60 protein-coding genes, 2 tRNA genes and 1 pseudogene (2 of these 63 running past the window's edge) are annotated in these 54,825 nt (G+C 54.2%); 24 read left to right on the forward strand and 39 right to left on the reverse strand.

Translation table 11 applies throughout. The annotated features are described in order from the left end of the window. A protein-coding gene (locus IBX51_RS01675; RefSeq protein WP_291828025.1) for a chemotaxis protein crosses the window boundary here: on the forward strand, positions 1-1,089 show its 3' portion. The gene continues 618 nt to the left of window position 1, outside the view; 1,089 of the gene's 1,707 nt are visible here — the last part of the coding sequence; its start codon lies beyond the left edge, outside the window; the stop codon is at positions 1,087-1,089. A 69-nt stretch (positions 1,090-1,158) separates the two neighbouring features. On the opposite strand, the gene IBX51_RS01680 is transcribed toward IBX51_RS01675, so the two are convergent. Continuing rightward, positions 1,159-1,473, reverse strand: a complete 315-nt coding sequence (locus IBX51_RS01680) for an SCP2 sterol-binding domain-containing protein (RefSeq protein ID WP_291828028.1) — start codon at positions 1,471-1,473, stop codon at positions 1,159-1,161. A 228-nt stretch (positions 1,474-1,701) separates the two neighbouring features. Between IBX51_RS01680 and sohB the strand changes: the two genes are divergently transcribed. Then, positions 1,702-2,763 carry a protease SohB gene (sohB, locus tag IBX51_RS01685; protein WP_291828031.1) on the forward strand — a complete coding sequence of 354 codons (1,062 nt, stop codon included), beginning with the start codon at positions 1,702-1,704 and terminating at the stop codon, positions 2,761-2,763. 21 nt (positions 2,764-2,784) lie between these two features. Then, positions 2,785-3,786, forward strand: a complete 1,002-nt coding sequence (locus tag IBX51_RS01690; protein ID WP_291828034.1) for a YhdH/YhfP family quinone oxidoreductase — start codon at positions 2,785-2,787, stop codon at positions 3,784-3,786. An 89-nt stretch (positions 3,787-3,875) separates the two neighbouring features. On the opposite strand, the gene IBX51_RS01695 is transcribed toward IBX51_RS01690, so the two are convergent. From IBX51_RS01695 to metH, 4 genes are all read right to left on the reverse strand, one after another. Next, entirely contained in the window at positions 3,876-4,382 is a 507-nt protein-coding gene (locus tag IBX51_RS01695; RefSeq protein WP_291828036.1) for a DUF934 domain-containing protein, read from the reverse strand. Continuing rightward, positions 4,375-6,027, reverse strand: coding sequence for a nitrite/sulfite reductase (locus tag IBX51_RS01700; protein WP_291828038.1), 1,653 nt, complete (start codon positions 6,025-6,027; stop codon positions 4,375-4,377). The genes IBX51_RS01695 and IBX51_RS01700 overlap by 8 nt, the downstream gene beginning before the upstream one ends. Before the next feature lie 361 nt (positions 6,028-6,388). Continuing rightward, positions 6,389-6,628, reverse strand: a complete 240-nt coding sequence (locus IBX51_RS01705) for a DUF2970 domain-containing protein (protein ID WP_291828041.1) — start codon at positions 6,626-6,628, stop codon at positions 6,389-6,391. Between the two features lie 15 nt (positions 6,629-6,643). Beyond that, complete coding sequence (gene metH, locus IBX51_RS01710) at positions 6,644-10,342, reverse strand: methionine synthase (RefSeq protein WP_291828044.1); 3,699 nt, start codon at positions 10,340-10,342, stop codon at positions 6,644-6,646. A 241-nt stretch (positions 10,343-10,583) separates the two neighbouring features. On the opposite strand from metH, the gene nfuA reads away from it, so the two are divergent. The 3 genes from nfuA to IBX51_RS01725 all read left to right on the forward strand — a co-directional run bounded on the left by nfuA (position 10,584) and on the right by IBX51_RS01725 (position 12,986). Then, positions 10,584-11,171 carry a Fe-S biogenesis protein NfuA gene (gene nfuA / locus IBX51_RS01715; protein WP_291828047.1) on the forward strand — a complete coding sequence of 196 codons (588 nt, stop codon included), beginning with the start codon at positions 10,584-10,586 and terminating at the stop codon, positions 11,169-11,171. A 248-nt stretch (positions 11,172-11,419) separates the two neighbouring features. Continuing rightward, entirely contained in the window at positions 11,420-12,601 is a 1,182-nt protein-coding gene (locus IBX51_RS01720; protein ID WP_291828049.1) for a hypothetical protein, read from the forward strand. 16 nt (positions 12,602-12,617) lie between these two features. Then, positions 12,618-12,986 (forward strand): hypothetical protein, encoded by a 369-nt coding sequence (locus IBX51_RS01725; RefSeq protein WP_291828202.1) that lies wholly within the window; start codon positions 12,618-12,620, stop codon positions 12,984-12,986. Here the strand turns inward: IBX51_RS01725 and IBX51_RS01730 are convergent, their stop codons facing one another. From IBX51_RS01730 to IBX51_RS01750, 5 genes are all read right to left on the reverse strand, one after another. Continuing rightward, positions 12,987-13,307, reverse strand: coding sequence for a TusE/DsrC/DsvC family sulfur relay protein (locus tag IBX51_RS01730; RefSeq protein WP_291828052.1), 321 nt, complete (start codon positions 13,305-13,307; stop codon positions 12,987-12,989). It lies immediately after the preceding gene. Between the two features lie 4 nt (positions 13,308-13,311). Then, positions 13,312-13,602 carry a sulfurtransferase complex subunit TusB gene (gene tusB / locus IBX51_RS01735; protein ID WP_291828054.1) on the reverse strand — a complete coding sequence of 97 codons (291 nt, stop codon included), beginning with the start codon at positions 13,600-13,602 and terminating at the stop codon, positions 13,312-13,314. Between the two features lie 12 nt (positions 13,603-13,614). After that, positions 13,615-13,965, reverse strand: coding sequence for a DsrE family protein (locus IBX51_RS01740; RefSeq protein ID WP_291828057.1), 351 nt, complete (start codon positions 13,963-13,965; stop codon positions 13,615-13,617). A 1-nt stretch (position 13,966) separates the two neighbouring features. Beyond that, positions 13,967-14,377, reverse strand: coding sequence for a sulfurtransferase complex subunit TusD (tusD, locus tag IBX51_RS01745; RefSeq protein WP_291828062.1), 411 nt, complete (start codon positions 14,375-14,377; stop codon positions 13,967-13,969). Between the two features lie 103 nt (positions 14,378-14,480). Beyond that, positions 14,481-15,203, reverse strand: coding sequence for a Bax inhibitor-1/YccA family protein (locus IBX51_RS01750; protein ID WP_291828065.1), 723 nt, complete (start codon positions 15,201-15,203; stop codon positions 14,481-14,483). A gap of 308 nt (positions 15,204-15,511) precedes the next feature. Between IBX51_RS01750 and IBX51_RS01755 the strand changes: the two genes are divergently transcribed. Continuing rightward, a tRNA-Ser gene (locus IBX51_RS01755) sits at positions 15,512-15,602 on the forward strand. 299 nt (positions 15,603-15,901) lie between these two features. Here IBX51_RS01755 and IBX51_RS01760 read toward each other — a convergent pair. From IBX51_RS01760 to IBX51_RS01790, 7 genes are all read right to left on the reverse strand, one after another. Next, complete coding sequence (locus IBX51_RS01760; protein WP_291828067.1) at positions 15,902-16,855, reverse strand: biotin-dependent carboxyltransferase family protein; 954 nt, start codon at positions 16,853-16,855, stop codon at positions 15,902-15,904. Further along, the gene (gene pxpB, locus IBX51_RS01765) at positions 16,852-17,550 is read right to left on the reverse strand and encodes a 5-oxoprolinase subunit PxpB (protein WP_291828070.1); all 699 of its coding nucleotides are present in this window, start codon (positions 17,548-17,550) and stop codon (positions 16,852-16,854) included. Before pxpB ends, IBX51_RS01760 begins: the two co-directional genes overlap by 4 nt. Then, positions 17,550-18,287 carry a 5-oxoprolinase subunit PxpA gene (locus IBX51_RS01770; protein WP_291828073.1) on the reverse strand — a complete coding sequence of 246 codons (738 nt, stop codon included), beginning with the start codon at positions 18,285-18,287 and terminating at the stop codon, positions 17,550-17,552. Before IBX51_RS01770 ends, pxpB begins: the two co-directional genes overlap by 1 nt. Positions 18,288-18,302: 15 nt before the next feature. Beyond that, the gene (gene hemH / locus IBX51_RS01775; RefSeq protein ID WP_291828075.1) at positions 18,303-19,415 is read right to left on the reverse strand and encodes a ferrochelatase; all 1,113 of its coding nucleotides are present in this window, start codon (positions 19,413-19,415) and stop codon (positions 18,303-18,305) included. 24 nt (positions 19,416-19,439) lie between these two features. Further along, entirely contained in the window at positions 19,440-19,868 is a 429-nt protein-coding gene (locus IBX51_RS01780) for a TIGR01244 family sulfur transferase (RefSeq protein WP_291828077.1), read from the reverse strand. Between the two features lie 88 nt (positions 19,869-19,956). Then, the gene (locus IBX51_RS01785) at positions 19,957-20,388 is read right to left on the reverse strand and encodes a DUF6691 family protein (protein ID WP_291828080.1); all 432 of its coding nucleotides are present in this window, start codon (positions 20,386-20,388) and stop codon (positions 19,957-19,959) included. Positions 20,389-20,392: 4 nt separating this feature from the next. After that, a complete protein-coding gene (locus IBX51_RS01790) occupies positions 20,393-20,830 on the reverse strand; it encodes a YeeE/YedE family protein (RefSeq protein WP_291828082.1) in 438 nt (145 codons plus the stop codon). 352 nt (positions 20,831-21,182) lie between these two features. Here IBX51_RS01790 and IBX51_RS01795 point away from each other — a divergent pair, with 352 nt between their 5' ends. Continuing rightward, a complete protein-coding gene (locus IBX51_RS01795) occupies positions 21,183-21,602 on the forward strand; it encodes a phasin family protein (RefSeq protein WP_291828084.1) in 420 nt (139 codons plus the stop codon). Between the two features lie 3 nt (positions 21,603-21,605). On the opposite strand, the gene IBX51_RS01800 is transcribed toward IBX51_RS01795, so the two are convergent. From IBX51_RS01800 to IBX51_RS01845, 10 genes are all read right to left on the reverse strand, one after another. Next, positions 21,606-22,235, reverse strand: a complete 630-nt coding sequence (locus IBX51_RS01800) for a TetR/AcrR family transcriptional regulator (RefSeq protein WP_291828086.1) — start codon at positions 22,233-22,235, stop codon at positions 21,606-21,608. Between the two features lie 18 nt (positions 22,236-22,253). Then, entirely contained in the window at positions 22,254-23,066 is an 813-nt protein-coding gene (gene xthA / locus IBX51_RS01805) for an exodeoxyribonuclease III (RefSeq protein ID WP_291828088.1), read from the reverse strand. Positions 23,067-23,145: 79 nt separating this feature from the next. Next, the gene (locus IBX51_RS01810; protein ID WP_291828091.1) at positions 23,146-23,889 is read right to left on the reverse strand and encodes a hypothetical protein; all 744 of its coding nucleotides are present in this window, start codon (positions 23,887-23,889) and stop codon (positions 23,146-23,148) included. After that, positions 23,886-24,410 (reverse strand): DUF2878 domain-containing protein, encoded by a 525-nt coding sequence (locus IBX51_RS01815; RefSeq protein ID WP_291828093.1) that lies wholly within the window; start codon positions 24,408-24,410, stop codon positions 23,886-23,888. Before IBX51_RS01815 ends, IBX51_RS01810 begins: the two co-directional genes overlap by 4 nt. Continuing rightward, positions 24,407-25,681, reverse strand: a complete 1,275-nt coding sequence (locus IBX51_RS01820) for a cyclopropane-fatty-acyl-phospholipid synthase family protein (protein WP_291828094.1) — start codon at positions 25,679-25,681, stop codon at positions 24,407-24,409. Before IBX51_RS01820 ends, IBX51_RS01815 begins: the two co-directional genes overlap by 4 nt. Further along, positions 25,669-26,568, reverse strand: coding sequence for a DUF1365 domain-containing protein (locus IBX51_RS01825; RefSeq protein ID WP_291828096.1), 900 nt, complete (start codon positions 26,566-26,568; stop codon positions 25,669-25,671). The genes IBX51_RS01820 and IBX51_RS01825 overlap by 13 nt, the downstream gene beginning before the upstream one ends. Before the next feature lie 2 nt (positions 26,569-26,570). Next, entirely contained in the window at positions 26,571-27,836 is a 1,266-nt protein-coding gene (locus IBX51_RS01830; RefSeq protein ID WP_291828099.1) for an NAD(P)/FAD-dependent oxidoreductase, read from the reverse strand. Positions 27,837-27,867: 31 nt separating this feature from the next. Beyond that, positions 27,868-28,650, reverse strand: coding sequence for an SDR family NAD(P)-dependent oxidoreductase (locus IBX51_RS01835; protein WP_291828100.1), 783 nt, complete (start codon positions 28,648-28,650; stop codon positions 27,868-27,870). Beyond that, positions 28,647-29,114, reverse strand: a complete 468-nt coding sequence (locus IBX51_RS01840) for a nuclear transport factor 2 family protein (RefSeq protein WP_291828102.1) — start codon at positions 29,112-29,114, stop codon at positions 28,647-28,649. Before IBX51_RS01840 ends, IBX51_RS01835 begins: the two co-directional genes overlap by 4 nt. Beyond that, the gene (locus tag IBX51_RS01845; protein WP_291828104.1) at positions 29,111-30,067 is read right to left on the reverse strand and encodes an acyl-CoA desaturase; all 957 of its coding nucleotides are present in this window, start codon (positions 30,065-30,067) and stop codon (positions 29,111-29,113) included. The genes IBX51_RS01840 and IBX51_RS01845 overlap by 4 nt, the downstream gene beginning before the upstream one ends. Positions 30,068-30,075: 8 nt before the next feature. Here IBX51_RS01845 and IBX51_RS15045 point away from each other — a divergent pair. Both IBX51_RS15045 and IBX51_RS01850 read left to right on the forward strand, forming a co-directional pair. Beyond that, a pseudogene (locus IBX51_RS15045) lies at positions 30,076-30,321 on the forward strand (NAD(P)-binding protein); the annotation flags it as partial. A gap of 105 nt (positions 30,322-30,426) precedes the next feature. Continuing rightward, positions 30,427-31,089, forward strand: coding sequence for an NAD(P)/FAD-dependent oxidoreductase (locus IBX51_RS01850; RefSeq protein WP_367166331.1), 663 nt, complete (start codon positions 30,427-30,429; stop codon positions 31,087-31,089). A 19-nt stretch (positions 31,090-31,108) separates the two neighbouring features. Here IBX51_RS01850 and IBX51_RS01855 read toward each other — a convergent pair whose 3' ends face one another. Continuing rightward, the gene (locus IBX51_RS01855; RefSeq protein WP_291828127.1) at positions 31,109-32,593 is read right to left on the reverse strand and encodes a phosphohydrolase; all 1,485 of its coding nucleotides are present in this window, start codon (positions 32,591-32,593) and stop codon (positions 31,109-31,111) included. A gap of 114 nt (positions 32,594-32,707) precedes the next feature. On the opposite strand from IBX51_RS01855, the gene IBX51_RS01860 reads away from it, so the two are divergent. The 7 genes from IBX51_RS01860 to IBX51_RS01890 all read left to right on the forward strand — a co-directional run bounded on the left by IBX51_RS01860 (position 32,708) and on the right by IBX51_RS01890 (position 38,191). Then, positions 32,708-33,916 (forward strand): SpoIIE family protein phosphatase, encoded by a 1,209-nt coding sequence (locus tag IBX51_RS01860; RefSeq protein ID WP_291828129.1) that lies wholly within the window; start codon positions 32,708-32,710, stop codon positions 33,914-33,916. 13 nt (positions 33,917-33,929) lie between these two features. Then, entirely contained in the window at positions 33,930-34,421 is a 492-nt protein-coding gene (locus IBX51_RS01865; protein ID WP_291828130.1) for an STAS domain-containing protein, read from the forward strand. Positions 34,422-34,474: 53 nt separating this feature from the next. Beyond that, positions 34,475-35,536, forward strand: coding sequence for an NAD(P)H-dependent glycerol-3-phosphate dehydrogenase (locus IBX51_RS01870; protein WP_291828132.1), 1,062 nt, complete (start codon positions 34,475-34,477; stop codon positions 35,534-35,536). 31 nt (positions 35,537-35,567) lie between these two features. Further along, positions 35,568-36,017: a histidine phosphatase family protein gene (locus IBX51_RS01875; protein ID WP_291828134.1), complete on the forward strand. Its 450-nt coding sequence runs from the start codon at positions 35,568-35,570 to the stop codon at positions 36,015-36,017. Between the two features lie 42 nt (positions 36,018-36,059). Next, complete coding sequence (locus tag IBX51_RS01880; protein WP_291828135.1) at positions 36,060-36,956, forward strand: radical SAM protein; 897 nt, start codon at positions 36,060-36,062, stop codon at positions 36,954-36,956. Positions 36,957-36,973: 17 nt separating this feature from the next. Further along, the gene (locus tag IBX51_RS01885; RefSeq protein WP_291828137.1) at positions 36,974-37,528 is read left to right on the forward strand and encodes a DUF1285 domain-containing protein; all 555 of its coding nucleotides are present in this window, start codon (positions 36,974-36,976) and stop codon (positions 37,526-37,528) included. A 201-nt stretch (positions 37,529-37,729) separates the two neighbouring features. Beyond that, complete coding sequence (locus IBX51_RS01890) at positions 37,730-38,191, forward strand: peptidylprolyl isomerase (protein ID WP_044385596.1); 462 nt, start codon at positions 37,730-37,732, stop codon at positions 38,189-38,191. Positions 38,192-38,320: 129 nt separating this feature from the next. Here the strand turns inward: IBX51_RS01890 and IBX51_RS01895 are convergent, their stop codons facing one another. Continuing rightward, entirely contained in the window at positions 38,321-39,973 is a 1,653-nt protein-coding gene (locus IBX51_RS01895) for an electron transfer flavoprotein-ubiquinone oxidoreductase (RefSeq protein WP_291828142.1), read from the reverse strand. 431 nt (positions 39,974-40,404) lie between these two features. Here IBX51_RS01895 and IBX51_RS01900 point away from each other — a divergent pair, with 431 nt between their 5' ends. Together IBX51_RS01900 and IBX51_RS01905 are read left to right on the forward strand one after the other, a co-directional pair. After that, complete coding sequence (locus IBX51_RS01900; RefSeq protein WP_291828143.1) at positions 40,405-41,154, forward strand: electron transfer flavoprotein subunit beta/FixA family protein; 750 nt, start codon at positions 40,405-40,407, stop codon at positions 41,152-41,154. Continuing rightward, on the forward strand, positions 41,155-42,096 hold the full coding sequence (locus IBX51_RS01905; RefSeq protein WP_291828145.1) for an FAD-binding protein: 942 nt from the start codon (positions 41,155-41,157) through the stop codon (positions 42,094-42,096). 30 nt (positions 42,097-42,126) lie between these two features. On the opposite strand, the gene IBX51_RS01910 is transcribed toward IBX51_RS01905, so the two are convergent. Both IBX51_RS01910 and IBX51_RS01915 read right to left on the reverse strand, forming a co-directional pair. Beyond that, positions 42,127-42,582, reverse strand: coding sequence for a hypothetical protein (locus IBX51_RS01910; RefSeq protein ID WP_291828147.1), 456 nt, complete (start codon positions 42,580-42,582; stop codon positions 42,127-42,129). A 12-nt stretch (positions 42,583-42,594) separates the two neighbouring features. After that, complete coding sequence (locus tag IBX51_RS01915; RefSeq protein ID WP_291828149.1) at positions 42,595-42,924, reverse strand: hypothetical protein; 330 nt, start codon at positions 42,922-42,924, stop codon at positions 42,595-42,597. A gap of 186 nt (positions 42,925-43,110) precedes the next feature. On the opposite strand from IBX51_RS01915, the gene IBX51_RS01920 reads away from it, so the two are divergent. Both IBX51_RS01920 and IBX51_RS01925 read left to right on the forward strand, forming a co-directional pair. Next, positions 43,111-43,524 (forward strand): hypothetical protein, encoded by a 414-nt coding sequence (locus tag IBX51_RS01920; RefSeq protein ID WP_291828151.1) that lies wholly within the window; start codon positions 43,111-43,113, stop codon positions 43,522-43,524. Positions 43,525-43,566: 42 nt separating this feature from the next. Next, positions 43,567-44,808, forward strand: a complete 1,242-nt coding sequence (locus tag IBX51_RS01925) for a saccharopine dehydrogenase NADP-binding domain-containing protein (protein ID WP_291828153.1) — start codon at positions 43,567-43,569, stop codon at positions 44,806-44,808. 3 nt (positions 44,809-44,811) lie between these two features. Here IBX51_RS01925 and cydC read toward each other — a convergent pair whose 3' ends face one another. From cydC to IBX51_RS01945, 4 genes are read right to left on the reverse strand one after another with little or no spacing between them, the layout of a single operon-like run. Then, on the reverse strand, positions 44,812-46,431 hold the full coding sequence (gene cydC / locus IBX51_RS01930; protein WP_291828155.1) for a thiol reductant ABC exporter subunit CydC: 1,620 nt from the start codon (positions 46,429-46,431) through the stop codon (positions 44,812-44,814). Beyond that, positions 46,424-48,100, reverse strand: a complete 1,677-nt coding sequence (gene cydD / locus IBX51_RS01935; protein ID WP_291828156.1) for a thiol reductant ABC exporter subunit CydD — start codon at positions 48,098-48,100, stop codon at positions 46,424-46,426. The genes cydC and cydD overlap by 8 nt, the downstream gene beginning before the upstream one ends. Further along, a complete protein-coding gene (gene cydB / locus IBX51_RS01940) occupies positions 48,101-49,102 on the reverse strand; it encodes a cytochrome d ubiquinol oxidase subunit II (RefSeq protein ID WP_291828158.1) in 1,002 nt (333 codons plus the stop codon). 2 nt (positions 49,103-49,104) lie between these two features. Beyond that, positions 49,105-50,541, reverse strand: coding sequence for a cytochrome ubiquinol oxidase subunit I (locus tag IBX51_RS01945; protein ID WP_291828160.1), 1,437 nt, complete (start codon positions 50,539-50,541; stop codon positions 49,105-49,107). A 186-nt stretch (positions 50,542-50,727) separates the two neighbouring features. On the opposite strand from IBX51_RS01945, the gene IBX51_RS01950 reads away from it, so the two are divergent. After that, entirely contained in the window at positions 50,728-51,351 is a 624-nt protein-coding gene (locus tag IBX51_RS01950) for a class I SAM-dependent methyltransferase (RefSeq protein ID WP_291828162.1), read from the forward strand. A gap of 109 nt (positions 51,352-51,460) precedes the next feature. Then, positions 51,461-51,547: transfer RNA gene (locus IBX51_RS01955), tRNA-Leu, on the forward strand. 140 nt (positions 51,548-51,687) lie between these two features. Here the strand turns inward: IBX51_RS01955 and IBX51_RS01960 are convergent. Next, complete coding sequence (locus IBX51_RS01960; RefSeq protein WP_291828164.1) at positions 51,688-51,885, reverse strand: hypothetical protein; 198 nt, start codon at positions 51,883-51,885, stop codon at positions 51,688-51,690. A 148-nt stretch (positions 51,886-52,033) separates the two neighbouring features. Here IBX51_RS01960 and IBX51_RS01965 point away from each other — a divergent pair, with 148 nt between their 5' ends. After that, positions 52,034-52,825, forward strand: coding sequence for an enoyl-CoA hydratase (locus tag IBX51_RS01965; RefSeq protein WP_291828166.1), 792 nt, complete (start codon positions 52,034-52,036; stop codon positions 52,823-52,825). 3 nt (positions 52,826-52,828) lie between these two features. Here the strand turns inward: IBX51_RS01965 and IBX51_RS01970 are convergent, their stop codons facing one another. The 3 genes in view from IBX51_RS01970 to IBX51_RS01980 are tightly spaced (at most 33 nt apart) and all read right to left on the reverse strand, a layout consistent with a single transcriptional unit that may run on beyond the window. Next, positions 52,829-53,332, reverse strand: a complete 504-nt coding sequence (locus IBX51_RS01970) for a DUF192 domain-containing protein (protein ID WP_291828168.1) — start codon at positions 53,330-53,332, stop codon at positions 52,829-52,831. Continuing rightward, a complete protein-coding gene (locus tag IBX51_RS01975) occupies positions 53,329-54,090 on the reverse strand; it encodes an ABC transporter permease (protein WP_291828170.1) in 762 nt (253 codons plus the stop codon). Before IBX51_RS01975 ends, IBX51_RS01970 begins: the two co-directional genes overlap by 4 nt. Before the next feature lie 33 nt (positions 54,091-54,123). Next, a protein-coding gene (locus IBX51_RS01980; RefSeq protein WP_291828172.1) for an ABC transporter ATP-binding protein crosses the window boundary here: on the reverse strand, positions 54,124-54,825 show its 3' portion. 219 nt of this gene lie beyond the right edge of the window; the window shows 702 of its 921 coding nt (coding positions 220-921); its start codon lies off the right edge, out of view — the gene reads right to left on this strand; it ends in the stop codon at positions 54,124-54,126.

Raw genomic sequence — 54,825 nt, forward strand, 5'->3', positions numbered from 1 at the left:
GCCCGGCTCTGTCAGGGTGCTCCAATGGGCCAGATGTGGTGTTTGCTGGCGATTGTTGCGGATGCCATGCTGGATCGGACCATGGGCTTCAACAAAGCTCGTAAACGTTTATTGATGCGCATCGAGAAGTATGCCCGTGAACTCGTCTACGTCGGCAAGGTTGCGACCACCAAGGATGCACCTGATTCGTTGATCAAAGATCTGGTGCACCTTCTGTTCGCCAGTGGCTCCGGTAATCCGGAAGTGTCAAAAGTGTTGGCTGCGTATCGCCTGGCACCGTCAGAGTTTCCGGACGCACTGCTGGATGCCCATGCCAGGCGCCTTTATGGCCCGGGTACCGATGTATTGAAGTCGCTGGCGGAAGCGTTGCAGGAAGAGCTCAATCAACTTAAAGACAAGCTCGACATTATCGAGCGGGGGATTGAGCCTGACCTGGCTGAATTGGCCTCTATTGCTGACACGCTGGAACGGTTGGCGAATACGCTGGTGATGCTTGACCTGAACCGATTGGCTGGAATAGCCCGGGAAGAAGCCGCAAGGCTGCGGCAGTGGGAAGAAGAAAAACGCCTGCCCGCCGAAGAAGAGTTGTATCGCCTGGCCGATTCCGTGCTGGGTGTTGAAGACGCCGTTATGCAGATTGTCACTCGCGGTATCACCTCAGAAACCGACGCGCTGGCGGGTAGCGATCGAAATCGTAGCGAATCGGTCTATCTTCAGGAAGCAGTTTGGGTGGTTGCCGAAGAAGCAAGAAGTGCCTTAACCCTGGCTAAACGCGCTATCACCGCGTTTATCGAATCAGATTTCGACAAGCTTCACCTCGCAAACCTGCCGGGCACTCTCAGAAGTATCTGGGGCGGGCTGCAGATGGTAAACGACCCTCAGGCGGCCAGTGTTATTGCGCGTGTTGCAACGTCCATCCAAGACAAGCTGCTGGACGCCAACGAGGCACCAGAATCGCAAGTCCTTGAGGCGTTGGCGGACGCCCTGACATCGCTGGAATATTACATTGAAAGCATCGGTCGACGTGAAGATCGCAATAGCGATCTGTTGAATCTGGCTGAATCATCCCTGAGTGATGTAGGCCTTTAAGATCTGACGCGTTTCAACGTCATAAAAAAACCTGCGGCATGCGCAGGTTTTTTTATGTTCAGCAGGGGGTTAGCCCATCTTGAACAGTTCGCCCAGCTTGGTAGCCAGCATCATGTCGCCTTCAGCGCGCAGCTGACCAGCCATGAAAGCCTGCATGCCGTCGGTTTCACCTGATACGATGCCCTGCAGGGTTTCAGAGTTCATGATCAGGGTAACAGAAGGATCGTCGTTGGCACCTTCGTGCAGTTTGCAAGCGCCATCCTTGATCACGAGGTGGTAGGTTGAGTCATCCTCGATGTCGAACTGGAACACCAGATCCAGGCCTTGAGCCGCATCTGCGTTAAAATTCTGTTCGAGCTTTTCAAATACCTGAGCTACTGACATTAGTTTACCCTTTATGATGGTTGTCTTGTCATGGTGACGGCTTCAGAACCCTGGCTTCAGCAGCCTGTGTAAAAGCCCGGGAAGCGCCAACCTCGCAATTCGACTTTATGGTCAGAACCTTGCCCTGTCAAGCTTGATCGAACGCTTGTTTTAATTTCTTTTTGACTTATCACACCCCTTGCAAGGGGTTACACTCTTGTCTTTGCAAAGACGTCTGGAGACTGCATTTTGGAATTTCTTATTGAATACGGACTTTTCCTCGCCAAAGTGGTGACCTTCGTGGTGGCTGCCATCGTCCTGGCCTCGGTGATTTTCTCCGCAACCCAACGTGAGCGGGAAGATCACGAAGGTGAAGGGGAGCTGAAAATCCGAAAACTTAACGACCAATACCGAAAACTCAAAGAGTCTATCCAATCCAAACTCATGTCGGACGCTGAGCATAAGGCCTGGTTAAAGCAAAAGAAGAAAGAAGCGAAGGCTGAGAAGAAGACGGCCAAAAGTGAAAAACACGGTGAAAGTGACCAGGAACCAAAATCCCGCATCTACGTCATCGATTTTGACGGCGACATTAAAGCGAGTGATACCGACACCCTGCGCCGATCAGTGTCGGCTGTACTCAGCGTGGCCAATCCGGCCAAAGATGAAATTGTTGTTCGGCTTGAAAGCGGTGGCGGGCTGGTGCACGCCTATGGCCTGGCGTCTGCTCAGTTAGACCGCATTCGCAGCAAGGGTATTCCACTGACCGCTTGTGTTGATAAAGTGGCTGCCAGCGGCGGTTACATGATGGCCTGCGTTGCCGACAAGATCATTGCGTCACCCTTCGCGGTTCTGGGCTCCATCGGTGTGGTGGCTCAACTCCCCAACTTCCATCGGTTTCTTCAAAAGAACAGCGTCGATTTTGAAGTACTCACCGCCGGCGAACACAAGCGTACACTGACGGTGTTTGGTGAGAACACCGACAAAGGCCGCCAGAAATTCCTCGAAGACCTTGAGGACACGCATGGTCTGTTCAAGGAGTACGTCAGCGAACGGCGTCCGGGCCTTGATATTCAGGCTGTTGCCAACGGAGATATCTGGTTTGGCAAGCGGGCATTGGATGTCAATCTGATTGATGAGATCAAAACCTCCGACGAATATCTGATTGAAGCCTGCGAGCGCGGTGAGGTAGTGTCAGTGTCGTTCCAGCGCAAACGTACCTTGCCCGAGAAGCTTGGCCTGGCGACCAGCGCAGCGTTTGAGCACACGTTATGGAAGCTGCTGAGTGCGTTCCGTAACCAAAAAATCCAGTAGCCGACAGAAACGGGAATAATCATGACAACTAACACCGAATTTAAAGCCTGGCGTGTCGAAGACCATAACGGTGACTACCACGGTTCGGAGCAGACCCTTAGCACTGCAGATTTGCCCGAGGGCGACGTTCTGATCAGAGTCGGTTATTCGTCACTGAACTATAAAGACGCCCTGTCGGCCTCCGGCAACAAAGGGGTTACCCGCTCTTTTCCCCACACCCCAGGCATTGACGCCGCCGGTGAAGTGGTCGAATCTACCCCGGGAAGCCCGGCTCCAGGCAGTCAGGTTATTGTCACCGGGTACGATTTGGGTATGAATACCGCGGGCGGCTTTGGTGAATACATCCGGGTACCGGCGGCCTGGTGCGTGCCCATGCCCCACGGCTGGGACAGCCGAACCGCCATGATCTATGGCACCGCCGGCCTCACCGCCGGCCTGTGTGTGCAGAAACTGCTCACCATGGGAGCAACACCGGAGCAGGGCAAGGTCGCCGTCACCGGCGCCAGCGGCGCTGTTGGTAGCGTTGCCGTTGAAATTCTGGCTAACCTGGGTTTCGACGTTGTCGCTGTCAGCGGAAAGGCCGACCACACAGAGTCGCTGAAAGCCCTCGGGGCCAAAGAAGTCGTGGGCCGTGACGCCCTGGCGGAAGACAAAAAGCCCATGCTCAAGCCGACCTTTGCCAACGCCATCGACACCGTCGGCGGCGCCCCCCTGGCCGAACTCCTGAAACAGATCCAGCCCGGCGGCTCCGTGTCCATCTGTGGTCTGGTTGCGGGTGTACCCCTGAACACCACGGTACTGCCGTTCATCCTTCGAGGCATTAACTTACTGGGTGTCGACTCGGTGGAAATCCCGCTGGCGGACAAAGAGGCCGTCTGGGAAAAGCTGTCCGGCGAGTGGAAGTGCCCGACCACGGAAGCGTCGGCAAAAGATATCAGCCGCAGCGAACTGGACAGTGCCCTTAAGGCATTTCTGAAGGGGAAGTCGTCAGGAAAAATCGTACTGGATCACGCGAAGAGCTGATACTTCAGGAGCATCAACAATCCAATAAAGAAGTCCTCACCCTTCGTACACCAGGCAGTGAAGCCTGGCGAACACGGGTGAGGCTCAGATCAAGAAGCCCGACGACGAAATAAAGGCTGGTCCGTATCCGTCGCCGCCTGATAGCCCTGACTGAAGAAGTTCAGACACTGGGCCGCTTTGGAACTATCCTTGTCAGCTCGAAGCACATAAGAATCAAACCCGCAGCGCTTCATAAACTGCAGTTGATCCAACAGCACATCACCCACCGCACGTAGCTCACCGGTATAGCCAAACCGCTCTCGCAACAGCCGGGCAATACTGTAACCCCGACCATCCACAAAGCGTGGAAAGTTCACGGCAATCAACGGTAACTGGTCCACCTTGCCGGCCAGCAACTCAGGCTCATTGTGGCTATCAAACCAAACCCCGATATCCTCTCGACCCGCAAAGTGCTCATAGCCTGCCAGCCACAAGTCTGCTGGAATCAACGCCGGCTGGTCTGCCGGAATATCCAGAGAATCCCCCTCAGCCGGGCGCGCAACCAGTACCCAACTATCATTACGAACAGTGCCGTTAGCGGCAATAACATCAGGCATAAACCCGCTCCTTGAATGGCTGAAGACCGATCCGACGATACGTGTCCAGGAACGTCTCTTCCTCAGTACGCTTATCGACATAGACATCAATGAGCTTTGCGATCACATCCGGCATCTGATCCCGGGCGAACGAAGGACCAAGAATCTTGCCAATAGTGGCATTGTGGTGCGAATCGCCACCCAGGCTGACTTGGTAGAACTCTTCGCCCTTCTTGTCGACACCGAGCACTCCGATGGTACCAACGTGGTGATGACCACAGGCATTCATGCAACCGGAAATGTTCAGATCAATCGGGCCCAGATCATACAGGTAGTCCAGATTGTCGAACCGGCGCTGAATGGCCTCTGCGACTGGAATGGATTTGGCATTCGCCAAGGCGCAGAAATCACCACCCGGACAGCAAATGATATCGGTCAGTGTGTTCAGGTTGGCGGTACCAAAGCCTAACGGAACAATGCGTTGCCAAAGCTCGAACAACTGATCCTGACGCACGTCCGCAAGCACAACATTTTGCTCATGAGTGGCGCGAGCTTCACCAAAGCTGAACTGATCGGCCAGCTCGGCAATCTGTTCCAGCTGATAATCGGTGACATCGCCCGGCGGAGTGCCGGTTTTCTTGAGCGTGAGCGTGACGCAGGCATAGCCGGATTTCTTGTGTGCGCTAACGTTCTGAGACAACCATTTGTCGAACTCCCGGTTCTCAAATCGTTGCTTGCCCAGCACGTCTGTGGCGTCTGCCAGGTTGTCATAGGCTGGCTCACTGAAGTAGCCCTGGAATTTTTTGATTGATTCAGGTGTCAACCGCGTTGGAGAGTTGCGAATGTGAGCCCACTCGGCTTCGACTTTCTCGGCAAAGCCCTCCGGCGTTAGCGCCTTCACCAGAATCTTGATGCGGGCCTTGTACTTGTTGTCACGGCGACCATAACGGTTATAGACCCGCAAGACGGCTTCAAGGTAGGTGAGAAGGTCCAGTTCTGGCAAAAACTCCCGAATGACCGGACCCACCACCGGTGTGCGGCCAAGACCGCCGCCCACATGAACTCGAAAGCCAAGTTCGCCTTGCTCATTGCGAACCAGCTGCAAACCAATGTCGTGCACCTGAATAGCCGCCCGGTCTGTTTGTTCCGAGGCATTAACCGCCACTTTGAACTTGCGCGGTAAAAACGCAAATTCCGGATGGAAGGTAGACCACTGGCGTATGATTTCGCAGTAGGGGCGTGGATCGGCGATTTCGTCAGCCTGAACGCCGGAGAACTGGTCAGTGGTGGTGTTCCTGATGCAGTTGCCGCTGGTCTGGTTGGCGTGCATTTCGACTTCTGCCAGTTCTGCCAGAATATCTGGCACATCTTCCAGATTGGGCCAGTTCAGCTGGATGTTGGTACGGGTAGTGAAGTGAGCATAGCCCTTATCGTAATCCCGGGTAATTCGGGCCAGGCGTCTGAGCTGGTCTGAACGCAACATGCCATAGGGCACACAGATTCGCAGCATAGGTGCAAGTCGCTGAACATAGAGCCCGTTTTGCAGGCGGAGTGGAAGAAATTCTTCTTCCGAGAGCTCGCCAGAGAGTGCGCGTTCGGTTTGATCACGAAACTGGGCAACACGCTCTTCGGCAATTTGCCGGTCGTGTTCATCATAAACGTACATAGGATAACGTCCTGCCTGCTGACTTCAGAAGTGCCTGTTGATTGGTGGCCTCAGATACCATGGGCCTTATTCCTGTTATGAAGGATAACACCGGCTTTTTATTCGTAAAATGATTATTTCAAAATATCATTATCGATTCAGGTGATAAGTACAGACGGTGGGCGGATCGAGCGTGGACTGGACGAAAATCAATTTCCTGCTTTAATTAAGACGGAGTATTCAACAATAAAAACCAGCCATAAACGAGGGTAAGCTATGAAGAAGACAGCCAAATCAGACAGCCAGGCCGATGCCGTTGCTGCCGTACTGCTTGTAGTGCTGGCGGTTGCCTTTGCCGTGGTATGGGTTGCTGGCCAGTAGGCTAGTGACCAGAAAGCACAATCTGCACAACCAGGATGAGCCCTCCAACAAAGACGGCACCGAACAGTAGTCCGGCGACAATGTAGGGTAGGGGGCTGTGGTTTGAAAAGTCTTCCTGACGGCGCTTCTCGGACTGCACGCCGAGAGCGCCGGCAAGAATACTTTGCATGATCTTCAATACGCCCGGGGAGCCGGGCTTGTTACGCTTTTCGTTATTCTTGTTCTCTGAAAGACCATTCATGCGCTACGCCTTTATCTATTCTGCTGGATCGTAAGCCAAACTTGGCATCAGCCACCGCTCTGCTTCGGCTTTGGAAATACCCTTTCGCTCAGCATAGTCCTCAACCTGATCAACGCCAATCATTCCAACCGCAAAATACTTGGATTCCGGGTGGGCGAAATACCAGCCTGAAACCGCCGCCGTCGGATACATGGCGAAGCTTTCAGTAAGCTCCAGGCCGATGTTACCGGTGGCTTCAAGCAGCTTGAACAGTGTTGCCTTTTCAGTGTGATCGGGGCAGGCGGGGTAGCCAGGTGCCGGACGGATACCCTGATAGCGTTCTTTAATCAGATCTTCATTGGCCATTTGCTCTTCCGTGGCATAACCCCAGAATTCCTTCCGGACCCGCTCGTGCATGCGCTCCGCAAACGCTTCTGCCAGACGATCCGCGAGGGCTTTGACCATGATGGCATTATAGTCGTCGTGCTTGTCTTTGAACTCCAGTGAAAATTCCTCGGCGCCAATACCAGCGGTGACCGCAAAGCCGCCAACGTAATCGATTTTGTCTGAATTCTCGGGCGCGACAAAATCCGACAGTGCCATCATCCGTTTGCCAGGGGCTTTTTCATCCTGCTGGCGCAGGCTATGCAGGGTGGTTAGCTCTGATGTACGGGTATCGTCGGTGTAAACCACAATGTCATCGCCCCGGCGGTTGGCAGGCCAGAACCCGATGACACCACGCGCGGTGATGCGTTTTTCTTCGATCATTTGTTTGAGCAGTTTCTGGCCATCCTCAAACAGAGTGCGGGCGGCGTCTCCACGTTTCGGATCGTCGAAAATGCCCGGATACTTGCCGGAAATATCCCAGGAAATGAAGAACGGCGTCCAGTCAATGTAATCGACCAGTTCGTTCAGGTCATACTCTTCAAACACCCGAACACCGGTAAATTGCGGCCGGGGTGGGTTGTAGCCTTCAAAATTGATCTCCGGTGCGCGTTCTCGGGCTTCTTTCAGCGACACCAGCTTGGTTCGCACACCACGGTTTTTGCGGCGCTCGCGAATTTCTTCGTATTCCGTGCGAGCCGCCTCGACGAGGGCCGGTTTGGCGGTTTTACTGAGCAACTGAGAAGCGACGTTGACGCACCGGGACGCATCCGATACGTACAGCGCCATGTCGTTCTTGTAGTGGGGCTCAATCTTCACCGCCGTGTGAGCTTTAGAGGTGGTGGCACCGCCAATCATCAACGGAATATTGAAGTCCAGTCGCTGCATTTCCCGGGCGACGTGGACCATCTCGTCAAGGGAGGGAGTAATCAGCCCGCTTAAACCGATAATATCGACGTTTTCTTTCCTGGCGGTTTCCAGGATTTTGTCGCAGGGCACCATAACGCCCAGGTCGATCACTTCGTAGTTGTTGCACTGCAACACCACGCCCACGATGTTTTTACCAATGTCGTGGACATCGCCTTTTACCGTGGCCATCAGGATCTTGCCCTTGGCTTGTTGCTCGCCGGTCTTTTCGGCCTCGATGTAGGGGATCAGGTAAGCGACAGCCTGTTTCATGACCCGGGCACTTTTGACCACCTGGGGAAGGAACATTTTGCCATCGCCGAACAGGTCTCCGACCACGTTCATACCGTCCATCAATGGCCCTTCGATAACCTCGATCGGCCGGCTGGCGTTTTGACGGCAGGCTTCGGTGTCCTCAATGATGTAGTTGGTGATGCCCTTTACCAAAGCGTGTTGCAGGCGCTTTTCAACAGGCCACTCGCGCCAGGCCAGGTCTTCTTCCTGAGTCTTGCCACCTTTACCTTTGAACTTCTCAGCGGCTTCGAGCAGGCGGTCAGTGCCATCGTCGCGACGATTCAGAACAACATCTTCGACCAACTCTTTGAGGTCTGGCTCGATTTCATCGTAAATCACCAGCTGACCGGGATTCACGATACCCATGTTCATGCCCGCTTTGATGGCGTGGTACAGGAACACCGAGTGAATGGCTTCGCGCACGGCGTCGTTACCCCGGAAGGAGAACGAAACGTTGCTGACGCCGCCGGAAATAGACGCGTGAGGGAGGTTTTCCTTGATCCAGCGAGTAGCGTTGATGAAATCCACGGCGTAGTTGTTGTGTTCTTCAATACCCGTTGCGATCGCAAATATGTTGGGATCGAAAATGATGTCGCCCGGATTGAAACCGATGCTGATGAGCACATCATAAGAGCGTTTGCAGATCTCGGTTTTGCGCGCGTAGGTGTCGGCCTGACCGTCTTCATCGAAAGCCATAACCACCACGGCGGCGCCGTAGCGCATGCAGGATTTCGCCCGCTTGATGAACTCTTCCTCGCCTTCTTTCAGGCTGATGGAATTCACCACGGCCTTGCCCTGAATGCAGCGCAAGCCGGCTTCGATGACCTCCCACTTGGAGGAATCGATCATGATCGGAACCCGGGAGATATCCGGCTCTGAGCCGACCAGATTGAGGAACGTCACCATAACGTCCTTCGAATCCAGCATGCCCTCATCCATGTTGATGTCGATAATCTGCGCGCCATTCTCTACCTGGTCCCGAGCCACGCTCAGGGCTTCTTCATACTGTTCTTCTTTAATCAGACGCAGGAACCGTTTTGATCCAGTAACGTTGGTGCGTTCACCCACGTTGATGAACAGCATGTTTTCATCACCGGTAAAGGGTTCCAGACCCGACAATCGCAATGCTTCAGGGCGTTCAGGAATCTGCCGTGGCGGGTATTTGGCGACAGCGTTGGCAATGGCTTCAATATGATCGGGGCGAGAGCCACAGCAACCGCCGATGATGTTGAGAAAGCCGTCTTTGGCGAAGCCCTCGATGATGTCGGCCATTTCTTCCGGGGTTTGATCGTATTCCCCGAATTCATTCGGCAGGCCCGCGTTGGGATGCGCAGAAACGTAGGTTTCAGCTTTGTTTGACAGCTCCTCAACATACGGGCGCAGCGCGTCGGCACCCAGTGCGCAGTTCAGGCCTACGGATATAGGTTTGGCGTGGGCGATGGAATTGTAGAATGCCTCGGTGGTCTGGCCAGACAGGGTTCGCCCGGAGGCGTCGGTAATGGTGCCGGAAATCATGATCGGCAATTCGATTCCGCTGTCCTCAAAATACTGCTGGGTGGCGTAGATGGCCGCTTTGGCGTTCAGGGTATCGAAAATGGTTTCGATCAAGATGAGGTCAGAGCCACCCTCTACCAGGCCAGACACGGCCTCGTAGTAGTTATCCACCAGAGTCTGAAAGTCGACGTTACGATAACCGGGGTTGTTGACATCCGGTGAGATGGACGCCGTTCTTGAGGTGGGCCCGACTGCGCCCGCAACAAACCTGGGCTTGTCCGGATTCTTGGCCGTGAATTCGTCGGCAATTTCCCTTGCCAGGCGGGCGGCGGCAACGTTCAACTCCCGGGCAAGTTCCTCCAGACCGTAATCCGCTTGCGAAACACGTGTCGAGTTGAAGGTGTTGGTTTCAATGATGTCGGCGCCGGCATCCAGGTAGTCTGCATGGATGTTGCGAAGCAAGGCTGGCTGGGTAAGGTTGAGCAGGTCGTTGTTACCTTGCACCTCCCGTTCAAAGTCTTTGAAGCGATCGCCCCGGAAAGCGGTTTCGTCCAGTTGCAGGTTCTGGATCATGGTACCCATACCGCCATCAAGAATAATGATGCGCTCTTTCAGGGCTTTATTCAGCTGTTCCAGGCGGGTAGTGCGATCGATCATAGGGGTTTCTTCCGGATGTCATTAAAAACGTCGTGTTTACTGTGGCGGCGCAGGATCATAGCAAAATTGTACGAGCACGTCTTAATACGGATGATCGATATCAATCGATGATCGCTGCGCCGGTGCAGCCGACCATACGTGCAAATCATTATCCGATTAATGCCCGACTATTTTACTTGGTCTTTCAAGTTCACGCGAACTCTCCTAAAATAGAGATCACATTCGATAACAGGTGGGAAGCATGGCTTTGGTAACTGTCACTGATTCCGCAAGGGATTATCTTGCGCAACTGATTGAAAAGCAGGATGTCGAAGGTATGGGCGTACGGATTTTTGTAACCCAGCCCGGCACGCGTAATGCGGAAACGTGCCTGGCATACTGCCCTCCCAATGAAGTGGTTCCGACGGATGAGCAAGTGAATCTTGAAAAGTTCACCCTGTTTCTGGACCACAGTTCGGTACCGTTTCTGGAAGATGCCTATGTCGACTACTCGAAGGATCAGATGGGCGGCCAGCTTACGATCAAAGCACCGAACGCCAAGGTTCCTCAGGTTGCCGATGACGCGCCCCTGCCGGAACGCGTCAAGTACGTTCTGGCTTCTGAGATCAACCCAAATCTGGCTTCACACGGTGGTGATGTGTCGCTGGTTGAGATAATTGAAGAGTCGGTCGCCGTGCTGAGGTTTGGCGGTGGCTGTCAGGGTTGTTCGGCGGTGAGTCTAACCTTGAAGCAGGGCGTTGAGAAAACATTGATGGAACGCGTACCAGAAATTACAGCGGTGCGGGACGTGACCGATCACTCCAACACAGAGAACGCTTATTACCAATAATTGCCTGACGTTCTGTTAAGCCGTTGCCGCCGTTACAGGCTGGCAGCGGCTGCCGCAGATGCCTTTCGGCCGTGGCTGCGCGGCCAATGTCCCGTTTCTCGGAATCCCCCATTATTCATGGCATTAACCTTGCCGATGCGCGACCTGTTCGTCGCGTCATAAACACAGTGACTTCAGCGGCACTGACGTCACCTGGACTGAATTCGGGGTAACACTTGCTGGACTTTACTCTCTTGTCTGTACCGGTTATGGCAGCCGTTGTCGGTTGGTTTACCAACTGGCTGGCGATACAGATGTCGTTTCACCCGGTGCGATTCGTCGGTATTGGTGTGATCGGCTGGCAGGGTGTGATTCCGCGAAAAGCGGAGAAGATGGCCCATATCTGTATTGACCGGACCCTGCAGCAGTTCGGTGATCTTAATTCGGTTTACCAGAGGCTCGAGCCGCAGCGCATTGTGGAGCAAGTGCTGGCTCAGGTTTCGCCTCGCATGGACGAGTACATCGATGAGGTAATGTACGAAGTCCAGCCGGTGCTTTGGGATAATCTGCCGTTGTTTGTCCGGGCGCGCATATACCAGTGGGCACGTCAGCAGCTGCCGTCTCGAATTGAAGAGCTGGTAGAAGACTTCGGTGACGATCTTGACGAGCTGGTGGACCTAAAGGCGCTATTGAGCCGAGAGCTCCAGAACCACCCGGATTTAATGAACCGGATATTCCGTGAGGCGGGCTCTGTTGAACTGCAGTCGGTTATTAATCGTGGTGCCATTATCGGTGGTGTGCTGGGCGCGATCCTGGCGCCGCTTTGGCTGATCTATCCGCAGCCCTGGGTGTTACCGGTTGGCGGCTTTGCGATCGGTTTTATTACCAACTGGGTTGCCATTAACCTTATTTTTGCGCCCTTGCGGCCCAGAAGAATTCTGTTCTGGCGGGTTCAGGGCTTGTTTCTGCGCCGCCAGGAACAGATCAGCGACACCTGGGCCCGACTGGTCGCAGGCGAGCTGATCACCGTTGAAAAGGTTGCGGACGCCATGATCAACGGGCAGCAGGGCTCAAGAACACGGGCGATTATTCAAAAGCATCTGCGCCCGATGCTGGATAACTCAATTGTTATGAAGCTGGCAGCTCAGGTTTCCGTCGGCATGACCGGCTATACCGATCTAAAGCGAGTGATGAACCAGAAAGCCGTGCTTGCAACTCGGGATGTCTTTAGTGACCCCGAGTTTAATCGGGAGCGTGCGCCGGTGGTGGCCAGCGTGCTGGCGGGGCAAATGAAATCGCTCCGACCGGAGGAGTTTCAGGACATTCTAAGGCCGGCGTTTCGTGAAGAAGAACTGCAGCTTATGTTTGTGGGCGGGCTGTTTGGTGCTGTTGCAGGTTTGATCCAGTTTGTCGCCGTGAACCAACTGGCGTTGCCGCTGGTGGGTGGTTAACGAGAGAGGTTAAGTGATGCCGGTATGGGCTTTGATGATCATTCAGGTTGTGTTGACGGTTGTCTCTGTGGCGGCCGTTTTGTTTGCGTTCTGGTATCTGGTGGTTCGGCCGTGGCTAGCGGCCAAAGTCCAGGAGTTGATTGAGGCGGCCGGCGAAGTTGAGCCGAAAATTGCCCAGGGTGTTCAGAAAGGGGTGGCCGATGCGGTGCGGCAACTGCCTCAAAACGCCTGGGATGGTGCCACCAAAGAGTCTACCAAGCAGTTTATAAAGTTTGGCTCCAACTTGTTTGAAAATGGCCTCAGCAGCTTTCTGGGCGCCGCTGCTGAGCCTCACAAATCCAAACCCGAAACCCGCGATAAACCGCGCAATCGCGAAAATACCTGATCAGAGGCAGTTGGTCGGTCGGGGCAACCCTGCAATCCGGCAGGCGGTCTTGGCCGGCGTGCCCGGGAATAATTGCATCAGGTAGATGCTGTTACCTTTCTCTTCGCCCATGGCTTCTCTGATGGCTTTTACAAACAGCCGGTTAGAGGGTGGCGACATCTCATGCTCTGCATAAAAATCCCTCAGGAACCATAGGATTTCCCAGTGTTTTTCAGATAGAGATATCTCATCGTCCTGGGCGATGAGGTTGGCAATCTCTGGGGTCCAGCGGCCAGCATCCTCCAGAAAGCCTTCATTGTTGCGGGCAGGGGTGTTTGTCATGGCGTTACCAACTGATGATCCGTGCGTATTGCTCAGTGAGTCTTACCAACTGCTGATGATCAATCTGTTTTTCAACGGGCATGGCATCTGAGAGCCCTCTGGCTTCAATGTCTGCACCAAGGGCGACGGTGCCTTCGGGAAGCTTTGTATCGGCGTCAGATGCGGCCAGAACGGCGTTCTCGGTTAGCACAAGAGTATCTTGGTTGGTCAAGTTGGCCAGGCAGGTGATAAATCGGGAGTGCCCGGGTGCTTTGTTGAGGATGTGAAGAGTGCCAGGGTGCAGTGCAGGGCTCATAATCTCGATATCCTATCCGGCAAAAACAACATGGTCGTATTGTTCAAGAAGGTGATTGACGGACCCGGCCATTGTTATCCCCTTAACTCGGCTGTCGGGGTCTGGTAAAAACCGCTCGCAAGCCGTTTGTTCCGCAAAGAGTTGCTCTATGCCAAACAGCGGTGCGGCGGAAAGGTTTTTTTCCAGGGTCTTTTGGCCTATACCTGCCGCATTCTGCGCTCTGCGTAGCCAGGCCACTCCCGCCCCGATAAACAACAACGCGGCGGGTTGATCGAACGCCGCCAGAGAAAACGCCATGTCGAGGGCCTCGCGGCCTACCCAGGTGCCATAGGGTGCCTGGTCGATCACGATCAGTGTGGTCATTTCAGGCGCTCCCATGAAAGTACAGTACCCGGTCGGACGTCAGGGTGCTGTCTACCCATTCACCAAGACCCGCAATCTGAAACGGTGCTCGCAAATTGTGGGCAGACAACTCGTAGCGCGCCTGCTCGCGCTCATCAACCAGGCCGCGCCGCAGGGCGGAAGCAATGCAGGCTATGCCAGGAATCTGGTGTTCGGACAGAAATTCGGACCACTGCTGTGGCCAGTGTGGTTCGTCTGAAGGCGGTGCGCTCAGGGCAGAGGCGAGATGAACGCCGTCACCGTAAAGAAATACCCGATCCAGCCGGTGGCCGGCGGTAATGACGGCGCGGGCAAAAGCCAGACTGGTCTGGGCAGCCTGGGATGACCAGGGTGCTCCGGTGATCACCAGAGTGTAGGAAAGCGATGTTGACATAATTCCAGAGCCGGATACGCAAGTGGAGTAAGAACCAGAGTGTACCTAAAGCAGAAACCCCGACCAAGGCCGGGGTTTCTGAAGGCGTGAAAACCTGTGTTGATCAGTCGTTGCCGGTAAAGGCACCAATCAAATGCATCAGGCTGACAAACAGGTTGTAAATGCTCAGGTACAGACCGGTCGTTGCCATCAGGTAGTTGGTTTCACCACCGTTTACGATACGGCTGGTATCGTAAAGGATGAAGCCAGACATCAGGAACACCACCGCCGCGCTCAGCGCCAGGCTGAATGCGGTGACTTCTACACCGAACAGGCTCGCAACCAACGCGCCAATCATGCCGACGATAACAACCATCAGGCCTGCAACCAGCATGCCGCGCATGAAGCTGAAGTCTTTCTTGGTGGTCAATACGTAGCCGGACAGGCCCAGAAACACAACGGCTGTTCCGCCGAGTGCCTGGGTAACGATCTGGCCACCGTTAGAGAACTGCAGGTAGTGCATCATGATCGGGCCGAGCGACAGCCCCAGAAGGCCAGTGAAGGCGAAGACAACAGCGATCCCGGCACTGCTGTTAGCGGTACGTGGCAACACAAACCAAATCAATGCCAAGGCACCGAGACTGCACACCAGGCTTGCGCCACGGCTCATGCCGATGCTCATGGATACTGCTGCCATTACGGCACTGAACAGCAGGGTCATGGCCAGCAGCATGTAGGTGCTTCTCAGCACTTTCATCGCTTCCGCACTGATTTCGGCGGTCGCTGAACCCTTGGCAATCTGGATGCCACCTCGATTTTGCTGGACGTTATACTGTCTGTTTTGCATTCTCATCTCCGGAGTTAGTCGAACGTCTGGGTAAAGAAACACCTTAATTTTAGCGTTTCCTTCCTTCCCTTTAAAACCTGAGGTCCATAATAGTGTTGTATACGCAACTTTCAATCAATTACGACAGTTAATCACCGATTCGATTCCATTAAACCCCCGTAATATTGCTCGCGCCTCCACCAGAACCATCGGAATTTACGATGTTTTTTGTTCAGGGCGTTGACAGTATAAGCAAATCCGGTATTATTTGCCCCGCTGTCGCAACGGCAGCAGTGGATAGGCGCTATCGCAGCTTCTATCAACAAGACGGTGGGCTGGCAGAGTGGCTTAATGCAGCGGTCTTGAAAACCGCCGACGGTTAATAGCCGTCCCGGGGTTCGAATCCCTGGCCCACCGCCACTTTTTATCATTCTGCAAGACGCCTGCTACGCACAAGTACCACCTCTCTCCGTAGAAACTACCTAACGGCATCCCGTACACTAGCGTTTGAACCGTTTCTTTATCTGCAGGTGGGGGTATGGACCAGAATCAAAAGTCAAAAACCGATCTCGACCGCGAAAGTCGCCGTTTTGCTGTCTCAGCTAACCGTGGCAACGCCAGCCATCGGGTGCGTTATGTCGAATCCGGAGGTGCCGCGGTGGATAACGAAGAGTGCACATTCTGCCAAGCTGTGCCTGACCTGTCGGATGAGCAAAAAGTTAAAGCCACTCGAGTAAGTGGCCGCACGAACGCCAGCGAGTGCACTGATAGTGACGCTCAAACAAACGACGCTCATTTTGAGCGGTAGCAAGATCCGTGATCTCAAAACGAACTCGGGTGCCGGGTAGCTGTTGGGCCAGAGCGCTGCAATCCAGGCTCGGAACAACTCCTGGCTTGGGGTACCCGCCAATCGTTTGACCGTCATTAAGCAGAACAATCGGTTGTCCGTCGCCGGGAACCTGCACTGCGCCTTGCGCAATCCCCTCTGAGAGTATTCCCGGTGGTGGTGAATCCATTGCCGGCCCCTGCAAACGAAAGCCCATCCGGTCGGATTGATGACTGACGGTATAAGCGCTGTGAGTGAGCCGCAATATGTCGGAACGCGCAAACTGGTGGTACTGATAGCCGGGAATAATCCGCAAACGGATGTCAGCAGACAACGCGGGACGGCACGCGATCGGCACCACGCGATCCGGCCGTGTATCATTTGATTTTAAAGCGGCGAGTTTGTCACCGGCCCTGATCGGGTCGAGTCCGGCGATGCGCTCCCTGATTACTACGGATCGACTGCCAAAGTGTAAGGGTGCGTCCAGTCCACCTGGTAGCGCAAGATAGATCAATCGATGACTTGCTGAATGGCCGATGGTCAATTCATCGGCGTCGTTCAGGTTCAGGGTTTGCCACATCGATACCGGTTGACCATTAACGGCAACCGGTGCTTCAGCGCCGGTCAGTGCGATCTGCAACTTGCCCCTGGTAACCGCGTGAAAGCCCCCCAGTACGATTTCCAGACAGGCGGCGTTTCTTGGGTTGTCGAGTAATTTGTTAGCCCAGCTAAAGCTGCGTACATCGAGGGCACCGCCGCAAGCCAGGCCATGATGTCGGTAGCCCTGTCGCCCAGAATCCTGGACACTGCTGAGCACGCCTGGCCTGATGACCTCCAGCCAGCTCATGGTAATCGTGTCTCGGTCAGCTTGCCCCCGGCGGCCAGAAAATCTTGCCGGCTAATGGCACAAAAGCGGACCCGATCGCCAACCCTGAGAAGCGATAGCGTGTCTGGATCAAACAGAGTGGTGGGGCAACAACCAATAATTTGCCAGCCGCCGGGAGATGCTTGCGGATAGACCGCCGTTTGTCGGTTTGCAATCCCGACACTGCCGGCGGGTACCTGTTTGCGCGGTGTTTGCTTGCGAGGTTTTGCAATCGCAGGGTCCACTTCGCCCATAAAGGCAAAGCCGGGCGCAAATCCCAGGGCGTGAACCCGATACTCGATCGCGGTATGACGACGAATAATATCCAGCATATCCAGGCCAGTCTCTGCGGCTAACCACGCAAGATCTGGCCCTGATTCGATGCTGTAATAGACCGGAAGTTCAACAAGCTTGCCAGTTGGCGGCTGCTTGATGTCGGTTTGGAAGTCTTCAGTGCTCATGATGGTTTTGAGCCTGGAGGTTACGTCTCGAAAATCCGCTAACATGGGATCGTAGACCACGAGCAAGGTGGCGTAAGAGGGGATGAGGTCTTGTAACCAGGGAAGCTTTGCGTCACGAAGGGATTGGCTGAGCCTGGCAATCCGGGCGGGCAAGGTGTCGTCGATGGCTTCCGCCAGAGTGATCAGTACTGCATCTTCCGACACCGGTTCGATCATTATCCAGCGTTACCAAAGGCCCGACGGATTGCTTTAATGGCCGCTAGTGCTGCGGCGTTGTCGCCATGAACACACAGGCTGTCTGCGGGTAGCTCAAGCCAGTTACCGGTGGCACTGTATATGCCCCCTTGTTCAGCAAAGGACCGGGCCTGGCGGACAATGATTTCCGGGTCTTCGTGCACCGCACCGGCCTCGCGCCTGGAAACCAGCTGGCCATCGTCATCGTAGGCGCGGTCCGCAAAGGCTTCCAGCAGTAGAGGTATTCCAGCGTCTGCAGCCAACTGCTGATGGTCTCTGTAATGCCGTGTAACCGGGATCATCAAGGGCAGGTCCGACCGGAAGGTTCGGGTTGCGACCATCACGGCGCGCAGCAGATCTTTGTCCCGCATCATGTCGTTATTCAGGGCACCATGGGGTTTCACGTAGCGCAGGGTTAACCCTTCTTTCCGGCACATACCCTCCAGAGCTCCCAGTTGATAGAGCAGAAGCGCTTCAATTTCCTCTGGTGTGTGGGTAATAGAGCGACGACCGAACCCTGGAAGGTCGTGGTAGGAGGGGTGAGCGCCGACCTCTACGTGGTGTTGGGCCGCCAAAGCAAGCGTCTGGCGTATAACCATAGGGTCTGCGGCGTGAAAGCCGCAGGCCACATTGGCCATATCAATCAGCGGCATGACCTGATCGTCCTGGCCCATCTGCCAGGCGCCGTAACTTTCACCCAGATCGCAGTTCAGTTTCATGCCGCCTAAAGCCCCTCAGATGTCGGTCCGGCCAGGGAAAGTTGCCTTTTTTCGTGCTTCGGCGCACTGCGCTCTGGCTGTAAGCTCGTCCGCGTCGTTCTTCGGTATCGCCCAGCCTTGCAGGTTGTCTTCAACCAGCTGCACCAAGGCTTCGATGTGACCGGGTGTTGCATTCAGGCATGGAATATAGCCAAAGGCTTCGCCTCCGGATTCGATAAAGTATTCCCGGTTTTCTTCGTTGATTTCCTCAATGGTTTCAAGGCAGTCTGAAGAAAAACCAGGGCAGAACACATCGATGGACTTTACGCCGTCACCGGGCAAAGACTTCAAGGTTTTGTCCGTGTAGGGCTGCAACCATTCCTCTCGGCCAAAGCGAGACTGGAAGGTGGTCATATAGTCGTCTGGTCCAAGCCCGAGGCGTTCTGCCAGGAGCCTTGATGTCTTGTGGCACTCGCAATGGTAGGGGTCACCTTTCAACAGATATTTTAGTGGGACACCGTGATAGGAAAGCACCAGTTTTTCATGACGACCGTGGTTGGCCCAGTGTGCTTCGATGTGCTGCGCCATAGCCTCGATGTAAGCCGGATAGTCATGGTAATGGGAGATAAACCGAAAATCAGGCAGCCAGCGGCGCTGGGCAAAGTCGTTTGAGATGGCGTCGAAGGTGGATGCGGTTGTGGAGGCGGAATAATGAGGGTACAAGGGCAAAACCAGTAACTTGCGAACGCCTTGATCCTGCATTTCATCCAGCACCCTTGCAATCGAGGGATTGCCGTAGCGCATGGCAAAGCCAACCACCACATTGCTTCCGTATTTGGCTTTGAGAGCCTCGCGAATGCCCTCCGCCTGTTTAGCGGTGTGAATGAGCAGTGGTGAGCCTTCGGGCTGCCAGACGCTGGCGTAGGCGGCAGCGCTCTTTTTGGGGCGAATTCTAAGAATAACGCCGTGCAGGATCAGCCACCAGATTGGGCGAGGCACTTCTACTACCCGTGGATCCCACAAAAATTCAGCCAGGTAGCGGCGCAGTGCCGATGGGGTTGGCGCATCGGGTGTGCCCAAGTTGGTGACCAGAATGCCCAGGCGTTCGGGCTGGCTATGGCTGAAGTTATCGGTTCCGTTGTAGGGCATGAAAACAATCCGGTGGTTGAGAGATTAGCGCTTGCTGGCTTGTTGCATAAGGCGCGGTATGAGCCCAGTGATGTCATAACCCGCCTGCTGGGCTTTAGACAGTATCTGTTGTGGTTCTTGCTCGCGGGCGCTGCTCAAGGACCATAATACGGTGCAGCGGGTACCTGAGCGGCAGAAGGCGAATACGGGCTTGGCGGCGTCGTGGATCATTGCACTAAAGTCGTCAACGTCAGCGTCGGTGATGTTGCCGGATTCTACGGGCAGGTATACCCAGGTCAGACCGTGCTCTGTTGCAGCGGCCTCGATATCGGCCATGGAGGGCTGCCCTGGTTCTTCCCGGTCTGGCCGGTTGGCAACCAGGGTTTTGAAACCCAGGCGCGCGATGTCTGCCACATCCTCGATACTGATCTGCGGGGCGACGGAAATACTGTCATCGATCTTTCTGATATCCACTGAGTGACTCCGATTAATTCAGGTGCCGGGCCCGCAGGCCCGGGCAAAGTGTAACCGCGACGTGTTAAACATGACGGCGTTTAGAGGCTCACGCGGCGGAAGCGGCCTTTTTGCGCTCGATGGCTTCAAAAAGAATCATACCCGCAACCATGGAGCCAACAAACACCACCGCCTTGAATTCTCCGGCGCCCAACGCGACCAGTCCCGGTCCTGGGCAGAACCCTGCGATGCCCCAGCCGATACCAAACATCAAACTACCAATCACCAGGCGCTTTTCAATCCGGTTATTGGTGGGCAGTTTCATCTCGAAACCAAGAAACGACAAGGTTCGCTTGCGAGCCAGCGCAAACGCAAACACGCCAACCAGGATGGCACCGCCCATGACAAAGGCAAGGGACGGGTCCCACAGGCCGGCGATGTCCAGAAAACCAAGCACTTTCTCGGGATTGGCCATGCCAGAAACGATCAGGCCAAAGCCAAACAGCAGGCCGGCGAATAAGGATGCAAGGGAATATTTCATGGTATCAGGCTCCGATCAGGTGGCGGATAACGAAGACGGAAACAAAGCCCGCCGCCATAAAACTCAATGTAGCGACCAAAGAGCGTAAAGACAGGCGAGATAAACCACAGACACCGTGGCCACTGGTGCAGCCCGAGGCATAGCGTGTGCCGATGCCCACCAGCAAACCGGCGATGATCAGGGCAGGGTAGCCAGCATTAATTTCAATAGGCGGCAGCTCTGCCATTAGCATCCATATTGCTGGAGCACCAATCAAACCCGCGAGGAAGGCCACGCGCCAGATGATATCGTGTTTTGTTGGGGTGAGCAGGCCGCCAAGAATGCCGCTTATCCCGGCTATACGACCGTTCAGTAAGAGAAAACTGGCGGCAGCCAGGCCAATGAGAATGCCGCCGGCCAAGGCGGTACCGGGAGTGAACTGACTCCATGCGATATCAATCATTTGCAGTCTCCATAGGATGTAACACGAGGAATAAGCTTATAAGCAGGTGTGATAATATCAAAAAAAGCCCGGCAAGGGATGCCGGGCAGAGGCGTGCGAGTAGTATCCATGAAAGACTTCCAGACAAACCGACATCAACGGGGATGCCGGTATCAGGAAGTATTGCCCATAATTTGGACAGTTCAAGTGAGAGCGGCTTTCGTTTGAAAACATTTTTTCATATACCATCAGCGTTTATACTGCGCCCTTTCCCTATGCGGTTTTCAGCGGGGTGATCAGGGGCACTGAAATCCCGGTGTGGCTGTAATATAATGGGAATCGAAGTTTCCCGCTTTGTTGCCAAGAGGTGTTCATGTCTGACAGCGACGATAAACAACCAGAGAATGATCCGCAATTGGCGGGTAAGATTAAAGACTCTGCCCGACAAATCTGGTTGGCCGGTCTTGGCGCTTTTACCAAGGCTGAGGAAGACACAGGCAAACTGTTTGATCGACTGGTTCAGGAAGGAGAGCAACTCGAATCCCGCACCCGCGGTGTGGTAGAGAAGCAGATTCGAACGGTTGAAGACCGGGTTGGCGAGGTTAAGGAACGGGCCACGGGAACCTGGGACCGGCTTGAACATATGTTCGACCAGCGTGTGTCTGGCGCCTTGAGGCGGTTGGGCATTCACCGGCGTGAAGAAATCGAATCCCTGGAGCATCGCATTGAAGCGCTTGAGAGTGAACTTGTTCGCTTGCGGGGTGATGCACCGATCCATGATGAAGAAGAGTAGCGTTTATAAATAGCTGCGACTGGTTAAGCGGATCTCTTGCTGCTCTTCTTCCGCCAGGTAAGGCAGAATCAAGTGCAACATCTGGTACACGCCCTTTCCCGGATCGACCGAATTCCGGTCATCGAGATGGGATAACGTATCAAAGCTGCTCCAGTAACACGCGGTGAGGGTGAGCTGTTCGCACAGTGATCGCAGTTCGTCTTCGCTGATGGCCATCAGACCCTGATGCCTGAAACTTTCACATAAAACCATGAACGCCGTTTTCTTCTTTTTCAGAAGACGACGGAAGCGCACTTGCAATTGACTGTGCCGGGAGAGCACGTTAACCAAATCCTGGTACATAAAGCGGTAGCGCGCTACCGCTTCAAACAACAGATGGAGAAAAAAGCTGAACTGGTCCAGTGAAATCTCTGCATCTTCGGGTACCGCCAACAAGTCCAGAAGTTCTGCTTCATAGCTTTCAAAAAGCTCGTCAACGATGTCGCTTTTGCTTTTGAAATGGTAGTAGAGGTTGCCCGGGCTGATGTCGAGTTCATCGGATATCAGCAGAGTGGTCACGTTGGGCTCGCCCAGACTGTTAAAAAGCTGAAGGCTGGTGCCGAGAATCCTGTCCCTGGTTTTAATTTTTTTCATCGTTGCCCGGCCAGTTGGTCAAAGATTAAAGCGAGCCCATACCGGGCAATGATCGGATGGCCTTTCCATGGCTCGGATATCGTAGCTCACCCCCGCCTCAGACGCGTTAGCCAGTAAACCTTCACTCGCCATGATGAGATCGATGCGCAAACCACGTTTTGGTTCACGCTCAAAGCCTTTGCTACGGTAGTCAAACCAACTGTAGGTGTTGTCGTCGTCCGGATAGAGGTGGCGAAAAACATCGGTGTAGCCGCGTTGCTCTACCTGAGCAAGCCATTCCCGCTCTTCCGGCAAAAAACTGCACTTACCGCTGCGCAGCCATCGTTTGGCATTATCAGCTCCGATGCCAATGTCCTTATCGGTGGGGGAGATGTTCATGTCTCCCATAAGCACGACGTGACCTGGCTGTTCGGACAGCTCGTCCAGGTAGCTGATAAGGTCTTGATAGAATTTCTGTTTGGCCGGAAACTTCACTGGGTGGTCTCGGCTTTCGCCTTGAGGAAAGTAGCCATTGATCACGGTCAGGGGTTCACCATTGACTGTAAACTGCCCGGTGATCAGGCGCCGCTGGGCGTTTTCATCATCCGTTGCGTAGCCTTTGCAAACGTAGTCCGGCTTGGCTCTGGATAGCAGGGCAACGCCGTAGTGGGTTTTCTGGCCATGGAAATGCACGTGGTAGCCGAGCTCTCGTATGGCGTCTACAGGGAAGTCTTCGTCAGTGACTTTGGTTTCCTGGAGCCCGATGATATCCGGATTCAGTTGATCGATAACGGCTTCAAGCTGGTGCAGTCGGGTGCGAATACTGTTGACGTTAAACGACACGAACATCATGGGGGCAGGGTCTCCGGATCAATGTGTTCCGGAGTTTAACACACAGTAGCGAAGGTACGGTTTGGCAGCTTTGCCAAATTTACGGTGTCAGCACACAATCTGGGTAGCGGGATACATCATAGCGAATGTGAGCGATGTAGTTGTCATCGGCGTTTTTGCGAATGTTGGTCAGGCCCAGGTACTCGGTTAGCGCACCTTCCCGGTTATAACCAAGCACAATCGGATCTACCAGAAATCTCAGAACCAGGCTCGTAGGACGTATCCGGACCACCACATCGGAACCGATCTGACTATTTGATGTTGGCTCCAACACAAACCCATAGTGTTCGCCTCTTGTCGGGGCAAGAAAACGGAATTCTACAGATTCGCCCTGTTTTACCTTGTTCCAGTTGGCCCTCACGAGGTGGTCAAAGCCGGCGTCTACAACGAGGCGGTCATCGAAAGAAACCTTGTGAGACTCCGTTTTACCCGCTGGGCTTTGCCATTGAACCTTGAGCTGCTCTGGCCCTTGATAAGAGATGTTCAGGTGTTCATCGTAATCCGGTTGGCTGAAATCAACGGTGGGGCGCAAAGCGCCATCTTCATAGCGCAGGGCTTTGCTCGCAAAAGTGCTGCTATCCTGGTTTGCTCGGTAGTCTACGCTGTGTGTAATGGGCTGGAACACACCCTCAGCACAATGGCCTTCCACCCTGTGAGATTCCAGGTACAGCAGGTTGCCTCTGTCGTCCTTGGCGGTACCGGTGAACTCAAACGGACTTCCGAATACCATCGGAGCACTCAAGAGGACCAGTAATGCGCTCAGGGAGACTGACGGTCGAATCATGACTGTAACTCCGAGTACAGGCTATTGCGGATGAATAGCAGCAGAGGAAAAAGTACCAGCCATCCCACGGCCATGGCCGCTAGAGACACGCTGAGATTGGGTAAGGTGACGATGCCGAGCTTGCTGGCGGACCAGTATGCAAAAGGGCCGGCTATTGGTGCAAAGACATAGGGCAGCCATTTACGCTGCCCCATCCACCCCAGAGAGTGACAAATGGTGGTCATGAAGATCGCCCAGATCGCAACCAGCCACGGCGGTGCAACGAGGACGCTATCAACACCGGAAATGCCAAGCACGCCTGTCTGAAACCAGAGGGTGTCCATAAGGCTACCGAGCACGACGCCAAAGCCGATAAACTGCAGCTCTACAAAGCGCTTTTGGCTTACCAGCGCAAAATGAAGTGCTAAAAACACCAACACCAACCCTGCCGCCGCCAAACCGGGGGCTAGCACGCAAGTCAGCCAGCCGATCTGGAACAGAACAAAATTGATGACGTTGCGGCCGGTCTCTGAGGCGATCATAGGCTGAGGATATTGGTACGTTTGTTAGCGGGTTTGGCCATCACAAGATGGGCCACACCGATGGCACGCTCGCTGAAGCCCGCCTCGCAATAGGCAAAGTAGAAATGCCACAGGCGCTGGAAAGCGTCGTCGTAGCCTTGCTTGGCCAAGGTGTCGCGGTTTGCCATGAACCGATCGCACCAGTCTCTGAGCGTTCGAGCATAATGGAAGCCGAAATCTTCTGCGTGCGTCAGAACTAGGTCGGATTCCCGACGCATTGAGGTGAGTATGGCACCAAAGGAGGGAATAAAACTCCCCGGGAAAATAAAGCGCTGAATGAAATCTACGTTCTTCAAAGCACGGTCATAACGCTGTTCTGGCATATTGATGGCCTGGATCAGCGCCAGTCCATCGGGTTTGAGAAGTTTACTGATCTGTGACAGATAGCTGTCCAGAAACTGAGGCCCGACCGCTTCGATCATTTCGATGGAAACCAACTTGTCGAACTGCCCCTCAAGATCGCGGTAGTCATCAAATAACAGTGTAATCTGATCCTCAAGACCTTCCGACTGGACTCGTGCTCTGGCCAGTTCCAGTTGCTCTTTAGAGATGGTGGTGGTGGTTACATGGCAACCGTAGTATTTCGCAGCATGAATGGCAAAGCCGCCCCAGCCCGTGCCGATTTCGACCACCCGATCTTCGGGTTTCAGATCCAACTTCTTGCAAATGGTGTCGAGCTTGTGGATGGCAGCTTCGTTAAGATCTGCGTCTTCTCGCGGATAAATCGCAGACGAGTACATCATGGTTGGATCCAGAAACAACTCGAACAGATCATTGCCCAGATCATAGTGGGCACTGATGTTCTTGCGGGAGCCTTCTGGTGTGTTTCGATTCAGCCAGTGCAGAGCCTTCAGGGCGGGTTTACTGACCCAACTGAATTTGTCTTCGAACGCGTTCATTGTCTCGATATTACGGGTAAAAAATCTCAGCAGAGCGGTCAGGTCGGGAGAGCTCCAATCGCCAGCCACGTAAGATTCTGCTGCGCCAACACTGCCGCCGGTTACCAGATCACGCCAGGTAGTGTGGTCGTGAATAATCAATTCTGCGGCGGGGAAAGCCGGATTGTCATCGCCGAAGACCAAATCTTCAAAACCCGCCTCACGAACCACGAGCCTGCCGTGACCCAGCAAGGACAGCTGGTGGCAAACCAGGCGTCGCGACACGCGACTGAGCGCCGGAATAGTCGAGCCACTGGCGGTTTGGTGGTCAGTGGACGTGTTCAGGTTCTCCATGAGCTTACCCTGCCTTCAAGTTCTGAATGTTCGTGAGTCGATGCCGGTGATTCGGTAATATCTACACCTTGATCTTCCGCCCCCTTGCGATACCCACGGCTGCTTTCAACGAGTTTGTCCGGGTTGGTATAGAAGGGCGCGCCTTTAATCTTCAGTTTTAGCGCATTCCAGTAAATGCCGGCTGTACCCTTGATGGTTTCCAGCGGAAACCGTCTCAGGCCTCTATGTAAAGTTTTACGGTCAAAGGGTATGCGTTGGACTACCAGAGTGGCATCAAAATGTTTTTGTTGGCCCTGCTCAACATTCATGTGGATTCTCAACTGGGGCCCCCGGAAGCTGAACAGCCATTGATAGTGCTGATTCATTCCGTTGAAGGGAGAGACATGAAACCGCTTACTGAAGGCAAACCGTTCGGTGTGCCAGTGGTCAGGATCTGTCACTTTCGATCGACGGGTTTCCAGACAATAGACGTGGCGCTGCTTCCAGGGTGTGTTGGTGATTTGAGCAAGGATAACGCGCGGAACATCGCCATATTGCGGGCTCTGGCCCGGCTCGTAGCACAGATAGAAACTCACCGGATTAAACACGTAGCCAAGATAACGGGGATGAGTGATCAACTCGATGGGACCTTCCGGCGCCCAGCCTGTCGCACTTTTTACCCGGTTGTAGACCGCTTGGCGAAGGCTTGGTACTTCTGGATCAAGGTAATCCTTTCGGTACAGAGACATCCAGTTGAAGCGTTCGAGTGAGAAGAATGGGCTGGACCGGGTAATAGAAGACCACTCATCCAGATCCAGTGCTAACATGCCAATCTTGTAACTAAAGTCATGTAAAACCGGGATCTTGCGACGATGTCTTATAGTGCCTTCTAACCAGTCAGTTGCCATGATCAGAGTTCCACACCAAAGGCCTTGGTGACTCGCAACGCACTTCGCACGCCATCTTCATGAAATCCGTTAAACCAATACGCGCCGCAGAAGTGGGTCCGGTTACGATTGCCGATCTCGTCGTATCGCCCCTGCGCGGCGACGGCTGCCAGGGTAAACACCGGGTGATCATATTCAAACCGTTTGATGACTTTGTCGGGGGCAATGTCGTGGCTGCGGTTCAGGGTGACGCAGAAGGTCTCCGGGGCGTCATGGAAGTTCTGCAGAACGTTCATGTTGTAAGTAACCGATACTGGTTGGGTGCTGTGCTCAGGAATCATGTAGTTCCAGGCTGCCCAGGCCAGTTTGTTGGAAGGCAGCACGCTGGCGTCGGTGTGCAGTACCACGTCGTTTTTCTGGTATGGAATAGCCCCCAGAATCTGCAGTTCCTGATCAGTCGGGTCACTTAACATGGCAAGCGCCTGGTCGCTGTGACAGGCCAGAATAACCTGATCAAACTGGTGTGTTTGGTCATTGACGGTCAGGCTTACGCCGTCCTTGCTGCGTTTAATGCCGGTAACCGGGCTATTCAGGTGCGTACGCTCACCCAGGCGTTCCATCATACGAGTGACGTAACTGGCAGACCCGCCCGAGATCACTCTCCAGGTTGGGCGGTCATCCACAGACAGCATGCCGTGGTTATTGAAGAACTGAAGGAAAAACCGTATCGGAAATTGCTCAAGGATGATTTCTGGAGCAGACCAGATCGCGGCGCCCATCGGTACAATGTAATTGTTTCTAAAGTAGCGGCTGTAGCGGTTACGGTTCAAGTATTCGCCCAGGGTTTCACCTTCCGGGATCTGACCACTGGCCAGATCTGTGCGACTTTCTTTGTTGAAGCGAAGAATCTCACGGATCATTTTCAGAAAACCGACGTTAAGCAGATTCTTGCGCTGGGCAAACAGCGTGTTAAGGCTGGTTCCATTGTACTGAAGACCAGACGAGTGGCAGTCCACACTGAAACTCATGCTGCTGACTTCAGAAGGCACGCCAAGTCGATCCATCAGCTTGATAAAGTTCGGGTAAGTCCAGTCGTTGTAGACTATGAAACCGGTGTTTACCGGCCAGGTGCGGCCTCCAGCATCAACTTTTTCTGTATTGGTATGGCCGCCCGCGTAATCGCCTGCCTCAAAAACATGCACGTCATGGTGTTCGCTCAACAGCCATGCCGCTGTCAATCCGGAGACGCCGGCGCCAATCACAGCAATACGCTGACGATTCGGGTTCATGCAATTCTTTCCTGTATCTGGAGAGTTCGGTTTACGAGTTTTCGTTACGTGCCATGGAGGCCGCCATGCGATCAATAAGAGCTTGGGGCAGTGCCCCCAGGGCCTTTAGCGTCCAGGTAAAACGCCGGGGGAACGCGATTTCAGACTTACCTTTCTCCAGGCCTGTTCGGATTCGTGTTGCTGCGTCTTCCGAACTGATGATGAACGGCATTGGGAAATCATTGCGGTCGGTCAGAGGGGTTTTTACAAAGCCCGGAGAGACCACTACCACATCAATGCCTTCAGCGGCCAAGTCTGCTCGTAAGGCCTGGGCAAAATAGGTCAGGGCGGCTTTAGATGCACCGTAGCCCTCAGCCCGTGCAAACGGGAACCACCAGGCGGAAGAGCTGACGATCACCAGAGTTGCAGGCTTGCCTTTGGCCCGGGTGGCGCGCAGTGCCGGTAACGCAATATCGAGGCTGCGGGCGGTTCCAACCACGTTGGTGACCATGTTGGCCTCAATAATCTGACTATCATAGTTAGCGACATCAAGGTATTCGCAGGTGCCGGCGTTAAGAATGGCCATATCGAGGTCGCCAAAGTGATTCAGCGTACCTTTTATGCTTTCAAGATCGGCGTTACTGGTGGTGTCTGCGGCTGCCGACACCATCTTGCCAGGGTAATGAGAGGCCAGAGTTTCCAGCGCTTCAAGTCTACGGCCAGTAACGATCACGTTGTGACCATGTTTAGCCAGATCATGAGCGACGGCTTCGCCAATGCCCGAAGACGCCCCGGTTAGCCATATGTTGCTACTACGAGAAAGGCGTTTGCTCATCCAGCCTGCTCCTTAACCCAGCGAATGACACCACCCACCACCGGCAGGTTTTCATACAGAAGCTGGCCTGCGTCGAAATAGTCGCGGTGATAGCGAACTCGTCCATCACGGATTTCCAGATGGCTAATTCCTTCTACCTCTACTGTTTTACCGCCTTTGATCCGTTTATGCTGCAATTCCATTACCCAGGGAATGGTGCACCAACCGCGCTGAACCACGGAAGAACCAAACCGAAACTGGCATCGGATTACATTGCCGTAGGCACCTGCAAAATAGTGTGTTAGCTCATCCAGCCCATTAACCTCTCCAAATGGATCCCGAAACTGGATGTCTTCTCCATAAACTTCTTGAAGCTTGCTCAGATTGCCTTTGTCCAATTGATTGAACAGACTGCAGAACCTCTCCAACACCAATGGAAGTGTTGAGTCGGATGTACCGATGTCAATGATAGAGGCGGTTGTCATTGGCGCTTCCTCCTCAGGTTGTCCAACTCGCGGGTTTCTTGCTGAATGTGAGCGGGTATCGGGTTCAGATCCCAGACGATGCCCAGTTTTGATAGCACCCAAAGCCCATACCAGGTGAGGTCTATTTCGTACCATCGAAAGCCTTGTCTAACAGACTGCGGCCAACGATGATGGTTGTTATGCCAGCCTTCGCCGAGCGTAATCAAGGCCAGCCAAACGTTATTTCGGCTATCATCGTCGGTATCAAAGCGACGTTTGCCCCAAACGTGAGACAGGGAATTGATCGAAACCGTGGCATGGAACAAAAATACCGTCGAAATGAAGAAGCCCCAGACCAGTAACTGAAAACCATTGGTTTCCAATCCGGGTGCCCATGCGGCCAGAGCTTCGCCGATTGCGTAAATGAGTACTGCAAAGGCGGCCGGAACCAGTGAGTCAAACCGGTTGATGAAGCGCAACTCAGGGAATTTCAGCCAGTCACGTATCCGCCGTTGATCCATGGCAAAGCCTGCATCGCAGGTAAACCATCCTGCGTGAGACCACCAGAAGCCACCTTGATGGGGGGAGTGGAGGTCTTCTGGATCATCCGAGTGTTGGTGATGGTGCCTGTGATGAGCGGCCCACCAAAGCGGACCTCGCTGAGCCGCGCTTGCGCCAAGAACCGCAAAGAAGAACTGAGCTTTACGGCCGGTTTTAAATGTTTTATGGGAGAAGTACCGGTGATAAAACCCGGTTATTGAAAACATCCGGATCACAAAAAAAACGATCGCAAATACGACGGCGAAGGTACTTACGCCGGTAAAGAAAGCTAACAGACAGGCAAGGTGTAGCGCGATAAACGGCAAAACCCTAACCACGTTGAACGACCTGGAACTGGTGTCCAGGTGATCTGTTCCGGCTTCGGAATCGAACCATCTCAGAATGTTTGTTAACCAGTAATTCATTTGGGCCATATAAAACCATGCTTAAAGTGACATCAGACATCACATCAATACGCAATGTCGCGGTTATCGGTTCAGGTCTGGCGGGCCTTTCGTCAGCCATTATTCTTGGCCAGATGGGCCATAATGTCAGGGTGTTTGAAAAAAGTCGCGGTCCTGGCGGCCGAATGTCGTCGAAACGGGTCAGCGATGGGTCTGCTGACATCGGAGCGCAATATTTCACCGTCCGAAACCCGAACTTTCTCACCTTCTTACACCAGTACGCTGGTGCTTCCACGTTTGATACGTGGTCAGCCCGGTTTGGGTTTCAAGATTCGGATAACATCTGGCAGCCGTTCCCGCAAGAGAACCGGTACGTGGGTGTTCCTCGGATGACCGCAATCACCCGTGCGCTCTCAGCCGGCATAGATTTGGTATCGGAAGTCCGTATCGAACGCCTGGTGCAAGCCGGTGAGCAGTGGCGGTTGGAATGCACAGAAGGGAAGAGCCACGGGCTGTTCGATCAGGTGGTGATAACTGCGCCACCGGCACAAGCTCAGGACATTTTGATGGGCAGCGGGTTGGCTGAACTGGCTGCAAAACTGGTATCGCCTGTCGAGCAGATTTTACCGTGCTGGGCGGTTGCTGCCCATTTTGCGCAACCGCCAACCGACCGATTTGACGCCATGCGACCAAATTCCGACACGCTCTACTGGGTGGCCAACAATTCTTCCAAACCGGGCCGTGACGGTTCTGGTCAGTGGTGGGTGCTGCATGCCACCCCGGAGTGGACAAAGGCTAATGTTGAAACAGCACCGGATGAGGTGTGCGCCGAATTGTTGAGGGAGTTCCGGTCTTTGACGGACCACACCGGTGACCCGACCGAAACTGTCGCACACCGTTGGCTGTATGCACGCTCGGCAGACGCTGACAATCCCGGCTACCTGCTGGATCAGAAAAAGCGCATTGGATTGGCCGGGGACTGGCTGGCGGGTGGTCGGGTTGAGGGCGCTTGGGAGAGCGCCACCAAACTGGCGGCAGCCATGCAGTCTTAACTGCCTCCCGAATCAGAGTCTATTCTGACAGGTCTGAGGGCGCCGATTTGGTGTTCTCAGGCCGGCTATAGAAATGCGTAATGGTGCCATCGCCGAATTTTGAGAAAAACGCACTGACCTCGGTGATTTTTCGCAGAGAGCGTTCCCGGCTAACCGGATTTCTGACCAGTACCTTGATGCCGTTAAAATTATCCTGAATGTTCGAAAAACGCGCACGCATGGAGCAGGTCACCACATTGTGCGGAATCAGTTTAAGTTGATCGGCAAGCCACTGGCTGTGCTCGTCTATCCTTTGTCGATCGAGGTTTTCTCGGGTATCCAGGTGGTCTAGTTTAATTCGGTTTACGATGCAGAATGAGTAGCTCTGGGGTTGCCGTCTCGCCACTTTTCGGAAGGCTTCCCAAAAGAAGTTGTCCGTCAACTCAGCAAAAAACTCCATATTACTCAGACAGGTATCGATCCAGTCGAAACTTTCCGGATCTTCCAGAACCTCATTGATGGCCTCTCGCAAAAGCCAATCAAAGCCGAGAGCCGTTTTGTGGGCATACACTTTCCGGTACATCTGGTATCGGCTGTACACAAAGTCTTCCAATGCGCCCAGCCCCTTTTGAGTAATGGCGAGGCCCATCCAGGGCTCAGAAACTTCCCAGCCAAAACGCAGGTTGCTCAGAAGGTGGTCCAGGTTGAAGCCGCCGATGGTCACGGAGCTGTGGAAACCGTCTCGAAGCATATAATCGGCCCGATCTGCGTCTATCTCACCGGATACGATGGAGGCGAGCAGCCCCATAACCAGGCCGGGCACATCCTGTTCGGCGATGGTGCCTGCAACAGCATCATCACCGGCAATAAATTCCCAGAAGGTCCGGGAGTGACGACAAAAGGTTTCGCTGGGTGTTACCCGAGTGGTTTCCATAATGCCGATAACATCAACGGCGTTCAGGCCAGCACTGTCCAGATCGACCGATGACAACACTTCGTGGGCAACCCGCACTGAATAGTGCTCGTGTTCGAGTTCATCGGGCTCTTGAGAATGGTAGTGACCGTAATCAACGCCGGCCCACAGATCCCGAAAACGCCCCGGCCGCGACATCAGTTCCCGAATGCGCCGGGCCTGAGTGAACTGGTGTGAAAAGCTGGAGTGACCGCTGTCGTGCAGCAGGCAGCTGAGACGAATGGTCTTAGCCAGGTAATCAATAGCGTCGAGCTGACTCAGACTCAGGTCTGTGCGCTCGCTAAGTTGCCGTTCGCGCAAATACGCATCGATCATGGAGCGGAACATTCTGGTGCCAACGTGCATCACTCCAATGCTGTGAAGGAAGCGAGAGTGTGTTGCGCCGGGAAACACCAGGCTCAGAATATCGTTCTGGCAGATGTTCCGAAGCCGCTGGAACAGAGGGTGGTCAATCACCTGGATTTCGTGGCGGTAAAGTGGAATGCCACCGTGCACGGGGTCCATGATGAGCTTGTCATAAGCACCAAGCAGATCGTTGACGGCACGTCTCATGGTTACAAATCTCCGAATTTGGTGATACTGGCCTTGTTATATCACAGCGGCATGCCAGAATAGGCTTTATGAAGCCAATTTCTCTTTTATCGCTGGTAGGTTAAGGCAATCAACATGACCTCGCGCACCGAGCGCATACTGATTATCGATGCCAACGAACAGGCTCGTACCGAGTTGTCTCGCTACCTCGAAGCGAGAGGCTTCTATGTGACCGGTTTTCCGGACGTGAGCTCCGCTCGCGGTCTGTTTGATGGGAACACCCCAGACGTCATCTTTGCAGATCTCCCTCCCGATGCCATTGGTGAATTATCCAGGCGGTTGGATGAGACGGAAAACTTTACGCCGATTGTCTTCTGCACCAACAGTGAATCCAGCTTGGAGATTGTACGGGCGCTCAGGGCAGGTGCTGCGGACGTAGTGCTAAAGCCCTGCAACGATGACAAAGGGGCTTTGGACGACGTTATCGGCAAATTGTTTGACCGGGTCAGGGTCAGCCGTTTGAACCAGTTGTACCGCCAGGAGCTGGAAGATGCCAACAGGGATCTCAGAGCAGGTATTACTGAACTCAGGGCAGACCAGAACGCCGGCCGTAAGGTGCAGTTGAAAATGCTGCCCGACCATGAGCTGCATCTGTCCGGGTTGCAGGTGGATCATCTGATCAAACCGTCTCTGTACCTCAGTGGTGATTTTCTCGATTACTTCCGCATTACGGAAGACAAAGTACTGGTCTATATCGCCGATGTGTCCGGGCATGGGGCGAGTTCAGCGTTTGTGACGGTGTTGCTGAAAAACCTGACTAATCGTCTGCAGCGAAACATGCGGCGGCAGTCCAGCGATGACATTTTGCACCCGGAGCGGTTTCTGGAGCGGATCAATTCTGAGCTACTGGATACCGGTCTGGGCAAACACGTCACGGTGTTTGTTGGCATTTTTTCGATTTCAACACGCGTGCTCAGTTACGCCGTTGGGGCGCATTTTCCGATGCCTATCCTGTCGTTTGAGGGCGGAGAAACACGATTTTTGGAGGGCAGCGGGCTGCCCGTGGGGCTTTTTGAGACCCCTGAATGGGAGGTTTACCAGGTTCCACTGGACCGGCCCTTCCGGCTTTTGCTGTTCTCTGACGGCATATTGGAAGTGATTCCGGCCAAATCTCTGGACGAAAAGGAGAAGACACTACTTGAACTCGTTTCAGGAGGTAGTCACACTATCGCATCGCTGAGTGACGCCTTGGGTCTTGGTAAGATCTCGGAGCTCCCGGACGATATCGCGATAGTATCGGTAACTGATACCATTATTGGTACAGACAACACGTCGTCGACGTAGTGGCAGTGTGAAAATGGCTGGTTATAAAATCCTGCAAGCTGATCAGCAGGGAATCTATGTCCTGAAGTTTATTGGAGAGATCCGGCTGAACTTATGTTCGACGCTGGACAATCTGGTTGAGTCCATTACCCAGGACCCTCAGTTCAAAACTGTGGTTATTGACCTGACAGAGACTGAAATCATCGATAGCACGACTCTGGGGCTGTTGGCCAAGATTGCCCTGGCGGCAGAGAAGCAGGCTCGGTTCCTGCCCACTCTGATTTCCACCAATCCTGATGTGACCCGCATTATTACATCTATGGGCTTCGACAAAATCTTTATCATTGTCCGGGAGCCCGCTTCCCGAATTGAAGAACTCGAAGAAATTCCTGTTTTGAAAGCCAGCGAGCAGCAGGTCAGAGACAAAGTGCTGGATGCTCATAAAGTATTAATGGGCATGAACAGCAGAAACAGGGAAGAATTCAAGAATCTGGTGCGAGCTCTGGAGTGCGAAGAACCGAGCTGACATGCCAGAGTCCTCGCCCCGGGTGATGACCCAAGCAACAAAACGGAATGGATATGCCTGATAACGCAGCGCCCTTCAACGAAAGGGCGAATTCTAGGGATGTGGCCGTTCTTGGTGGCGGCAGCTTTGGGACCGCCATGGCTAAAGTGCTGGGCGAAAATGGTCACACCGTTCACTTCTGGATGCGCGACCAGGAACAGGCGGAACAGATTCGGCAGAACCGTGTTAATGAACGGTATATGCCCGGCATCATCCTGGAAGGCGATATTCAGCCGACCACAGATCTTGCGGAGGCCATCCACAAAGCCGAAGTGGTGTTGGTCGCCATTCCCTCCAAGGCTTTTCGTGCCGTCATTCGTGATAACAGTCAGATCTTCCGCGACGGGCAGATTGTTGTCAGCCTGACCAAGGGCATAGAGGAATGCGGTTTCAAGCTGATGAGCGAAATTCTGCAGGAAGAAATTCCCAGATGTCGCTCCGGCGTGCTTAGTGGTCCCAACCTGGCGGGTGAAATCGTTAACCGGGAACTTACGGCGACCGTAATTGCCGCCAAAGACCCCGAAGTGCGAAGAGCCATTCAGGAGTTGCTCGGCTGTGAATATTTTCGGGTATACGCAAATGTTGACGTATATGGCGTTGAGCTTGCCGGCGCACTCAAAAATATTTATGCCATCGTTGCGGGACTGGCCTCCGCACTGGATATGGGCGAGAACGCGAAGGCCATGTTGATTACTCGAGGTCTAGCGGAAATGAGCCGCTTTGCCGTAAGCCTTGGTGCCAATCCGATGACGTTTATGGGGCTGGCCGGGGTGGGCGATCTGATCGCAACCTGTACGTCTAGCAAAAGCCGGAACTTCCGCGTGGGTTACGCCGTTGGCAAGGGCAAGAAACTGGACGAGGCCGCCAAAGAACTTGGCCAGGTTGCGGAGGGCATCTACACGTTGAAACTCGTTCGAGAAAAGTCTGAGTCCATCGGCATCTACATGCCGTTGGTTCGTGGTTTGTATGAAATACTCTACAACGATGCCTCGATCAGCGCGGTCATTAACAGCTTGATGATGGCCGTTCAGAACTCAGATGTAGAATTTATTCTGCCACGGACCATCGTTCAGTAGGTCCGGCCGAATCAAACAGGGGGCGAGCACTGTGCATCTGATCATCATGCGCCACGGCGAAGCCGGCTGGCATACCCTCGATCAGGATCGGGAGTTGACAGAAGCTGGCCGTGTCGGCGTTGCATCGGTAGCCGCCCAGATCGCCAAATCGCCCTGGCGCCCTGAGCGAATCTGGTCGAGCCCTTACACCCGTGCTCGCCAGACCGCGGCGATTGTGTCTGAGGTGCTTAATTGTCCGATCGAGCACTGTGACTTTATTACCCCTGATGACGATCCTGGCCGTTGCCTCGATGCACTTCTTGAGTCGCAGTTGTCGCCACTGATGATGGTTTCTCATATGCCTTTGGTGGGTAGCCTGTCGACCCTTCTGGTTGATAGTCACCGCAGAGGTATACCGTTTATGACCTCGCAAGCGGTTCTGCTGGACATGCCGGTGGTGGGCCCCGGATGCGCCGACTTGAAAGCGCAGTTTTTACCCTGATCTATTGTTTATACCACCCATTGATATGGCTTAACTGACGCTATGCACAGCTTCCCGATTGACTACGTTGAACCGGTTTTTCGCCCGCCGAGTGAGGCAAAATCACTGATCCTGCCGGTCACCAACGGCTGTTCCTGGAATAATTGCACCTTTTGCGAGATGTACACTCAGCCCCAGAAAAAATTCCGGGCCCGAAAGCCTGACGATGTTCGCCGCGATATCGCTCGTGCTGCGGAAGCGTTTGAAAGTGTTCCCAGAGTATTTCTTGCAGATGGCGACGCCATGGTGCTGCCGACCCGGCGGTTGCTTGAAATTCTGGCTGAGCTGAAGCAGGCATTCCCGGACCTGCGCCGCGTGTCCAGTTATTGCTTGCCCCGCAATCTGGCGAAAAAAACGGTTGAAGAGCTGGCGGAGTTGCGAGATGCCGGTCTTGGCATCTTGTATGTTGGTATGGAGTCGGGAGATGACGAAGTCTTGCGCCGTATCAACAAAGGCGAAACCTGGGAATCTACCCGTTCTGCGCTAACCAAGATCCGGCAAGCTGGCCTGACCAGTTCGGTGATGGTGCTCAATGGGCTGGGCGGAGAGACCCTTTCTCGCCAACACGCGATTAGCACCGCCACGTTGTGCAACGAAACCCAGCCTGACTATCTGTCTACGCTGGTCGTGAGTTTCCCTCAAGGCGAAGAGCGTTTTCGTGCTGGCTTTGGCGAGGATTTTGTACCCCTCACTCAACAGGGTTTGTTTGAGGAGATTCGGCTTTTTCTGGAGCACCTTGAGTTAGAACAGACGATCTTCCGAAGCGATCATGCCTCAAATTACCTGGTCCTCAAGGGAACTCTCGGTCGCGACAAGTCGCGTTTGCTTGAACAGGTTAATCTTGCCATCGACAAGCCCGGTGCCGTGCCTTTGCGGGCTGAGTGGATGCGCGGCCTTTAATAAGGGAGCAGACGTTTGTGAGTAGAAAACCTGACGACATCGCTAAAACCGTTCAACAAGTCCATGCCTCAAGAGGTCTGCCGCCGCTGGAGACCTGGCACCCGGAATTGTCAGGAGACATGGATCTGATCATCACCCGCAATGGAGAGTGGCTGTACCAGGGTGCGCCGATTGCCAGAGAAGCAACCGTAAAACTTTTCGCCACCATTCTGCGCCGTGAAGACGACGGTGAATACTATCTGCTGACACCCGTGGAGAAATGGCGGATCAAGGTAGAAGATACGCCGTTGTTGGCGCATTCTTTAGTGCGCAATGGTGAGGGAACGGAGCGTGTGTTGTCGATTACCACCAACGTGGGAGAGACGTTGGAGATTGGTCCCGAGCACCCCTTGGTGGTGGGCCAGTACTCGAATACCGACGAGCCCAGACCCATTGTGTCAGTTCGCCATGGTGTTGAAGCGCGCCTGGTGACATCAGCGTTTTACGACCTCGTTGATCTGGCTGAAGAACGCGACGGCCAGTTGGGCGTGCTTAGTCACGGAAAATTCTGGAAAATCGGGCAGGGCGGTTGAAAACTCTCGATCCGTCTCAATAAACAAGGTAGAAAACACAGTCTGTCACTTGTTAAACTGTGTTTTCCGACTTGTTACCGAGCCTGGCTCTCTAACGAGGCCCGGTGGTCGTTAGTTCCTCTGTGCAGTCTGGCTGTTCACGATCACTTTCGATTGCCTACATTCTAAATACACAGTCATTGCGACACGCAAGGAGATCACATGGCCCAACCTCGTGTTGTCACCATCCATTACACGCTCACTAACGACCAGGGAGAGCAACTCGATTCCTCCCGTGTAGAAGGCCGCGAGCCTCTGGCGTATCTGGAAGGTGCTCAGAACATCATCGGCGGACTGGAAAGTGCGCTGAACGAAAAGAACGCGGGCGATCAGGTTAAGGTATCTGTTGCTCCTGCTGAAGGTTACGGCGAAGTGAACGAAGAGCTGATCCAGCCAGTTCCACGCTCGGCCTTTGAAGGCGTAGACACCATTGAGCCGGGCATGCAGTTTCAGGCCCAGACTCCGGGCGGCCCTCAGGTCGTTCGTGTGGTTGAAGTCAGTGACGAGACGGTCACCATTGATGCCAACCACCCTCTGGCAGGTGAGACTCTGCACTTCGATGTTGAAGTAGTGGAAGCGCGCGAAGCAACCGACGAAGAGCAAGAGCACGGTCACGTGCACTGATCTCTTCCGAAAGGTTGATCAAAAGCGGCTCCTGCGGGAGCCGTTTTTTTGTCTTGCGAAACGCTATTGTGGCAGAGACAAAAAAGGGGACAGATCTAAATCTGGCCCCTTTTTCTATCGCAACACGAATTACATGTTCGGGTAATTCGGGCCGCCGCCACCTTCCGGCGTGACCCAGGTGATGTTCTGCGAAGGGTCCTTGATGTCACAAGTCTTGCAGTGCACACAGTTCTGGGCGTTGATCTGGAACTTCTGACCACTGCCGTCGTCTGCGTCAATCACCTCGTACACGCCAGCCGGGCAGTAGCGCTGGGCAGGCTCATTGTACTTGGGCAGGTTTTCCTTCAGCGGGATATCGGCATCTTTCAGCTGAAGATGAACCGGCTGATCTTCCTCGTGGTTGGTGTTGGAGATAAACACCGAGGACAGGCGATCAAACGTCAGCTTGTTATCCGGTTTCGGATAATTGATCTTCTTGCACTCCGACGCCGGCTTCATGGTGGCGTAGTCAGGTGTGGTGTCGTGGAAGGTAAAGGGCAGGCTGCCGCGCAAAATGTTCTGCTCGAAGAACGCGATGGCACCACCTACGATGTTGCCGAACTTGTGCATAGCGGGGCCAAAGTTGCGCTCGGCGTAGAGCTCTTTGTACAGCCAGCTGTCTTCAAAACGCTTGGCGAAGCTGGTGATTTCTTCACCGGTCTTGCCGTCTTTCAGGGCTTCAAAGACCGCTTCGGCGCCCAGCAGGCCAGACTTCATGGCCGTGTGGGAGCCTTTGATCTTGGAGCTGTTCAGTGTGCCTGCATCACAACCCAGCAGCAGGCCGCCCGGGAAGCTCATCTTCGGCAATGTGTTGTAGCCACCTTTGGTGATGGCGCGGGCGCCGTAGGCAACGCGCTTGCCGCCTTCCAGATATTTTTTCACTTCCGGATGGTGCTTGAGCCGCTGGAATTCTTCGAACGGGCTCAGATGCGGATTGCTGTAAGACAGATCCGTGATCAGACCTACATACACCTGACCACCTTCCAGGTGATACAGGAAGGAGCCGCCGGTGGAGCCGGATTCGCTCAGCGGCCAGCCGGTGGTGTGCACTACCAGGCCTGGCTCGTGTTTGGCTGGGTCAATGTCCCACAGCTCTTTGATGCCGATGCCGTAGTGCTGCGGATCCTTGCCTTCATCCAGTTTGAAATCGTTGATCAGGCGCTTGCCCAGGTGACCACGACAACCTTCGGTGAACAAGGTGTACTTGGCGCGCAGTTCCATGCCCGGCATGTAGCCGTCTTTTTGGGAGCCGTCTCGGGCCACACCCATGTCGCCGGTGATGATGCCCTTGACCTGGCCATCTTCAATGATGGTTTCCGAAGCTGCAAAGCCCGGGTAGACCTCAACACCCAGGCCTTCAGCCTGCTCAGCCAGCCAGCGGCAAAGGTTGCCAAGGCTGATGATGTAGTTGCCGTGATTGTGCATGTTCTTCGGCACAAAGGCGTTGGGGATCTTGGTGGATTTTTCCTGGTCTTTCAGCAGGAAGATGTCATCCCGGGTTACGGGCGTATTCAGCGGTGCGCCTTTCTCTTTCCAGTCCGGGAAAAGTTCGTTCAGGGCTGTGGGCTCGAACACTGTGCCGGCAAGGATGTGCGCGCCAACTTCTGAGCCTTTCTCAACGACACATACGGTCAGTTCTTCGCCAGCTTCCTGCGCCAGTTGCATGACGCGGCAGGCAGCCGACAGGCCAGCAGGGCCGCCGCCGACGATCAGAACATCAAATTCCATCGATTCGCGTTCCACGTTGGTCTCCTCAAACAGCTTCTTTATAGTGGATGTTGTTTGCCCGCAGGCCTATCTGTGTAACTCATCAGGGGCGCCATCATACCGGTAAAAATGCCTATAGACGACAGCCTCGAGCCCTGTGAAAGGGCCATTTCTTCTCAAAGGATAACGCATTTGAGAAATCAAACAAACGTTTGTTTGAAATTTGCGTCCACCTTTGGCATTGTAGCTGTACACCGAAATTTCGTGTGTTTTGAGTCGGTTTTTAGTATCGTCTCATTGCGAGGTCGGGTCAACCCGGCCTATTGGCTGTGAATGTGGTTCTGGTGCGTCGAACAGGGCAATTGACCTCAATGGCCTTAGTCTGCAGTATAGTTTCGCTTTATATAGCAGGCACTCCGCTCAGGATTGCGAGTCATTAAACCCATTTGTAGAAGAACGAGGAATCTATGAAGGTTCTGGTCGCTGTAAAACGAGTTATCGACTACAACGTAAAGGTGCGCGTTAAGCCGGACAACACCGGTGTAGACCTCGCCAACGTCAAGATGGCAATGAACCCGTTCTGCGAAATCGCTGTTGAAGAAGCGGTTCGTCTGAAAGAGAAGGGTGTTGCCAGTGAAATCGTTGTTGTATCCATTGGCCCAAAAGCCTGCCAGGAGCAAATTCGTACTGCTTTGGCCCTGGGTGCTGACCGTGGTATTCACATCGAGACTGACGAAGAAGTTCAGTCCCTCGAAGCGGCCAAGCTGCTTAAGGCTGTTGTAGAGAAAGAAGAGCCAAAGCTGGTCATTCTTGGCAAACAGTCCATCGATTCCGACAACAACCAGACTGGCCAGATGCTGGCTGCACTGACCGGTATGGGCCAGGGCACGTTTGCCTCTGAAGTGGTTGTTGATGGCGAAAAGGTTAATGTAACCCGCGAAGTAGACGGCGGTCTGATGACTGTTGCACTGAATTTGCCCGCGGTTGTAACCACAGACCTGCGCCTGAACGAGCCGCGTTATGCTTCTCTGCCGAACATCATGAAGGCCAAGAAGAAGCCACTGGACGCCATGAGCCCCGCCGACCTGGGTGTTGAAATCACCCCACGCCTGTCCACCCTGAAAGTAGAAGCCCCGGCTTCGCGCCAGGCTGGTATTAAGGTGGCTGACGTTGCTGAGCTGGTGGATAAACTGAAGAACGAAGCGAAGGTGATCTAAATGAGCATCCTGGTAATTGCTGAACACGACAACAGCAGCCTGAAGCAGGCTACTCTGAACGTTGTAGCGGCAGCCAAGGCCATCGGTGGTGACATCGACGTGCTGGTTGCTGGCGAGAACGTAGGCGCCATCGCTGAAGCCGCTGCAAAAGCAGAGGGCGTGAACAAGGTTTTGGTAGCAGATAACGCTGTCTACGGTCACTTCCTGGCTGAAAACCTGGGCGAGCTGGTGGCTGAAGTAGGTAAAGGCTACAGCCATATCCTGACCTCTGCCGGTACCACCGGTAAAGACTTCATGCCGCGCGTTGCTGCGCTGCTGGACGTTGCTCAGGTATCTGACATTATCCGCGTTGAATCTGCCGACACTTTTGTTCGCCCGATCTACGCCGGTAACGCCATCGCCACGGTCAAGGCCAACGATAGCATCAAGGTAATCACTGTGCGCCCGACCGGTTTTGATCCGGTTGCTGCCGAAGGTGGTGCTGCGGCGATTGAACAGCTGGACGTTGTTAAAGACGCTGGCCTGTCCTCTTTCGTTGGTGAAGAGAAAGCCAAGTCAGATCGTCCGGACCTGGCCTCTGCAGGCGTCGTTATCTCCGGTGGTCGTGGCATGCAGAATGGCGACAACTTCAAAATGCTGGAGCAGGTTGCTGATCTGATGGGCGCGGCTGTTGGTGCATCCCGTGCCGCCGTTGATGCCGGCTTTGTGCCGAACGATATGCAGGTTGGCCAGACCGGTAAGATTGTTGCCCCTCAGCTTTATGTTGCTGTTGGTATCTCCGGTGCTATCCAGCACTTGGCGGGTATGTCTGACTCCAAAGTGATCGTTGCGATCAACAAGGACGAAGAAGCGCCAATCTTCCAGGTTGCTGATTACGGCCTGGTAGCGGACCTGTTTGAAGCCGTTCCGCAGTTTGAAGAAGAGCTGAAGAAGGTTCTGTAACTTTCTGATCTCGCAATCAAAAAAGGCACCTTAGGGTGCCTTTTTTGATCTGGATACGATGCGCTTTTCCGCTTTACCGATGATCATTGTGTCAGCCAGAATGTGTAAGGCGCGATTGGTTGTTTTTACGGCTTTGTAGATCTGCTCACTCTTTTGTTCGTGGCTCTGTTGTGCTTTTCGGGCGCTGTCCCGGAAGTCTTCGTCTTTCGAAAACATATCGATAAGACCGAAGGTCGTATTGGCGATGGCCTTATGAACACGCTCAACGGCAGAGGCACCGCCAGACACTGTGTCTTCCAGCAGGCGAGCGCGATTACGCACTTCCGCCAGATCCATTCGGCTTTTCTGAATGGCACTGCGCGCTGCAATACGATGAGCGTTGAGTATCCGCAGCTGTCGTCTGGATTCTCCAGAAAGCCGATAACCGGCAACCAAAATCGTACCGGTGCCGGCAAGACATAAGGTGGTCAGTACCAGTGTCATCATGACTGGGCTCCCTCAGCGGTATTCAATGTGCATTTCGACATCAATATCACGCTCCAGAAGCTCGGATTCGAGTTCTTTCATCACTTCCTGATAGACCATTTTACGCGCCATAACCGGCAACCGGTCCGCCAGCGCTCGTCCGGTTCGGGACTCGCGCTTTGCCAGAGCAATCGGATCGAGAACTCTCAACGTAAGCACCAGTTCCGGATTACGGTGGGCATCACTGATACCCTCGTTTTCCAGCATTTGGCCGATCATTTTGCGTTGCTCAATCAGGTGCCATAAGAGTAAGCAACTGAATGACAGCAGGATCAAGCTGGTAATGGTTAATAAAATAGTCAACGGCGCGCCTCCACGGTCTCTTTTACGCTCTGATACAGTGTGCAGTATCCTGTCGTGTAAACGATTGGCCGGATGGACACCTGCTCGTCTGAACTGAGGGAAATCCGGTTCGATGGCAAAACCTGTTACCATCGTTGGAGGCTTAACATGCTGCCGTTGGTGACAAATTACGACAAGGATTGAGATATGGTCTGGATAAAAGCATTCATTGCGGGATTCCTCGCAACGTTGATTTTTCATCAGGGGCTTTTTGCGGTTTTCTATCTGCTGGGTGCGGCACCGGTCCCGCCCTATAATTTCACGCCGACTCCACCCCTGGGTGTTCCGGCGGTACTGTCACTGGCATTCTTTGGCGGTTTATGGGGCGTTGCTTTGTGGGCCATTGCCGGCCGTCTGATCGGCGCGAAGTATTGGCTTGCCAACATCGGCATTGGCGCATTGGCTCCAACAGCGGTTGCCATGCTCGTCGTCTTTCCCATGAAGGGCCTGGCGGTTTCGGCTCAGACCTGGATTGGCGGACTGGTGCTGAACGGATTCTGGGGGCTCGGTGTTGGGTTGCTGATGGTGTGGATGGCCGCAAAAGCCAAACGGCAACCCTGAAAATAACAGCTCACTCACACACGTTCGAACTAAGGATAAACAATGACCACTTCCAAGCAGGCGGATTTTGATCTCGTCGTATTTGGTGCAACCAGCTTTGTTGGTCAGATACTGACACGGTATCTGGTTGAAAATTACGGTACGAGCAGTGACGTAAAATGGGCCATTGCTGGCCGATCTGAAGCCAAACTCAAGGCACTGAAAGACGGTTTGGGAGCTGCTGCGTCGAATGTACCGGTGCTTCTGGCCGATGCGTCCGATGAAGGCGCGATCGCTGCCATGTGTCGGCAAACTCGCGTTGTCATCTCGACAGTTGGGCCATACGCACTCTTTGGCGAGCCTCTGGTCAAAGCCTGCGTTGAAACCGGAACCGATTACTGCGACCTGACCGGTGAAGTGCAGTGGATTCGCCGCATGGTCGAGCGCTATGAGGGTCAAGCCAAGAAGTCCGGAGCGCGGATTGTCCACTGTTGCGGGTTCGATTCGATCCCTTCAGATATGGGGGTGTGGTATCTGCAACAGCAAGCCCTGGAAACCTTCGGTCAAACCTGCCAAGACGTGCGTATGCGAGTGAAGGTTGCCAAAGGCGGACTGTCTGGCGGAACCGTTGCCTCAATGATCAACGTTGCCAAAGAAGCTGGCGCAGACCCCAAGCTTCGAAAGGAGTTGGCCAACCCGTTCTCGATCTGCCCGGAAGGACACCGTTCTAAAGCGCGTCAGCCCAGTCTGAAAACAGCTGAATACGACAAGGATTTTGGTGTCTGGCTTGCCCCCTTTGTTATGGGCGCTATCAACACTCGTGTTGTGCATCGGTCCAATGCCATGCAAAACGCTCGATATGGCACAGAGTTTACCTATGACGAAGCCATGATGACGGGCAAAGGTGCTAAAGGGCGACTGACGGCTTATGGTATCACCGCAGCGTTAGGGGCGTTCTTTACAGCGTCTGCTATCAAGCCTACGCGCTGGGTTGTTGAAAAACTCGTTCCCAAGCCCGGTGAAGGCCCAAGCCCGGAAGATCAGGAAAACGGGTTTTACGATTTGCGTTTTATCGGTCGCACGCCGGATGGCAAGACCATTCTTACCAAGGTAACGGGTGACCGGGATCCTGGCTACGGTTCGACGGCCAAGATGCTGGGTGAGGCGGGGCTGTGCCTGGCCTTTGACGTTCAGGAAACTACCAAGGGCGGTTTCTGGACTCCCGCCTCAGCGTTGGATGGCAAGTTACTGGACCGGCTTACCGGTAAAGCCGGCCTGACCTTTGAGGTGCTTGAGACCCGCTGACCGTCAGGTCAGGTGCAAAGTGTGACCGGAGGGCAACAGGGCCTCCGGTCCATGGCCCAGACAAATAACGGCCCGCCCCTCCAGCCAATGGTTGAGTTGGGGGGTAATGCGTTCACGGGTTTGCTTATCAACTCCGGTAAAGGGTTCGTCCAGTACAACCAATGCCGCTGGAGTCAGTAGCACGCGCGCCAGCACCAGGCGACGGGCCTCGCCTCCTGACAACCGGTTACCGGCACTGCCTAACCAGGTATCCAGCCCATCTGCCTCTCGCGCAAACCGCTCTGCAAGTTCAACCAGTTCCAGAATCCGCCAGAGATCGCCATCTGTGGCCGAGGAATTGCCCATCAGTAAGTTAGCTTTTACCGTATCTTCGAAGATGACTGTTCGTTGCGTGAGGTAGGCGCAGGGCAGGGTTGTGATGGTTCCGCTTTGGGAGCTGATCAGCCCGGCAATGGCGTCTGCCAGAGTTGACTTGCCAGCACCGGATGCGCCAACAATACCCAACCGCTCGCCTTGGGCGACGGTCAGGGAATAGTGGGAGAAGATCGGTGCATGGCCTGAATAGCCAACCGATATATCCCTGACGACCAGAGCATTGCCAGCCATCGAATCCGGGCCTGCAAGCTGCCGGTTGTTATGGTCAGGATTGGGTGAAATCTCTTCATTCAACCGCCCGGCGGCGGCAACGGTTGCACCCAGTTTGGCAAAGGCGTCTGGCAGCGTGGAATACACTTCGATCAGGCCAAGTAACGCGACGGGCAGCAATACCATTAACGGGCCGGTCAATTGTCCTTGGTGAAACAGTTCTGCACCCGACCACAGCGCAAGGACTACGGCCAGATTAACCAGCAGGTGCGATACCGACTGGTGCCAGCCGGCATGACTATCTACCCGTGCCTGAGTACGCGATATGGCACGGGCCTGGCGCATTAGCCGGCCCGCATGCTTGCCCGTGCGCCCTGCAGCGCTTAGCTCGGCGTACCCCTCAAGGTGTTCGATGACATCACCCCGGAGTGCCTCGTACTGATCGCTCAGCTGACCTGACATAGCTTGAGTCTGCAAATAAACACGTCGGCTTGCCACGTATATTGCAAGCGTTAGCAGGGACAGAAGGAACAGCGCCACGGTGCCACTGAATACTATCCAGGTGGCCACTACCAGTATCAGGCTCACCACAGCCGCCAGTGCCGTTGGGGCAATTACTCTGAGGTAAAGGGTGTCCAGGGCATCGACGTCGGCCGTGAGTCTGGATAGCCATTGGGCTCCGGTTTTGCCGCCCCGTTCGCGCTGACCGGCGACGGCCATTCGGTCAAACAACGCTACGCGGATATCCGTCAGCAGCTGAAGAACCGTATTGTGGTTATAGATCCGCTCAAGGTAACGGGAGACGGTGCGAGACACAGCGAAAAATCGGATTCCGCCGCCCGGGACATAAAGGTTGATGTACGCCTGAGCACCGGCAGCCAAGAGCAGGCCAACCAGTGCGGTTTCGGTCAGGAACCAGCCCGATAAAGCCAGCAAGCTGATCCCGGACAGCAGCGTGGCCAGCAAGAGCAGGGCACCCACGATCAGCCGCCCCCGTCGAAGAGAGATCAACTTCAACCACGGGCGTAACTCATGCATCCCGAATCTCCCCGTTGTTGATGATCAGTGTTCGGTCGGCCAGTGCCAGTAAGGCATGATGGTGTGTCGAAAAAATCAGTGTTTTGCCTGATTCTGCCAGCTTATGCAAAGCCTCCAGAACAAGAATCTCGCTGGTTGCATCAAGCCCCGCAGTGGGTTCGTCGAGCAGAATAAGATCGTAGTTCGCGAGGAAGATTCGAGCCAGGCTCAATCTTCGGGCCTGGCCGCCAGACAGGCCTTGCCCGTCCTCTCCAATCTGGCTGTGAATTCCTTGAGCGCGACTCTCAAGTACACTGCCCAATCCGACCTGTCGCAGCGCAGATTCAATGGCGATGTCTGAGGCGTCAGGGCAGGTTAAACGAAGGTTGTCGGCCCAGGTCCCCTGAACCCAGAACCCGCGTTGGCCCAGCCAGCCAAAAGGCTGTTTACCGGGCGGATAACCCAAGACACTGATCTCACCTTGGTTTGGCTGAATAAATCCTGCTAGAAGGTGCAGCAACGACGATTTACCGCCGCCAGAGGGGCCTGTCAGTGCCACAGCCTGGTGCCTTTGAATGGACAGATCTATATCTGACAACACCGGATTAGCACTCTGGTAGCTCAATGTGACACCACTCAAAGCAATCATGTTGCAAGGTTGAACACCCTCAGGCGTTTGCGGCTCTGCAGCGGCGTTTATCGGTTGATTTAGTCGTGTGAGAATCTCGGCGCCCGCACCGAGGGCAGAAGCCCGATCATGGTAATGTTGCGATAAGATCCGTAAAGGCTGAAAGAATTCGGGTGCCAACAAAAGAATCAGCAATCCGGAAAACAGGGTGAGGTTGGCGCTGGGTCCGTAGCTAATGTATCCCAGCAAACCGAAGCCAATGTAGATGGCGATCACGGCAATCGCCACCGAGGCAAAAAACTCAAGAACCGCAGAAGATAGAAACGCGATCTTCAGGGTTTTCATAGTAATTACCCGATACTGATCAGAGCGTTGATGCAGGGTTTCACTGGCGCTGCGGGTTTGCCCGAACAGTTGCAGCGTCGTCAGGCCGCGAACCTTGTCCAGAAATTGGCCAGAAAGGCGGCTGATGGTTTCAAAATGCTGCTGGTTGACCTTTTCTGCTCCCATCCCGACCAACGCCATGAACAGAGGAATCAACGGCGCTGACAGCAACAGGAAGATCGCGGCCAGCCAATCAAGCCAGAACACAAACGCAAGAATGGCGATGGGAATGATAACGGCCAGAGACATCTGCGGTATAAAGCGGGCGAAGTAGCCATGCAGGGCTTCAACGTGATCCAGCCATTCCCGGGACAGCGCACCGGCAGAGGCATCTGCCAGAGTTACCGGGCCAGAATCCCGCCAGTGACGGTGGAGTTGACGCCTGGCATCCCGGCGCACCTGTTCGCTGCATCGTGCCGCGGAATGAGACTGCAAGCCTTGTCCCGCAGCTCGAACGAGCAGTGCCAGAATAAGTAGCACAAAGCCGAGAACAAGCTCAGAAGCCGGCTGGCCGGCGATCACAATTTGGTGCACAAGCCAGGCCAGCAGCGCCATTTGGGCAATGGTCGCAAGACCGGCCAGCGCACCCGCCAGAACGGTCATCCGAATCCAGCGCTGGCTGTTCCGGGCAAGCCCGGACAGCCATTGGCGAACATCAGCCTGGGCCGGTTCAGACACTCAGTGGTAGCCTTCGCCAGCCCGGACTTTGCCCCGGAATACCCAGTACGTCCAGGCGGTGTAAGCCAGCACAATCGGGATGACGAAGAGCAGGCCCAGTAGCAGGAACAGCTGCGACTCATAAGCCGAGGAAGCATCCCACAGGGTGTACTCGGGCGGAACAACGTAGGGCCAACGGCTGACGATCAGGCCAAGGTAGGTTGTCACAAACAACCCCATAGTGGCGACAAACGGCATGCCTTCAAAGCGATTTCGCACCGACCGCCAGATCTGAAAAGCGCACAATAACGTCAGCGCCGGCAGGATCCAGATCACCGTGATGTGAGAAAACCAGCGCTCGCGCACCATGTCGTCAACGAACGGAGTCCACACACTGATGATGGCGAAAATCACCAGCACAGCTGTGAGTAACGGTGTGGTTACCTGATACGCCCAGTTTTGCAGCCGGCCTTCGGTTTTCATGATCAGCCAGGTGGAACCGAGCAGGGCATAGCCAGCCAGCATGCCCAGACCGGTGAGCACGGTAAACGGTGTTAGCCAGTCCAGTGCGCCACCAACGTAGACACCGTTAGCCGTCTCGAAGCCCTGAATGTAGGCCCCAACCACGGCACCTTGAGCAAATGCCGCAACGGTAGAGCCCCCGGCGAAAGACCAGTTCCACAAGTAACGAGACGAGCGAGCTTTGAACCGGAACTCGAATGCCACACCTCGAAAAATCAAACCGGCCAGTAACAGGAAGACACCAATGTACAGCGCCGGAAGAATAATGGAATAGACCATAGGGAACGCGGCCAGCAAACCCGCGCCACCCAATACCAGCCAGGTTTCATTACCATCCCAGACCGGTGCCACGGTATTCATCATAGTGTCCCGATCCTGCTCGGACGGGGCGAACGGGAACAGAATCCCGACGCCCAGATCAAAGCCGTCCATCAGCACGTACATAATGATGCCAAAGCCAATGATGAATGCCCAAATGAGGGACAGGTCAAAAAGTTCCATAATCAGTGACCTCCCTGGTTGACGGGTTTTGCATGGCTAACAGAACCTTTGCCAGGCTCAATCTCGAACGGAACATGGGCGGCAGACAGGGGCCTGGCCGGTCGATCGTCCTCGTTTTCTTCATCGTTATCCTCAAGGCCCACATATAAAACTCGCATCAAATAGTATACGCCTGCCGAGAACACCAGGCTGTACACCACCACATAACCGATTAATGTGAACAATGCCATGCCACCAGTGAGGGACGGTGTGACAGCCTCAGCGTGGCTCATCATGCCGTAAACGAGCCAGGGTGAGCGACCCACCTCGGTCACAAACCAGCCCGCCAATACCGCAATAAACGGTGCAATGCTCATGAATCGCAAGCCTTGCAGGAACCAGCTGGACTGGTAGTAGCGGCCTTTCGCACGCAGTAACAGACCTGCCAACGCGAACACAATCATCAGCATGCCAAGCCCAACCATCACTCTGAACGACCAGAATACAATGGCCACAGGTGGTTGCTCTTCTGCTGATACTTCATTGAGGCCCGGCACCTCGCCGTCCCAATCGTGAGTCAGAATCAAGCTCGCAAGACTGGGAATGCCGATCTCAAAGTGGTTGGTTTGATTGGCCTGATCCGGAATGGCGAAGAGCAGCAAGGGTACGTTGCGGGATGTTTCCCAGTTGCCCTCCATTGCGGCCACCTTCATCGGCTGGTGTTCAAGCGTGTTGAGACCATGAAAATCCCCGACAACCAACTGGGCTGGCGCGATGAACAACAGTAACCAGAGGCACATGGACAGCGCTTTACGGTTGGCTTCTACCTCGCGTCCGCGAAGCAGGTACCAGGCGCTAACACCGGCCACAACAAAGCCCCCGGTGAGGAACGATGCCAGTGCCATATGCAGGAACCGGTACGAAAACGAAGGATTGAACAGTGCTTGGCTCCAGGACACTACATGGAAAACGCCGTCACGCAGTTCAATACCTGCCGGTGTTTGCATCCAGCTGTTGGCCGCGAGAATCCAGAACGACGAAATGAAGGTGCCGGTGGCAACCATAATCGCGGCAAACAGGTGAACGCCCGGTGGTACCTTGTTACGCCCGAATAACAGCACGCCAAGAAAAGCAGCTTCCAGGAAGAATGCAGTAATCACCTCATAACTTAGCACCGGTCCCAGGAAATTCGCAGTCGCCTGGGAAAAGTTGCTCCAATTAGTGCCGAACTGGAACGACATGACGATGCCAGAAACCACACCCATACCAAAGACCACGGCAAAGACCTTGGTCCAAAAACCGGACAGTTTTTCCCAGACCGGGTTTTTGGTTTTGAAGGCCAAACCTTCAAGCACGGCAATATAGGAGGCGAGACCGATGGTGAACACCGGAAAAATGGCGTGGAATGACACCACGAACGCGAACTGAATTCGCGATAGGATGATAGGATCAAGATCCATTGAAGTACCTCCGGTAACGTAAACACGTCATAACAAAACGGGCCAGCGCACCCGCTTAGCCGCTGCCTTAGGTTATCTTGTTATGTTGTTATTACCGGCAGATTCGGTAATGCTACTCGCATACTAGCAAAATGCGATAGGGCAGTTTGTCGCACCCGTTGCTCTAAAACAATTATGGTGAGTCCAATGAGCTTTTACGAGGACCGAATTCTTCCCCATATCATAGACAAAGCATGCTCTATGGGACAGGTGATGAAGTTGCGCAGCCAGGTTGTGCCCCGGGCCCGGGGGCGAGTGCTTGAGGTTGGGATGGGCTCTGGCATCAACCTGGAATTTTATGACCAGACTCAGGTAGAAATGGTGTACGGACTGGAGCCCTCCGAGGGTATGCGGCGAAAGGCACTACCAAATCTTGGCCGCTCGCCCATACACGTGGAATGGCTGGAGCTGCCGGGTGAGCAAATTCCTTTGGATAATGAATCCGTAGACACGGTTTTGCTCACCTTTACTTTGTGCACCATTCCCGACTGGCATGCGGCCCTGATGCAAATGAAGCGAGTGCTCAAGCCAGGTGGCGATCTGCTTTTTCTGGAGCACGGGGAAGCTCCCCACGGCAGCACCCGTAAGTGGCAACATCGAATAACCCCGGGCTGGAAAATGCTCGCAGGCGGCTGTCATCTCAATCGAAACATCGCCGACCTTATTCTGCAAGCTGGTTTCGACATCCAGGAACTGGAAAATCTGTACATGCCCAACGCACCCAAAATTGCAGGATTTATCTACAAGGGCCGCGCCATCAAGCCGATTTAGCGCTCCAGTAAACGGTTTTTCCGCCACTTGGGGGAACTCAGGCCGGAACGGAATTGCGTTACGTCATCGGGCCTTATACAATTCCGCCCTCCACGCAGTTCCCTCCGATGCCCGGATGGTGAAATTGGTAGACACAAGAGACTTAAAATCTCTCGACCGTTAGGTCGTGCCGGTTCGATTCCGGCTCCGGGCACCATTTCAGTTAATGGCTTTCCATATAGCCTGATTCGTAGCTACACATAAAAACCGCCCCCTGAATCTAGCAGTGGTGTCGTTCTTGACGGTCAAATCAGGGGTGGGCCAAGCCCTCGGCAATGCGGTTTCTGTAATCAGTACTCAGTACTGCTCTTCCTCTTGTACCTCATCGCCGTCTTCATCAAACCGCTGATAGTCGGATTCCTGCGCAGGCATGACCGGATGTATCCGGTTGATATCACCGGTGGGCACCTGTGGATCATCTTTAATCAGCACCATGGTGGCGCCGCCTATAATCAGGATAAACAGGACTATTTTGATCAACAGGGAGCGATTCATGGATTCTCCTTTTCAACGTCTCATGATTCTACTGTGAGGGCGCTGAGGAGAAATACAACCAGGCGCAGGTTACTCGCCTAAGGTCGGTTCGACAGACGCCAGCCGCTTGGTGATACTGCGGTGAAACAGAATGAAGGAGGTAGATACGATGACACAAGCGGCGAATGGCCTGGTGCAACAACACACCGAACACGGGATAACCACGGTGACCCTGAGCAAGCCGGAGCAGCGGAACAGCTTGTCGATGGCAATGCTGGAGGCGTTGTCAGAGGTATTTACCGCTCTGGAGAACGATGCCGATACGCGGGTGGTGGTGTTGGCGGCGGAAGGCAAGGTGTTTTGCGCGGGGCATGATCTCAGGGAGATTCGATCCCAGTTCGACAGCCATGAGTTTCAGCTGGCGCTGTTTCGCCAGTGCAGCAAGGTGATGCAGCAGATTGTAAATCTGCCGAAGCCGGTCATTGCCCGGGTGGCGGGTGTGGCCACGGCGGCGGGCTGCCAGCTGGTGGCGAGTTGCGATCTGGCGGTGGCCGAGAGCGGCGCTCGGTTTGCCACGCCGGGCGTCAACATCGGGCTGTTCTGTTCCACGCCCATGGTGGCGCTGTCTCGCAATGTTTCCCGTAAACACGCGATGGAAATGCTGTTGACCGGTGAGATGATCGATGCGGGCAGGGCGGAACGCCTTGGACTGGTCAATCGGGTGGTGGCGCCGGAAGCGCTGGATGACACCGTTTACCAGATGGCGGCCACCATCGCCGGAAAATCCGGCCATGCCCTGAAAGTCGGTAAGGCGGCGTTCTATCGTCAGCTGGAGATGCCTTTGTCTGAGGCCTACGACTACACGGCAGAGGTGATGGCGGGCAACATGGGGGCAGCGGATGCACAGGAAGGCATCTCGGCGTTTCTGGATAAACGGAACCCTAAGTGGCAGGACAAGTGACTGTCAGTGCTGACAGGCATCACCGGCAGGCCAATGGAGCCTGTCACCTACGCCAATGCCGCGCTCTTCGAAGTACCCGGCATTCATTTCGACCGCATTCCAGAAAGGTTGCCCGGATGGGTAGTTCGGGCAATCTCTACCCCGTGAGGAAGGGCAAGGGGTCATTGATTTAAGACTCACAATCACGCCATTGCGATCAAGGTAGCCGATATCCAGTGGGATCAGTGTCTGAAACATCCAGAAACCGTGCCCGGCAGACCGTTCGTTTTGATAGGTGAACAGCATTCCGGCATTGACATCCATGTGTGTTCGGCCCATCAGCCCCTTTTGACGTTGCTTGTCTTCGCTGGCGACTTCAAGCGTCACGCTGTAACGCTCATTCTCGGTGACAAAGCAGGCTTTAATAACAGGTAGTTCGGCCTGCCCATTGGCATCAGTTGTCTCACAGCCGGCCAGTACCGCGAGCAGGCCAAAAACGAGTATCCACGGCTTTGAGCGACGCATCATGACCGCAGCCGGTAGCCGGTTTTGAAGATCCACCACACCGTTGCCATACAGAGTGAGAGAAACGCCAGGGTCATGCCAACGCTGATTGCGATATGCACATCAGCAACGCCATAAAAAGCCCAGCGGAAGCCGCTGATCAGGTAAACCACAGGGTTGAACAAACTGATGGTCTGCCAGACCTCAGGCAGCATGTCGATGGAATAGAAGGTGCCACCCAGAAACACCAGCGGTGTCACGATCATCATCGGTACGATCTGCAATTTCTCAAAGCCATCTGCCCAGATGCCAATGATAAAGCCGAACAGGCTGAAGGTGATGGAAGTCAGAACAAGAAATGACAGCATCCAGAATGGATGCAATATCGAATAGTCCACAAACAGTCGAGCCGTCAGCAGAATGATCAACCCGAGGATAACTGCCTTGGTGGTTGCTGCTCCTACGTAGCCAAGCACAATTTCAAAGTAGGAAACGGGGGCAGACAAGACTTCATAGATGGTGCCGGAGAACTTGGGCATGTAAATGCCAAAAGAGGCGTTGGAGATACTCTGCATCAGCAAGGACAGCATCACCAGTCCGGGAATAATGTAAGCACCATAGTCTATGCCGCCGATGTCGCCCATGCGAGAACCAATGGCCGATCCGAACACCACAAAGTAGAGGCAGGTGGAGATAACAGGCGACAATACACTTTGCATGAGAGTCCGCTTCATGCGTGCCATTTCAAACTTGTAGATGGCCTTTACGCCGTATACGTTCATTGAGCTCTCCGTTTGTGCCGTTCAATCAGGCGGTTATTCATGGACCAGCCCAACAAATATCTCTTCCAGTGAACTTTCCCTGGTTTGCAGATCGCGATATTCGATACCGAGATCACCCAGCGTTCGTAACAGGCGAGCCACGCCAGCTTGCTGCTGTTGCGCGTCGAAGGTGTAAATAAGCTCATAGCCGTCTTCAGAAAGCTCAACCGGCTCCAGTGTCAGCTGTCCGGGCACCTCGTCCAGCTTATGCTGAAGGTGTAGGCGCAGCTCTTTCTTGCCAAGTTTGGACATCAACTGGGCCTTGTCTTCAACTAAAATGATCTCTCCGTTGCGGATCACGCCAATACGGTCCGCCATTTCCTCGGCTTCTTCAATGTAGTGGGTAGTCAGGATGATGGTTGTACCGTTCTCACGCAGTTTACGCACCATTTGCCACATATCTCTGCGCAGCTCTACATCAACGCCCGCGGTGGGCTCATCAAGAAAGAGAATGCGCGGCTCGTGCGACAATGCTTTGGCAATCATCACACGACGCTTCATGCCGCCTGACAGTGACATGATACGATTGTTGCGTTTGTCCCACAGTGAAAGATCTTTCAGCACCCGTTCGATGTGATCAGGGTTGGCCGGTTTACCGAAAAGCCCCCGACTGAAAGACACCGCGTTCCACACGGTCTCAAAGGAGTCAGTGTTCAGTTCCTGGGGCACGAGACCAATGCTGCCGCGCGCTTTGCG

The organism is Marinobacter sp. (assembly GCF_014859525.1).
Classification (GTDB): domain Bacteria; phylum Pseudomonadota; class Gammaproteobacteria; order Pseudomonadales; family Oleiphilaceae; genus Marinobacter.

Excerpts from the sequence above, each read along its gene's own strand:
- IBX51_RS01680 (WP_291828028.1), bottom strand. The coding sequence starts at position 1,473 with ATGTCAGTAGCTCAGGTATTTGAAAAGCTCGAACAGAATTTTAACGCA.
- IBX51_RS01690 (WP_291828034.1), top strand. The coding sequence starts at position 2,785 with ATGACAACTAACACCGAATTTAAAGCCTGGCGTGTCGAAGACCATAAC.
- IBX51_RS01695 (WP_291828036.1), bottom strand. The coding sequence starts at position 4,382 with ATGCCTGATGTTATTGCCGCTAACGGCACTGTTCGTAATGATAGTTGG.
- IBX51_RS01700 (WP_291828038.1), bottom strand. The coding sequence starts at position 6,027 with ATGTACGTTTATGATGAACACGACCGGCAAATTGCCGAAGAGCGTGTT.
- IBX51_RS01705 (WP_291828041.1), bottom strand. The coding sequence starts at position 6,628 with ATGAATGGTCTTTCAGAGAACAAGAATAACGAAAAGCGTAACAAGCCC.
- metH (WP_291828044.1), bottom strand. The coding sequence starts at position 10,342 with ATGATCGATCGCACTACCCGCCTGGAACAGCTGAATAAAGCCCTGAAA.
- nfuA (WP_291828047.1), top strand. The coding sequence starts at position 10,584 with ATGGCTTTGGTAACTGTCACTGATTCCGCAAGGGATTATCTTGCGCAA.
- IBX51_RS01720 (WP_291828049.1), top strand. The coding sequence starts at position 11,420 with ATGGCAGCCGTTGTCGGTTGGTTTACCAACTGGCTGGCGATACAGATG.
- IBX51_RS01725 (WP_291828202.1), top strand. The coding sequence starts at position 12,618 with ATGCCGGTATGGGCTTTGATGATCATTCAGGTTGTGTTGACGGTTGTC.
- IBX51_RS01730 (WP_291828052.1), bottom strand. The coding sequence starts at position 13,307 with ATGACAAACACCCCTGCCCGCAACAATGAAGGCTTTCTGGAGGATGCT.
- tusB (WP_291828054.1), bottom strand. The coding sequence starts at position 13,602 with ATGAGCCCTGCACTGCACCCTGGCACTCTTCACATCCTCAACAAAGCA.
- IBX51_RS01740 (WP_291828057.1), bottom strand. The coding sequence starts at position 13,965 with ATGACCACACTGATCGTGATCGACCAGGCACCCTATGGCACCTGGGTA.
- tusD (WP_291828062.1), bottom strand. The coding sequence starts at position 14,377 with ATGTCAACATCGCTTTCCTACACTCTGGTGATCACCGGAGCACCCTGG.
- IBX51_RS01750 (WP_291828065.1), bottom strand. The coding sequence starts at position 15,203 with ATGCAAAACAGACAGTATAACGTCCAGCAAAATCGAGGTGGCATCCAG.
- IBX51_RS01760 (WP_291828067.1), bottom strand. The coding sequence starts at position 16,855 with ATGAGCTGGCTGGAGGTCATCAGGCCAGGCGTGCTCAGCAGTGTCCAG.
- pxpB (WP_291828070.1), bottom strand. The coding sequence starts at position 17,550 with ATGATCGAACCGGTGTCGGAAGATGCAGTACTGATCACTCTGGCGGAA.
- IBX51_RS01770 (WP_291828073.1), bottom strand. The coding sequence starts at position 18,287 with ATGAAACTGAACTGCGATCTGGGTGAAAGTTACGGCGCCTGGCAGATG.
- hemH (WP_291828075.1), bottom strand. The coding sequence starts at position 19,415 with ATGCCCTACAACGGAACCGATAACTTCAGCCATAGCCAGCCCGAACGC.
- IBX51_RS01785 (WP_291828080.1), bottom strand. The coding sequence starts at position 20,388 with ATGAAATATTCCCTTGCATCCTTATTCGCCGGCCTGCTGTTTGGCTTT.
- IBX51_RS01790 (WP_291828082.1), bottom strand. The coding sequence starts at position 20,830 with ATGATTGATATCGCATGGAGTCAGTTCACTCCCGGTACCGCCTTGGCC.
- IBX51_RS01795 (WP_291828084.1), top strand. The coding sequence starts at position 21,183 with ATGTCTGACAGCGACGATAAACAACCAGAGAATGATCCGCAATTGGCG.
- IBX51_RS01800 (WP_291828086.1), bottom strand. The coding sequence starts at position 22,235 with ATGAAAAAAATTAAAACCAGGGACAGGATTCTCGGCACCAGCCTTCAG.
- xthA (WP_291828088.1), bottom strand. The coding sequence starts at position 23,066 with ATGATGTTCGTGTCGTTTAACGTCAACAGTATTCGCACCCGACTGCAC.
- IBX51_RS01810 (WP_291828091.1), bottom strand. The coding sequence starts at position 23,889 with ATGATTCGACCGTCAGTCTCCCTGAGCGCATTACTGGTCCTCTTGAGT.
- IBX51_RS01815 (WP_291828093.1), bottom strand. The coding sequence starts at position 24,410 with ATGATCGCCTCAGAGACCGGCCGCAACGTCATCAATTTTGTTCTGTTC.
- IBX51_RS01820 (WP_291828094.1), bottom strand. The coding sequence starts at position 25,681 with ATGGAGAACCTGAACACGTCCACTGACCACCAAACCGCCAGTGGCTCG.
- IBX51_RS01825 (WP_291828096.1), bottom strand. The coding sequence starts at position 26,568 with ATGGCAACTGACTGGTTAGAAGGCACTATAAGACATCGTCGCAAGATC.
- IBX51_RS01830 (WP_291828099.1), bottom strand. The coding sequence starts at position 27,836 with ATGAACCCGAATCGTCAGCGTATTGCTGTGATTGGCGCCGGCGTCTCC.
- IBX51_RS01835 (WP_291828100.1), bottom strand. The coding sequence starts at position 28,650 with ATGAGCAAACGCCTTTCTCGTAGTAGCAACATATGGCTAACCGGGGCG.
- IBX51_RS01840 (WP_291828102.1), bottom strand. The coding sequence starts at position 29,114 with ATGACAACCGCCTCTATCATTGACATCGGTACATCCGACTCAACACTT.
- IBX51_RS01845 (WP_291828104.1), bottom strand. The coding sequence starts at position 30,067 with ATGGCCCAAATGAATTACTGGTTAACAAACATTCTGAGATGGTTCGAT.
- IBX51_RS01850 (WP_367166331.1), top strand. The coding sequence starts at position 30,427 with ATGACCGCAATCACCCGTGCGCTCTCAGCCGGCATAGATTTGGTATCG.
- IBX51_RS01855 (WP_291828127.1), bottom strand. The coding sequence starts at position 32,593 with ATGAGACGTGCCGTCAACGATCTGCTTGGTGCTTATGACAAGCTCATC.
- IBX51_RS01860 (WP_291828129.1), top strand. The coding sequence starts at position 32,708 with ATGACCTCGCGCACCGAGCGCATACTGATTATCGATGCCAACGAACAG.
- IBX51_RS01865 (WP_291828130.1), top strand. The coding sequence starts at position 33,930 with ATGGCTGGTTATAAAATCCTGCAAGCTGATCAGCAGGGAATCTATGTC.
- IBX51_RS01870 (WP_291828132.1), top strand. The coding sequence starts at position 34,475 with ATGCCTGATAACGCAGCGCCCTTCAACGAAAGGGCGAATTCTAGGGAT.
- IBX51_RS01880 (WP_291828135.1), top strand. The coding sequence starts at position 36,060 with ATGCACAGCTTCCCGATTGACTACGTTGAACCGGTTTTTCGCCCGCCG.
- IBX51_RS01890 (WP_044385596.1), top strand. The coding sequence starts at position 37,730 with ATGGCCCAACCTCGTGTTGTCACCATCCATTACACGCTCACTAACGAC.
- IBX51_RS01900 (WP_291828143.1), top strand. The coding sequence starts at position 40,405 with ATGAAGGTTCTGGTCGCTGTAAAACGAGTTATCGACTACAACGTAAAG.
- IBX51_RS01905 (WP_291828145.1), top strand. The coding sequence starts at position 41,155 with ATGAGCATCCTGGTAATTGCTGAACACGACAACAGCAGCCTGAAGCAG.
- IBX51_RS01910 (WP_291828147.1), bottom strand. The coding sequence starts at position 42,582 with ATGATGACACTGGTACTGACCACCTTATGTCTTGCCGGCACCGGTACG.
- IBX51_RS01920 (WP_291828151.1), top strand. The coding sequence starts at position 43,111 with ATGGTCTGGATAAAAGCATTCATTGCGGGATTCCTCGCAACGTTGATT.
- IBX51_RS01925 (WP_291828153.1), top strand. The coding sequence starts at position 43,567 with ATGACCACTTCCAAGCAGGCGGATTTTGATCTCGTCGTATTTGGTGCA.
- cydC (WP_291828155.1), bottom strand. The coding sequence starts at position 46,431 with ATGCATGAGTTACGCCCGTGGTTGAAGTTGATCTCTCTTCGACGGGGG.
- cydB (WP_291828158.1), bottom strand. The coding sequence starts at position 49,102 with ATGGAACTTTTTGACCTGTCCCTCATTTGGGCATTCATCATTGGCTTT.
- IBX51_RS01945 (WP_291828160.1), bottom strand. The coding sequence starts at position 50,541 with ATGGATCTTGATCCTATCATCCTATCGCGAATTCAGTTCGCGTTCGTG.
- IBX51_RS01950 (WP_291828162.1), top strand. The coding sequence starts at position 50,728 with ATGAGCTTTTACGAGGACCGAATTCTTCCCCATATCATAGACAAAGCA.
- IBX51_RS01960 (WP_291828164.1), bottom strand. The coding sequence starts at position 51,885 with ATGAATCGCTCCCTGTTGATCAAAATAGTCCTGTTTATCCTGATTATA.
- IBX51_RS01965 (WP_291828166.1), top strand. The coding sequence starts at position 52,034 with ATGACACAAGCGGCGAATGGCCTGGTGCAACAACACACCGAACACGGG.
- IBX51_RS01970 (WP_291828168.1), bottom strand. The coding sequence starts at position 53,332 with ATGATGCGTCGCTCAAAGCCGTGGATACTCGTTTTTGGCCTGCTCGCG.
- IBX51_RS01975 (WP_291828170.1), bottom strand. The coding sequence starts at position 54,090 with ATGAACGTATACGGCGTAAAGGCCATCTACAAGTTTGAAATGGCACGC.